The organism is Paraburkholderia diazotrophica (genome assembly GCF_900108945.1).
GTDB lineage: Bacteria > Pseudomonadota > Gammaproteobacteria > Burkholderiales > Burkholderiaceae > Paraburkholderia > Paraburkholderia diazotrophica.
Genome location: NZ_FNYE01000022.1, coordinates 1 through 57,671 on the forward strand (window position 1 = coordinate 1; position 57,671 = coordinate 57,671).

The 57,671-nt window shown below is 59.7% G+C and carries 50 protein-coding genes and 2 pseudogenes; 33 read left to right on the forward strand and 19 right to left on the reverse strand.

What is annotated here, in order from left to right:
- A partial coding sequence (locus tag BMW76_RS24595; protein ID WP_143062307.1) for a transposase occupies positions 1 to 264 on the reverse strand: 264 nt, incomplete at its 3' end.
- A 238-nt stretch (positions 265 to 502) separates the two neighbouring features.
- Here BMW76_RS24595 and BMW76_RS24600 point away from each other — a divergent pair.
- The 6 genes and pseudogenes from BMW76_RS24600 to BMW76_RS24625 all read left to right on the forward strand — a co-directional run.
- Positions 503 to 1,282, forward strand: a complete 780-nt coding sequence (locus tag BMW76_RS24600; protein ID WP_090869934.1) for an HpcH/HpaI aldolase family protein — start codon at positions 503 to 505, stop codon at positions 1,280 to 1,282.
- Between the two features lie 100 nt (positions 1,283 to 1,382).
- A complete protein-coding gene (locus BMW76_RS24605; protein ID WP_090869936.1) occupies positions 1,383 to 2,291 on the forward strand; it encodes a LysR family transcriptional regulator in 909 nt (302 codons plus the stop codon).
- Between the two features lie 164 nt (positions 2,292 to 2,455).
- Positions 2,456 to 4,657 (forward strand): thiamine pyrophosphate-dependent enzyme, encoded by a 2,202-nt coding sequence (locus BMW76_RS24610; RefSeq protein WP_090869938.1) that lies wholly within the window; start codon positions 2,456 to 2,458, stop codon positions 4,655 to 4,657.
- A 17-nt stretch (positions 4,658 to 4,674) separates the two neighbouring features.
- A complete protein-coding gene (locus BMW76_RS24615) occupies positions 4,675 to 6,249 on the forward strand; it encodes an indolepyruvate oxidoreductase subunit beta family protein (protein ID WP_090869940.1) in 1,575 nt (524 codons plus the stop codon).
- A gap of 43 nt (positions 6,250 to 6,292) precedes the next feature.
- Positions 6,293 to 7,087 (forward strand): cyclase family protein, encoded by a 795-nt coding sequence (locus BMW76_RS24620; protein ID WP_090869942.1) that lies wholly within the window; start codon positions 6,293 to 6,295, stop codon positions 7,085 to 7,087.
- A 218-nt stretch (positions 7,088 to 7,305) separates the two neighbouring features.
- Positions 7,306 to 7,970: pseudogene (locus BMW76_RS24625) on the forward strand (squalene--hopene cyclase); the annotation flags it as partial.
- A gap of 548 nt (positions 7,971 to 8,518) precedes the next feature.
- Here BMW76_RS24625 and BMW76_RS24630 read toward each other — a convergent pair.
- The 5 genes from BMW76_RS24630 to BMW76_RS24650 are packed head-to-tail and all read right to left on the reverse strand — an operon-like array spanning position 8,519 to position 12,877.
- Complete coding sequence (locus BMW76_RS24630) at positions 8,519 to 9,754, reverse strand: cytochrome P450 (RefSeq protein ID WP_245763357.1); 1,236 nt, start codon at positions 9,752 to 9,754, stop codon at positions 8,519 to 8,521.
- Positions 9,755 to 9,793: 39 nt separating this feature from the next.
- A complete protein-coding gene (locus BMW76_RS24635; protein WP_090869944.1) occupies positions 9,794 to 10,114 on the reverse strand; it encodes a 2Fe-2S iron-sulfur cluster-binding protein in 321 nt (106 codons plus the stop codon).
- Positions 10,115 to 10,164: 50 nt separating this feature from the next.
- Positions 10,165 to 10,971, reverse strand: coding sequence for an SDR family NAD(P)-dependent oxidoreductase (locus tag BMW76_RS24640; protein ID WP_090869946.1), 807 nt, complete (start codon positions 10,969 to 10,971; stop codon positions 10,165 to 10,167).
- 49 nt (positions 10,972 to 11,020) lie between these two features.
- Positions 11,021 to 12,031 carry an aldo/keto reductase gene (locus BMW76_RS24645; protein WP_090869948.1) on the reverse strand — a complete coding sequence of 337 codons (1,011 nt, stop codon included), beginning with the start codon at positions 12,029 to 12,031 and terminating at the stop codon, positions 11,021 to 11,023.
- Between the two features lie 42 nt (positions 12,032 to 12,073).
- Complete coding sequence (locus BMW76_RS24650) at positions 12,074 to 12,877, reverse strand: SDR family NAD(P)-dependent oxidoreductase (RefSeq protein ID WP_090869949.1); 804 nt, start codon at positions 12,875 to 12,877, stop codon at positions 12,074 to 12,076.
- Positions 12,878 to 13,188: 311 nt separating this feature from the next.
- Between BMW76_RS24650 and BMW76_RS24655 the strand changes: the two genes are divergently transcribed.
- From BMW76_RS24655 to BMW76_RS24665, 3 genes are all read left to right on the forward strand, one after another.
- Positions 13,189 to 14,331 carry a phosphotransferase gene (locus tag BMW76_RS24655; RefSeq protein WP_090869951.1) on the forward strand — a complete coding sequence of 381 codons (1,143 nt, stop codon included), beginning with the start codon at positions 13,189 to 13,191 and terminating at the stop codon, positions 14,329 to 14,331.
- A gap of 143 nt (positions 14,332 to 14,474) precedes the next feature.
- Entirely contained in the window at positions 14,475 to 15,422 is a 948-nt protein-coding gene (locus tag BMW76_RS24660) for a spirocyclase AveC family protein (protein WP_090870144.1), read from the forward strand.
- A gap of 53 nt (positions 15,423 to 15,475) precedes the next feature.
- Positions 15,476 to 16,294 carry an enoyl-CoA hydratase/isomerase family protein gene (locus BMW76_RS24665; protein ID WP_245763358.1) on the forward strand — a complete coding sequence of 273 codons (819 nt, stop codon included), beginning with the start codon at positions 15,476 to 15,478 and terminating at the stop codon, positions 16,292 to 16,294.
- 18 nt (positions 16,295 to 16,312) lie between these two features.
- Here the strand turns inward: BMW76_RS24665 and BMW76_RS24670 are convergent, their stop codons facing one another.
- From BMW76_RS24670 to BMW76_RS24690, 6 genes are all read right to left on the reverse strand, one after another.
- A complete protein-coding gene (locus BMW76_RS24670; RefSeq protein WP_245763359.1) occupies positions 16,313 to 17,881 on the reverse strand; it encodes an AMP-binding protein in 1,569 nt (522 codons plus the stop codon).
- 8 nt (positions 17,882 to 17,889) lie between these two features.
- Positions 17,890 to 18,759 carry an alpha/beta fold hydrolase gene (locus BMW76_RS24675; protein WP_245763360.1) on the reverse strand — a complete coding sequence of 290 codons (870 nt, stop codon included), beginning with the start codon at positions 18,757 to 18,759 and terminating at the stop codon, positions 17,890 to 17,892.
- A gap of 19 nt (positions 18,760 to 18,778) precedes the next feature.
- The gene (locus tag BMW76_RS24680; protein ID WP_090869959.1) at positions 18,779 to 19,693 is read right to left on the reverse strand and encodes an NmrA/HSCARG family protein; all 915 of its coding nucleotides are present in this window, start codon (positions 19,691 to 19,693) and stop codon (positions 18,779 to 18,781) included.
- 246 nt (positions 19,694 to 19,939) lie between these two features.
- Complete coding sequence (locus tag BMW76_RS24685; protein WP_245763361.1) at positions 19,940 to 20,653, reverse strand: phytanoyl-CoA dioxygenase family protein; 714 nt, start codon at positions 20,651 to 20,653, stop codon at positions 19,940 to 19,942.
- A 33-nt stretch (positions 20,654 to 20,686) separates the two neighbouring features.
- Positions 20,687 to 20,923: a hypothetical protein gene (locus BMW76_RS41980; RefSeq protein WP_245763362.1), complete on the reverse strand. Its 237-nt coding sequence runs from the start codon at positions 20,921 to 20,923 to the stop codon at positions 20,687 to 20,689.
- A gap of 40 nt (positions 20,924 to 20,963) precedes the next feature.
- Positions 20,964 to 21,392, reverse strand: coding sequence for a carboxymuconolactone decarboxylase family protein (locus BMW76_RS24690; RefSeq protein WP_090869961.1), 429 nt, complete (start codon positions 21,390 to 21,392; stop codon positions 20,964 to 20,966).
- A 307-nt stretch (positions 21,393 to 21,699) separates the two neighbouring features.
- On the opposite strand from BMW76_RS24690, the gene BMW76_RS24695 reads away from it, so the two are divergent.
- Positions 21,700 to 22,548, forward strand: a complete 849-nt coding sequence (locus tag BMW76_RS24695; RefSeq protein ID WP_245763363.1) for a GlxA family transcriptional regulator — start codon at positions 21,700 to 21,702, stop codon at positions 22,546 to 22,548.
- Between the two features lie 13 nt (positions 22,549 to 22,561).
- On the opposite strand, the gene BMW76_RS24700 is transcribed toward BMW76_RS24695, so the two are convergent.
- Entirely contained in the window at positions 22,562 to 23,542 is a 981-nt protein-coding gene (locus tag BMW76_RS24700; protein ID WP_090869964.1) for a LysR family transcriptional regulator, read from the reverse strand.
- A 229-nt stretch (positions 23,543 to 23,771) separates the two neighbouring features.
- Between BMW76_RS24700 and BMW76_RS24705 the strand changes: the two genes are divergently transcribed.
- The 3 genes from BMW76_RS24705 to BMW76_RS24715 are packed head-to-tail and all read left to right on the forward strand — an operon-like array spanning position 23,772 to position 27,585.
- Entirely contained in the window at positions 23,772 to 25,244 is a 1,473-nt protein-coding gene (locus BMW76_RS24705) for an aldehyde dehydrogenase family protein (protein WP_090869966.1), read from the forward strand.
- Positions 25,241 to 26,836 carry a GMC family oxidoreductase gene (locus BMW76_RS24710; RefSeq protein WP_090869968.1) on the forward strand — a complete coding sequence of 532 codons (1,596 nt, stop codon included), beginning with the start codon at positions 25,241 to 25,243 and terminating at the stop codon, positions 26,834 to 26,836. The genes BMW76_RS24705 and BMW76_RS24710 overlap by 4 nt, the downstream gene beginning before the upstream one ends.
- A gap of 35 nt (positions 26,837 to 26,871) precedes the next feature.
- The gene (locus BMW76_RS24715; RefSeq protein WP_090869970.1) at positions 26,872 to 27,585 is read left to right on the forward strand and encodes an alpha/beta fold hydrolase; all 714 of its coding nucleotides are present in this window, start codon (positions 26,872 to 26,874) and stop codon (positions 27,583 to 27,585) included.
- Positions 27,586 to 27,595: 10 nt separating this feature from the next.
- On the opposite strand, the gene BMW76_RS24720 is transcribed toward BMW76_RS24715, so the two are convergent.
- Positions 27,596 to 28,558: a methyl-accepting chemotaxis protein gene (locus BMW76_RS24720; RefSeq protein WP_281248547.1), complete on the reverse strand. Its 963-nt coding sequence runs from the start codon at positions 28,556 to 28,558 to the stop codon at positions 27,596 to 27,598.
- A 226-nt stretch (positions 28,559 to 28,784) separates the two neighbouring features.
- On the opposite strand from BMW76_RS24720, the pseudogene BMW76_RS41985 reads away from it, so the two are divergent.
- The 5 genes and pseudogenes from BMW76_RS41985 to BMW76_RS24745 form a co-directional block, all read left to right on the forward strand.
- Positions 28,785 to 28,955, forward strand: a pseudogene (locus BMW76_RS41985) (LysR family transcriptional regulator); the annotation flags it as partial.
- A gap of 18 nt (positions 28,956 to 28,973) precedes the next feature.
- Complete coding sequence (locus BMW76_RS24725; protein ID WP_245763371.1) at positions 28,974 to 29,684, forward strand: LysR family substrate-binding domain-containing protein; 711 nt, start codon at positions 28,974 to 28,976, stop codon at positions 29,682 to 29,684.
- A 150-nt stretch (positions 29,685 to 29,834) separates the two neighbouring features.
- Positions 29,835 to 30,620 (forward strand): SDR family NAD(P)-dependent oxidoreductase, encoded by a 786-nt coding sequence (locus BMW76_RS24730; RefSeq protein ID WP_090869974.1) that lies wholly within the window; start codon positions 29,835 to 29,837, stop codon positions 30,618 to 30,620.
- Positions 30,621 to 31,087: 467 nt separating this feature from the next.
- Positions 31,088 to 31,402, forward strand: a complete 315-nt coding sequence (locus BMW76_RS24740; protein WP_090869978.1) for a hypothetical protein — start codon at positions 31,088 to 31,090, stop codon at positions 31,400 to 31,402.
- Between the two features lie 11 nt (positions 31,403 to 31,413).
- Positions 31,414 to 31,956: a nuclear transport factor 2 family protein gene (locus BMW76_RS24745; protein WP_090869980.1), complete on the forward strand. Its 543-nt coding sequence runs from the start codon at positions 31,414 to 31,416 to the stop codon at positions 31,954 to 31,956.
- A gap of 86 nt (positions 31,957 to 32,042) precedes the next feature.
- Here the strand turns inward: BMW76_RS24745 and folE are convergent, their stop codons facing one another.
- On the reverse strand, positions 32,043 to 32,678 hold the full coding sequence (gene folE, locus BMW76_RS24750) for a GTP cyclohydrolase I FolE (RefSeq protein ID WP_090869983.1): 636 nt from the start codon (positions 32,676 to 32,678) through the stop codon (positions 32,043 to 32,045).
- A gap of 171 nt (positions 32,679 to 32,849) precedes the next feature.
- On the opposite strand from folE, the gene BMW76_RS24755 reads away from it, so the two are divergent.
- The gene (locus BMW76_RS24755) at positions 32,850 to 33,827 is read left to right on the forward strand and encodes an NAD(P)H-dependent flavin oxidoreductase (protein ID WP_090869984.1); all 978 of its coding nucleotides are present in this window, start codon (positions 32,850 to 32,852) and stop codon (positions 33,825 to 33,827) included.
- Positions 33,828 to 33,873: 46 nt separating this feature from the next.
- Here the strand turns inward: BMW76_RS24755 and BMW76_RS24760 are convergent, their stop codons facing one another.
- On the reverse strand, positions 33,874 to 35,568 hold the full coding sequence (locus tag BMW76_RS24760) for an MBL fold metallo-hydrolase (RefSeq protein ID WP_090869986.1): 1,695 nt from the start codon (positions 35,566 to 35,568) through the stop codon (positions 33,874 to 33,876).
- Between the two features lie 43 nt (positions 35,569 to 35,611).
- Positions 35,612 to 36,793 (reverse strand): beta-ketothiolase BktB, encoded by a 1,182-nt coding sequence (gene bktB / locus BMW76_RS24765; RefSeq protein ID WP_090869988.1) that lies wholly within the window; start codon positions 36,791 to 36,793, stop codon positions 35,612 to 35,614.
- A gap of 355 nt (positions 36,794 to 37,148) precedes the next feature.
- On the opposite strand from bktB, the gene BMW76_RS24770 reads away from it, so the two are divergent.
- From BMW76_RS24770 to BMW76_RS24805, 8 genes are all read left to right on the forward strand, one after another.
- A complete protein-coding gene (locus tag BMW76_RS24770) occupies positions 37,149 to 39,080 on the forward strand; it encodes an AMP-binding protein (RefSeq protein WP_090869990.1) in 1,932 nt (643 codons plus the stop codon).
- 5 nt (positions 39,081 to 39,085) lie between these two features.
- Positions 39,086 to 40,297, forward strand: coding sequence for an acyl-CoA dehydrogenase family protein (locus BMW76_RS24775; protein WP_090869992.1), 1,212 nt, complete (start codon positions 39,086 to 39,088; stop codon positions 40,295 to 40,297).
- Between the two features lie 61 nt (positions 40,298 to 40,358).
- Positions 40,359 to 41,519, forward strand: a complete 1,161-nt coding sequence (locus BMW76_RS24780; protein ID WP_090869994.1) for an acyl-CoA dehydrogenase family protein — start codon at positions 40,359 to 40,361, stop codon at positions 41,517 to 41,519.
- 20 nt (positions 41,520 to 41,539) lie between these two features.
- On the forward strand, positions 41,540 to 42,277 hold the full coding sequence (locus tag BMW76_RS24785; protein ID WP_090869996.1) for an enoyl-CoA hydratase: 738 nt from the start codon (positions 41,540 to 41,542) through the stop codon (positions 42,275 to 42,277).
- A 78-nt stretch (positions 42,278 to 42,355) separates the two neighbouring features.
- Positions 42,356 to 43,150 carry an enoyl-CoA hydratase/isomerase family protein gene (locus BMW76_RS24790; protein ID WP_090869998.1) on the forward strand — a complete coding sequence of 265 codons (795 nt, stop codon included), beginning with the start codon at positions 42,356 to 42,358 and terminating at the stop codon, positions 43,148 to 43,150.
- Positions 43,151 to 43,224: 74 nt separating this feature from the next.
- Positions 43,225 to 43,983: an SDR family NAD(P)-dependent oxidoreductase gene (locus BMW76_RS24795; RefSeq protein WP_245763364.1), complete on the forward strand. Its 759-nt coding sequence runs from the start codon at positions 43,225 to 43,227 to the stop codon at positions 43,981 to 43,983.
- Between the two features lie 21 nt (positions 43,984 to 44,004).
- Positions 44,005 to 44,997 (forward strand): NAD(P)H-dependent flavin oxidoreductase, encoded by a 993-nt coding sequence (locus BMW76_RS24800; protein WP_090870002.1) that lies wholly within the window; start codon positions 44,005 to 44,007, stop codon positions 44,995 to 44,997.
- Positions 44,998 to 45,126: 129 nt separating this feature from the next.
- Complete coding sequence (locus tag BMW76_RS24805) at positions 45,127 to 45,807, forward strand: TetR/AcrR family transcriptional regulator (protein WP_090870004.1); 681 nt, start codon at positions 45,127 to 45,129, stop codon at positions 45,805 to 45,807.
- A 23-nt stretch (positions 45,808 to 45,830) separates the two neighbouring features.
- Here the strand turns inward: BMW76_RS24805 and BMW76_RS24810 are convergent, their stop codons facing one another.
- The gene (locus BMW76_RS24810; RefSeq protein WP_090870006.1) at positions 45,831 to 46,718 is read right to left on the reverse strand and encodes an SDR family NAD(P)-dependent oxidoreductase; all 888 of its coding nucleotides are present in this window, start codon (positions 46,716 to 46,718) and stop codon (positions 45,831 to 45,833) included.
- A gap of 178 nt (positions 46,719 to 46,896) precedes the next feature.
- Between BMW76_RS24810 and BMW76_RS24815 the strand changes: the two genes are divergently transcribed.
- On the forward strand, positions 46,897 to 47,340 hold the full coding sequence (locus BMW76_RS24815) for a nuclear transport factor 2 family protein (RefSeq protein WP_090870146.1): 444 nt from the start codon (positions 46,897 to 46,899) through the stop codon (positions 47,338 to 47,340).
- Between the two features lie 216 nt (positions 47,341 to 47,556).
- Positions 47,557 to 48,708: a Gfo/Idh/MocA family protein gene (locus BMW76_RS24825; RefSeq protein ID WP_090870010.1), complete on the forward strand. Its 1,152-nt coding sequence runs from the start codon at positions 47,557 to 47,559 to the stop codon at positions 48,706 to 48,708.
- Between the two features lie 22 nt (positions 48,709 to 48,730).
- Here BMW76_RS24825 and BMW76_RS24830 read toward each other — a convergent pair whose 3' ends face one another.
- On the reverse strand, positions 48,731 to 49,876 hold the full coding sequence (locus BMW76_RS24830; RefSeq protein ID WP_245763365.1) for a FadR/GntR family transcriptional regulator: 1,146 nt from the start codon (positions 49,874 to 49,876) through the stop codon (positions 48,731 to 48,733).
- Between the two features lie 64 nt (positions 49,877 to 49,940).
- Between BMW76_RS24830 and BMW76_RS24835 the strand changes: the two genes are divergently transcribed.
- The 4 genes from BMW76_RS24835 (at position 49,941) to BMW76_RS24850 (ending at position 57,544) form a co-directional block, all read left to right on the forward strand.
- Positions 49,941 to 51,005, forward strand: coding sequence for a hypothetical protein (locus BMW76_RS24835; RefSeq protein ID WP_245763366.1), 1,065 nt, complete (start codon positions 49,941 to 49,943; stop codon positions 51,003 to 51,005).
- 86 nt (positions 51,006 to 51,091) lie between these two features.
- On the forward strand, positions 51,092 to 54,739 hold the full coding sequence (gene car / locus BMW76_RS24840; protein ID WP_218162555.1) for a carboxylic acid reductase: 3,648 nt from the start codon (positions 51,092 to 51,094) through the stop codon (positions 54,737 to 54,739).
- A 36-nt stretch (positions 54,740 to 54,775) separates the two neighbouring features.
- Entirely contained in the window at positions 54,776 to 55,843 is a 1,068-nt protein-coding gene (locus tag BMW76_RS24845) for an NAD(P)-dependent alcohol dehydrogenase (protein WP_090870148.1), read from the forward strand.
- Positions 55,844 to 56,593: 750 nt separating this feature from the next.
- Positions 56,594 to 57,544, forward strand: coding sequence for a hypothetical protein (locus BMW76_RS24850; protein WP_090870016.1), 951 nt, complete (start codon positions 56,594 to 56,596; stop codon positions 57,542 to 57,544).
- Positions 57,545 to 57,671 lie beyond the last annotated feature (127 nt).

Genomic DNA, 57,671 nt, shown 5'->3' on the forward strand with positions numbered 1-57,671 from the left:
GCTGTCATACAAAGCCTCTTCGCAAGCGAAGTCGGCCAGATTGAACCAGTGTTGCACGAAGTGAATCCGCAGCATGCGCTCCAAACCAATCGGCGGTCGACCGTTACCGCGTTTCGGATAGTACGGCTCGATTACCGCGCACAGTTCGGTCCACGGAACGATCGTGTTCATCGTGTCAAGAAACTCGTCGCGTCGCGTGCGTTTGCGTCGGGTCTCAAACCCCGCGCCTTGATCCGCGGCCATTGCGAGCGTCTGCTGCTTCATTGCCTTTTGCCTTTCTCGTTGCTTGTGCACTCTATAACGCTTGATGCGCACAAGCGGTGGACTTAATCAGCATTGCCTTAGTCCGTCGAAGAGTAACAGGCAGTCGTTTGTACAGGTTGGCGTCCGGCACAAGTTTTAGAGCAAACCGCAGGCGGTTTGACGGAGATTTCGTTGGCTTAAGGGCAAATCTAGGTGACGACTTTGAACCATTGTTCGGTTCTAGCACTTCGGAGGTTTGATGGGAGATACAAGACACGCCGCTACGCGCCAATTTCCGTCGCTTAAGGAGCGATTTTGTCATAGTGAGCCACTGCTTTGCACATGGCTGTCTTTGGGAAGTCCTGCCTTGTGCGAAATGGCACTAGACTCGAGCCCCTGCGCCATCATCATTGACCGTCAGCACGGGTTGTGGGGACGAGGTGAGATGGAGGCGGCGATAGGTGTTGCGCACTCCCATGTACCGGTTATCGTCCGTTGTTCGGCAAACGACCCGCATGCGATCGGCGAGAGCCTGGATGCTGGCGCCTCGTCGGTTCTGGTTCCTCTCATCGAAAGTGCATCGGAGACCCGTCGTGCTGTCCGGGCGAGTCGATACCCGCCGGAAGGTTCGCGTTCCGGTGGTGGCATTCGACCGCTTGCCAAGGGCGTCAACGGAATGCTTGACGAAGGGCAACGTGTAACCGTGGGCATCATGATCGAGACCGTAGAAGGGGTGGAGCACGCTGAGGATATCCTTGGTGTTGAAGGTCTCGACTATGTCTTTATCGGAACGGGCGACCTTAACCTCTCGCGCGGTCCGGACAGTTCAGAAATGCTCGAGGGAGACTATCGGACTGTGCTGTCTGCGGCTCGAAAACATAAGATCCGATGCGGCATCTTTACAACGTCTGCCTCCGATGCCGCCGCGCGGTTAGCACAAGGGTTCGATATGGTAGTCGCGGCGACTGACACGGGTGTATTCGCCTCAGGCCTTGGCAGTGTGTACGCTGAGCTGAGACGCCGCGAATCGACATGTTGAGTTCGGTGGCCGCATATGGGCAGAACAGAGACCGAAAATAGGCGGGCATTTCCAGGAACCACACGCCTCTGGACCGACCCGCGGAAATGGAGGTCGCGTCGTGCTCGACTTCAATAGCGTCGATCTGAACCTGCTGCGGGTGTTCCAGTCGATCATCGACGAGCGCAGCTTGACACGAGCAAGCCAGCGGCTCGGACTCTCGCAGCCAGCGCTCAGCTATTCCCTTGGGAGGCTGCGGGCGCTGTTCGACGATCAGTTGTTCGTGCGCACGACCGGCGGAATGCTGCCAACGCCGATCGCGCTGCAGCTCCGTCCGCCCATTAACCGCGCATTGGCGTCGATCCGCGAGGTACTGCAGCATGGGAACCAGTTTGATCCAATGTCGAGTTCGCGCGAGTTTCACCTGTCGATGTCAGACTTAGGCGAATTGGTCTTCCTGCCACTTCTATGCGAACGTCTTCAGCGCGAGGCATCAGAGGTCAAAATTTCCGCCCAGCAGGTGCCAATCGGCGAGGTCGACGAGAGATTGCGGCTGGGGCAACTCGATTTCGCTATCGGCAACATGCCGAGCCTAAAGGCGTCCACCCGTCACGCAGTGCTGTTTCGCGAACCGTATGTATGTATGACCCGCAAACGGGAAGGGCTGCCCAGATGTACCCTGGAACGGGAAGCTTTTCTCGCGATGTCACACGTACTCGTCGCATCAAGTGAAAGCAGTCACCTAACTGTCGAGAGTTCGCTGCAGGCGGCCGGGCTGCACAGAAAAATCGGGTTGCGGGTGCCGCATTTCACTGTCGTCCCACAAATCATCCTTCGAACGGATTGGGTGGTTACGTTACCTCAACGCGTCGCGCGTCTCTTTAACGAGCACGGCGGGTTCGAAATCTATCGTTTGCCTGTCGACACTCCCGAGATCGAGGTTACGGTGCATTGGCATGAGGCGTTTGATGCCGACCAGTGGAACGTCTGGTTCCGCAATCTGATCATCGACACACTGCGCGAGGAATGAGGCCTGGCGGAAAAACGTCGCTCTCGCAATGAGGCAATGCCACCTCACGCCTCATAAATCATTTTATAGCCGTCGGAAATTTGATTGATTCGGCAAATGCATACCCGCCAAATATACTGACCACAGTAGAGTCAGTGGGTCGGAATTGAAGCGAAGAGGACGTCATGGCTGAGCGATCGTTTGTTGAGGAAGTGAAAAAGCTTCGGTTGCGGGCGGGAGAGGTGTTCAGCGGGGAAGGAATTCTTGCCGTGACGAAAGCTCTTCTTGAATCCGGTGTCGCCTATGTCGCTGGATATCAGGGAGCCCCGATTTCACACTTGATGGATGTTCTCGCCGATGCGCAAGACATTCTGAGCGAGTACGGCATCAGGTTTGAGAACAGCGCGAGCGAAGCTGGCGCGGCGGCGGCGTTGTCCGCATCGGTCAATTATCCGCTGCGTGGCGCGGTCGTATTCAAGGCTACTGTCGGCACTAACGTCGCGTCCGATGCGCTGGCAAACCTCGCATCCGGCGGCGTGACGGGCGGAGCGCTCGTGATTGTTGGTGAGGACTACGGCGAAGGTTCGTCAATCATGCAGGAGCGAAGCCACGCATTCGCGATGAAATCGCAGATCTGGTTGCTTGATCCGAGGCCAAATCTGTCTTGCATCGTGAAGGCAGTGAAGGATGGGTTCGATCTATCGGAGGCGAGCAATACGCCGGTGATGGTACAGCTTCGGATCCGGGGATGCCATCTCCACGGACAGTTCACTGCTGCGGACAATCGCCGTTCTACTTTTACTATTCGTGAAGCGATGGAGGCGCCACGGCGCCAGGTCGACCGGATCGTTTTGCCACCTGCGAGCTTTCTGCACGAGCGCGAGAAGATTGAGCGGCGCTGGCCTGCGGCGATTCGCTTTATCGAGGAGCGCGGCCTCAACGAGTTCTTCTCCGCTGAAGCGCGCGATATCGGTATCGTGGTGCAGGGCGGTTCGTACAACACAGTGCTGCGCGCGCTCGAGCGCCTTGGTCTTGCCGACGTCTACGGTGAATCCGAGATTCCGCTTTATGTGATGAACGTCGCGTATCCTCTCGTCGATAGCGAATGGGAACGTTTCTGCGCGGGAAAGCGCGCGGTCCTGGTCATCGAGGAGGGACAGCCGAACTTCATCGAGCAGAATGCTTCGTCGATCTTGCGCCGGTCCGGTTTCAGCATGGCGCTACACGGAAAAGACCTGCTGCCGCTGGCCGGGGAATACAATGCGGCCACGGTAATGAGGGGCCTGCGCGCATTTCTTGTACGCTATGGCGCAATGGACCGACTGCCGGTCGTGCGGAAGATCATTCCAGTGGTGCCGGCGAGCAGCGTTCCCCCCGACCTTGTCGGGTCGGAGCCGCCGGTGCCAGCACCGGCCGATGCCGTGCCGCCGCTTGATGGCCACGTCCACGCACGTCCACCTGGTTTTTGTACTGGTTGCCCGGAGCGCCCGATCTTCACGGCGATGAAACTCGTTGAGCGCGAGCTCGGGCCCCGTCACGTAAGTGCAGACATTGGCTGTCATCTGTTCTCGATTCTTCCACCATTCAATCTCGGCGCGACGACAATGGGGTATGGGCTTGGAAGCGCGAGCACGGCCGCTCTGAACGTGCCTGAAGGCAAACGCGCAATCGCAGTGATGGGCGACGGTGGCTTCTGGCATAACGGACTGACGAGCGGGATCGCGAACGCAGTGTTTAATCGCAGCGACAACCTGACCATCATCGTCGACAACGGCTACACGTCAGCGACAGGCGGTCAGGACATCCTGTCGTCAGTTGCCTTTAACCGTTCGCGAAGCACCAGTCAGGATATCGAAAAGGCTGTGCGCGGGGTCGGCGTCAAATGGGTGAAGACGCTGCGCCGCACGTACGATCTGAAAGCGATGACGGCGAGCCTTAAAGACGCGCTCACGACGAATACGAGCGGTCCCAAGGTGCTGGTCGCACAGAGCGAATGCATGCTAAATCGTCAGCGCAGAGAGCGGCCAAAACAGAGCGCGGCAATTGCATCGGGGCAGCGTGTCGTCCGCGAGCGCTTTGGCGTCGATCCGGATACCTGCACGGGGGACCACTCGTGCATCAGGCTGTCGGGTTGTCCGTCACTGTCGATCGGGCCGAATCCAGATCCGCTGCGGACCGATCCGGTTGCGCGAGTGCTTGGTAGCTGCGTTGGGTGTGGCCTGTGCGGAGAGGTCTCGCATGCGGCCGTTCTTTGTCCTTCGTTTTATCGCGCGCAAATCATCAATAACCCGAATTGGCATGATCGGTTGCGCCAGCGCTTGCGCGGTGCAGTTATCGGTTGGCTCCAGCGTCGCGACTCACGACGGCGCGCTAAGTACGCGTTCTAAACGAGGTTCGAAGAGCAATGGAGCATGCACAACCAATCAAAATTGCAATTCTCGCGATGGGTGGCGAGGGCGGTGGCGTGCTGGCCGATTGGATTGTCGACCTCGGTGAGCACAACAGCTATCACGCACAAACGACATCCGTGCCGGGCGTTGCGCAGCGCACTGGCGCCACAATTTACTATGTTGAACTGTTTCCCCAAAGACTCGGCGAAGCGTCTAGCCGTATGCCAGTGCTCGCACTGATGCCGACCCCGGGGGATGTGGACATTGTGCTCGCGTCGGAGCTGATGGAGGCGGGCCGCGCAGTGCAGCGGGGACTCGTTACCCAGGACAGGACGACGCTGATCGCATCGACGCATCGCGTGTACTCGATTGGCGAGAAGTCAGCGATGGGTGACGGTCGCGTTGATGACCATGTTTTGATCGCTCATGCTGAGCGTGCTGCGCGGCGCTTCGTTCGCTTCGATATGTTGCGCATGGCCGACCAGACTGGCAGTGTAATCAGTGCCGTGCTTTTCGGTGCGTTGGGGGGTGTTGGTGCACTTCCGTTCAGTCGCAGACAGTTCGAGGAGACGATCGAGCGAGGTGGCGTTGGGGTGAAAGCGAGCCTACGGGCGTTCGATGACGCTTATGGGCGCGTGATCGCGCACGCTGATTCGGCGCTTGCCGCGAATGGGGAGCGAGGCGATCCCGCTTCGGATCAAGACAGCGAACCAAGGGGGCCTGTGACGGACATCTCGCCGTCGCGTTCAGTCGATCCAGTGGTGAAGTGCCTGCTCGAGCGTGTGCATACTGAACTGCCGAACGAAGCGCACGCGCTCACGCGTGAAGGTGTGCGTCGACTCGTGGACTATCAAGGTCCGGCATATGCGGCGTTGTATCTGGACCGGCTTGTCCGACTGCGAACCGCGCTCGTTGCAAATAGCTCGGCGACGACTGTCGAGGCGACGACGCTGCTGAGGGAAACCGCGCGCCATCTGGCGCTGTGGATGTCATTCGAGGACACAATTCGCGTTGCTGACCTGAAAACACGCGAATCGCGCTTCGCGCGCGTTCGCAGCGAAGTTGGAGCGCAACAGAATCAGGTACTTCAGATCAATGAGTTCCTGCATCCGAGGACTGAGGAAATTTGCGATACGTTGCCTGCGCCGGTCGGACGCTGGCTTGAACGGTCTCGATGGGCTCATCGTACGGTTGCTCGCCTGACGGACCGCGGTCGTATCGTGTCGACCTCTTCATTGCGCGGCTTTCTGCTGTTGTATTTCGTGGCACGTCTTCGCGTGATTCGCCGGTTCACGCTGCGTTATGCAGTTGAAAATGCGCGGATTGACGACTGGCTGGCACAGGTGATCGCGCTCGTAGCCGAACGGCCCGCTTTGGCGATAGAGGTGACGCGTTGTCAAAGGCTGATAAAAGGTTATGGCAACACCTACGCGCGCGGTCTCCACAACTATCAGACGGTGATGACGGCTCTTGCACGCTCCGGCGGCCAGCTTGCGCCAATGACGCTACGGGAGTTGCGCGATGCCGCGCTCGAGGATGAGCACGGCGAAGCGCTACGGGATGCTTTGCGGCGACACTCGCTGAATTGATCGTCGCTGTCGATCAGACCTGAACCCACAAAGGAGAACTGACATGAATGCGGTCCTCGGTGAACTCGTGCGCAGCCTCGCCTGCGGTGACTTACGTGTGATCGATCTCACGCAAACACTATCATCAGATTTCCCGGCGCTACAACTGCCTCCGCAGTTCGGACAGGTCTGGGCGTTCAAAATGGAGACAATCAGCCGTTACGATGAGAGCGGCCCTGGCTGGTACTGGAACAATTTCTCGTGTGGCGAACATACGGGTACCCATTTCGACGCGCCAGTCCACTGGATAACGGGTAAGGACCATCCCCAGAACACGGTTGACACAATCGATAGTCGTAACTTCATCGCACCGGCGGTTGTAGTTGACGCGACTGTGCAAGTGGCCGGCAATCCGGACTGGTTGCTGACCCCGAGATATCTCGTCGAATGGGAAGCACAGCATGGCCAGATTCCTTCGGGCGCCTGGGTTTTATTCCGCTCGGACTGGTCAAAGCGCACCGACCCCGCCGCATTCCTTAACTTACAGGGAGACGGAGCGCACACGCCGGGTCCCACGCAGGAAGCTGTTGAGTGGATGATCCACGAACGCAACGTTCACGGCTTCGGCGTTGAAACGATTAACACAGATGCTGGACAATCATATGCGTGGCCAATACCGTACCCGTGCCACACGTTAATGCACGGCGCGAACCGATATGGACTGCAGTGTCTGACGAATCTCGATCAACTCCCACCTACTGGCGCTGTCATCGTGTCTGCGCCACTGAAGATTAAAGGAGGCTCTGGCAGTCCGCTGCGTGTTCTGGCTTTTGTCCCGGACTTCGATGACGATGCTTAGGGTCGCATTCAGGATCAGACCTTGGGGTTCGGGTGGCCACGGGTTTGTTTTAACGTCCCGATCATGAGTAGCGCACTATCTACAACTGTTTTCCTAAATCTTTCCCGATGTGCTGGCAGGACTGAAAATGCCGCCAACACATGACTGTATGAAACAGTATTACTGATTGCGTTCAGCAGCATAAAGAATGTCACATTCGAGTCTTTGAATGGCAGTTTGCCTTTGACGCCAATTGCGACCGCGTCTATCTGAACGCATTCCCGTTCGCTGACCACGGTGCGCTACTTGACCCGCCGACTGAAGACGTCTCTTGTCGCGTCCTGTTGTGCCTCGGGATCACGAGGCGTAGTGAAGATAATGGCGCGCTCGCGCGCTGTATCGAGTACGTGAAGCAAACGCAGGAAATCGATGGTAGCTGGGGGGGCGCTGGGGCACCAACTACATTTACGGCACATGGAGCGTGCTGGCAGGTCTTGCGCTGGCCGGCGAAGATCCGTCACAGCCATACATCGCTCGCTCTCTCGCGCGGTTGCACGCGCGTCAAAATGCCGACGGCGGATGGGAGAAACCAATCATAGTTACCTCGATTAGGGGCTCGCGGGTCGCGGGTACGAACGGCGGCGAGAGTACTTCCAACTGCAAAGCATGGGCGCTGCTCGCACAAATGGCATTCGGCGACTGTGAGTCGGAGTCAGTGCGGCGCGGCATCGCGTATCTGTTGTCCGTGCAGCAGGCCGACGGCTTCTGGTGGCATCGTTCGCACAATGCGCCGGGCTTTCCCCGTATCTACTATCTCAAGTATCACGGTTATACGGCGTATTTCCCGTTATGGGCGCTCGCCCGGTATCGCAGGCTGGCGGGCGGACTGTCTCTAAAAGAATGAAATCTTCTGGAGATAACTGGAGCGCTTTAGCCCTCTTCTATGACTGGTCTCGATCACGTTGTCGACGAAGGACAAACGGGGAGATGTCTCTTGGACGAGGGTGACAAGGAGTTGACAGGCCGAACATGGCTTTCCGGAAGCCATTTGTCGACCAATGTAAATTCATGTGAGGCGCTCGCGACCAGCGCAATGGACACATCCCGTTGTAGCAGATCGGAGTTGTCATTGCCCGTATTCTGTTGCGGCCACAAGCCTTTGCCTCGTATAGTGCGCCGTCCGCAGCCGATGCTCACAGTCGCGCGACGAAACTCGCTCGCTTTGTGTGCGGCATCCTCGAATGCGGCCATTGACTCTGACATCGGCTGCTGTCGCGCCGTGGGGTGCTCCTAAGGTCGCCCGCGCGGCGCAGCAGCGGCATATCGCGTTTAGATCGCGTAGAGGTCTAAAGTAAGTCGGCCGCTCTTTCAGTAGTAAGAGAACCTGATTCGGAAATAAACGCTCGAATACCGCTTTCACTAGACAGCGATCGACAGGCTACAAAATCTTCCTCAAAGTCGCGCACTGGCATGAGGGGTGATGGAGTCCCAGACTAGTGGCACGCGCGTCACACAATTCACCATTCCACCTTCGAAGCTGATGCGTCCGGCCGGATCGAGCTCGAAATCGGGAATTCGCCGGAACCACTCTTCAAGGAAAATGCGAATCTCGTTCCTGGCCAGAAGCGCCCCTGCACAGCGATGTGGGCCGTTGCCGAAGGCTGCATGTTGCGACGCATTCGCGCGCGCGAAATCGGCGTGCATCGGGCACTGGAACTTGCGTTCGTCCATGCCATGCAACAGTGGGCGGACGTAAACCCGGTCTCCCGCCTTGAAGCGGACACCTTTGTATTCGAAGTCGCGCGTCATCACCCGGCCCGTGCTGGAGGGCGCAAACATGCGCAACAGTTCCTCCACAGCGTTGCCCATCAGCTCCGGGTGCTCCGCAAGTTGGCGACGATGTGCTGGATTGCGAGCGAGATAGAGCACGGCAAAGCCCATGGTCGACGCGACGGTGTCGAGCCCGCCAAAGATGACGTTGACCATCATGCCGCGAATTTCGTGCTCGGTGAGTGGTCGTCCGAATACAGTTCCATTCACGATCGCACTGATCAGGTCCGCGCCCGGCTCCCTTTGGCGACCGCGAATGATGCCCTCGAGGTAGCCGAACAGCATGCGCTGCGACCACTCGCGACGCTCAGGGTCATTTGCACGAACGCTTGCCTCGGTCCACTCAAGCAGATCGTCCAGATCGGTGAGCGGAAGGTTCACGAGTCGCATGAAGATCGTGATTGGGAACTTCATTGCGAAGTCAGACATGAATTCGCAGCGGCTTTTTTCCTTGAAGCCTTCGATTAGCGAGACGGCTAATTCCCGGATCTCGCCCTCCATGTCACGTATAACCTTCGGCGCGAAAAATCGATTGATCAGCGCACGATAGTCTGCGTGCTCGGGAGGGTCAGCCGAGAGGGGCAAGATCTGCATCGTCGTGCTTGCGGGCAACGTAATCTCGTGCATCGAGAACGGATTATGATTGCGCTGCGCGAATTCGATATCTTCCGCTCGCGTGAGAATCCAGTGACCGCCGTTGTACGGTGTCCAGACTATGTCTGGACCATCGTGAAGGCGCTTCCACGCGCCAATGATGTCGGTTTCGCCGCCTGGAGGTTTGCTGAAATCCCAGTCTATGACTAGTTCTTGAGGAACATGGTCGGGTACGGGAACGAGAGGGACAGCGATATGGGACATGTGAGTTCTCCACGAACAGGTATTCGCCGACTGCTTTACTCAGGTTTGCGAAAGGGGCAACCGGACGACTAACCCGTCCAGTTCATTGGTCAACTGAATCTGACAACCGAGCCGGCTGTTGCTATTCGCCTCAATGGCGCCGCTGAGCATGTCCAGCTCCGCATGCTTCGCGGTCGGAATCCTTGCGGCCCACATTTCGTCGATATAGCAGTGACATGTCGCACAATTACAGTAGCCCCCGCAATCAGCGAGGATGCCAGGCACCGAGTTGTCGATTGCTGCCTGCATCAACGACTGACCGGCAAGCGCTTCGACGGTATGCTCCGTGTTGTCATGCTCGATGAAAGTAATTTTTGGCATTTCAATATCCTAAGGTTTTACTGCTGCGTGAGCATCGTCGCCGAGGTCGCCTAGCTGACCGTGAAGCCGCCGTCAGCAGCGATGATTTGGCCGGTAACGTAGCTTGCGGCAGGGCTTGCGAGAAAGAACACACTCTGTGCAACTTCGATCGGGGCCGCCGTCCGTCCCATCGGAATGCGGCCTGCGCCCATGATCGGACCGCGAATCCTGAACGTAGCGCTGATGTTCTTGCCGCCCTCGCTGGCCATGCCGCCTGGCAGGATCGAATTGACGCGGATTCCATCTGCCGCAAACTCGCTGGCCAGTGATCGTGTAATGCTGTCCACGCCGGCCTTCGCGGCGTCATAGTGGGCATTGACTCCCCACAACGTGGGTCGAAGTGCACCAACGGAGGAAATGTTGACGATCGAGCCACCGCCGCCCTTTGACTTCATGCGCGTGATCGCCTCGCGGCAACACAGGAAAGTGCCTCGTAGCGTGACGTCCTGCATCTGGTCCCATTGCTCGACGGACATTTCAAAAAACTCGGCTTTCGAACGGTGCGCGGCGTTGTTGACCAGAATGTCTACGCCGCCGAATTTTGCATCGACAGTTGAGAATAGTGCCTTGACGGAAGCTTCATCCGCCACGTCCACCTTGCAGGGCATTGCGATGCCACCGTTTGCTTCGATATCCGCCGCTGTTACGGATGCGGCATCCGGGTTCAGGTCGGCGATCACGACGTTGGCGCCTGCCTCGGCAAGCAGTCGCGCTGTTTCGCGGCCGAGACCTTGCGCAGAGCCGGTAACAACGGCAGTCTTTCCGGTGAGATTGAAAATCTGTACGAGGCGTGCGCCGATCTGGATTTCGCTAAACATGGAGTGCTCCGTTTGGGTAGTCGATGAAAGTCATGCTTCCAGGCGCTCATTAATCGTCGTAGTGCCACGGCGAGCCGCCGACCCAGGATTCGCTGTAGTCGCCGATGATATTGTCGATGCGTCGGAATACTTCTGGCGTCAGCCGCGGGACGAGGTCAAGCGCCTTGACGTTATCGACGATTTGCTGGGGCGTGGACGCTTCGATGATCAACGTGCTTACGTCAGGATTTCGCGCGCACCACGCGAGCGCCAACTGTGCTAGCGGGACATCCAGGTCTGCAGCGACAGGGGCGAGCTGTGCAACGATCGAATTTCTGCGCCGATCGGTGAGGGACTTGCCCATCTCGGGCAGTCCGGCCATGGCTGCGGCTCTAGTGCCGGGAGCTACACCTTCGACGTACTTGCCGCTCAAAATGCCGCCTGCCAGCGGACTCCAGATCGCGAGCCCAATGCCGGATTCGCGGCTAACGCGTGGATATTCGCTTTCCACCTTACGGCGATTGAGGAGGTTGTATTCCGGTTGTTCGACGACGGGTTTATGCAGACTGTGGCGTTCTGCAATGCCGATGGCGGTTTGGATTTCTTGCGCGCTCCATTCCGACGTTCCCCAGTAGAGCGCATAACCCCGCTCGATCATGTTATGGAACGCCCACACTGTTTCTTCAATGGGTGTGTGCGGATCGGCCCGATGGCAATAGGCGATGTCGACGTAGTCGAGTTGCGAACGTTTGAGCGACGCTTCGATTGCATGCAACAGATACTTTCGATTCAGCGTGTTCTTTTGGTTCGGGCCTTTTTCCAGACCCCAGAAGAACTTGGTTGATACGACATATCTGATTCGCGACCAGCCAAGCTGCCGCAGCGCCTTCCCCATGACGACTTCGGCGTTGCCGTTCGCGTAGCTCTCTGCGTTATCGAAGTAGATGATTCCCATATCCATCGCTTGGGCCATCATTTCTCTGACGCACTTTTCGTCCGCGGTGCCCGTACCCCAACTTCCCGCACCCAGCGAAATCGCACCGACCTTGAGGCCACAGCGACCCAATCGTTTGTAGTTCATCGGAATCTGCTAATCGGGAAAGATGCTTGTACTCGAGCACTTTCAGCTAATAAGAAATCCGCCATCGATCGTAATCGACTGACCCGTCATATAGCGGCCCGACGGGCCCGCAAGGTACAGGACCGCTGCAGCGATATCGGCGGGATCTCCCCACCCAAGTGGCAAGCGTCGCTCTGCATCTGTACCAGGTCCTGTGAGCTTTTCTGTCTTCAGGCGAGCCTGCGTGTCAGGGTGAAACTGAACCTTGCCGGGCACTGCGCCGGGAAGCACGCAGTTGATGAGAATCTGGTCAGGGGCATAGTCGAGCGCCGCGGAGCGCACCAACCCCGTTACGCCGGCTCGTGCGGCACCGTAAGCGCCATTCCCATTGAGGACGGCATGCACGGCTCCCATAGTGGTCACGTTCACGATGCGACCACCCCGGCCTGCGACGAGCATGTGCTTGATCGCTTCTCGCATGCAAAAGAACACAGACTTCAGGTCGATCGACATGACTTCGTCCCAAGCCGCTTCGGAGAAGTCAGTGAGCGGTCCGTTATTGGTCATCGCCGCGCAATTGACCACGATATCGGGACCGCCCCAAGTTGCCGTCACCTGCTCGAACAACGCAATGACGGAGGCTTCGCGTTCCACGTTCGCCTCAATCGCGATGGCCTCTCCGCCTGCCGAAAGGATTCTTTCGACGACAGGTTGCATGTGCGCCACATTGTGATCCGCGATTACGACCTTCGCCCCGGCCTCGGCCAGCACAGGGGCGATATCGATGCTGGAATTGCGTCCCTTGTCGGTAACGACAGCGACTTTTCCGCTGATACCGAATAGCCGTTCAAGCACGGTCGTGGTCATCGGGTTGTCTCCTAAGGGGATTGCATGTAAGGCCTTTTTACGAATTCTAGCGACAACGTTCGGCACACAATGGTTACCTCAAGGAACAATTAGAGTGACTTCTTTTCACTAATTTCGAGGAAGACTGGCAGGGTTTGAGGCACGCGACGATTACGGAGCCAGCAACCGGGTCGAAAGTGATTCACAAAAACACGCACGTCGTTCTAAAGCCAAAACGCTGGTGCCAGCCGGGATTTCCCTTGTTGCGAGCGTCTGGACGTACCGCGCAACATGCGCGTGAATTCACATGCACTTCTCAGGAGCGCGTCAACATGACTGTTGCGAACAATAGTCGGGCATTCGTTGAGTCGAACGGATCAAACGCAGATGTCGGAAGGCTGCCATTGCGCGTCGAGGAAATCACGCCGTCGTGGCTGACGTCGGCGCTCGCGCGCGGTCATGAGGGTGTGGCGGTCGAATCACTCGCCATGGGCGATGTGATGCACGGAACCGCTACCAAAGTCAGGGTGTATCCTGCCTACAACGCAAGAGGGCGCGAGCTTGGCTTGCCGGAGTCGTTGATCGTGAAGGGCGGTTTCGTTCCCGAATATCGGAATCTGAACGCCTACATATACGAATACGAGGCAAGGTTCTTCAAGGAAGTCCATCCTCTCTTGCACGCGAATGTTCCGGCCAGCTTCTACGCAGAGACGGACGGTCGAAGCGGGCAGTCTATCGTGATCCTCGAAGATCTACGGTCGCGGGACGTTGAATTCTGTCGCGTGCAGAAGCCACTGACATTTGCCCAGGCTGCGGCGAATCTGGACGCGCAAGCACGTTGGCATGCTCAGTTCTGGCAATCGCCGGAACTCGATAGCGATGGCGAACTGGCCTGGCTCGCGCCGCAGAATCCGCTCCCCGATGGCGAGTCAGGCACATATCACTGGGGCCAGTTACAACCCGATGTTTTCGCGAGTTATACGCAAATGCCGCGCGGGGCTGCCGTTCCGAAGCGGTTTCACGATCGGGACTGGATGGAGCGCGCGTTGCTCGATCTGCGCGCTTTCGACCGTATCGGGCCGATGACGCTTCTCCATGGCGACGTTCACCTCGGAAATCTGTATTTCGACCGCGATGGCACGCCTGGCTTTCTCGACTGGCAGTCATATCGACGAGGACCGTGGGCCCATGATGTCACGTATTTCCTGATCTCAGCATTGGACATTGCGGATCGACCAAGATGGGAGCGACCGTTGCTTGAGCACTATCTCGAACGACTCGCGTTTCACGGCGTGAACAACCCGCCCTCATTTGAAAGCGCGCTCGACGCGTATCGACGGCACATCGTCTATGGGCTGTTCTTCTGGCTAGTGAACCCCGTGGAATGGCAGGTGGAAGTCAACAATTGTGCGGTCGCCCCGCGATTCGCGATGGCAGCGCTCGATCACGAGATTCATGACATCATGGGTCGATAACCTTCGGGCGTGTTGAATGGCACGGTAAGCGTGCCGCTACCAATGCCGCATTGCGTATGGCGCTTGACGCGGTCTCCTCATCAAGGTACATTTTTGACCGACATTCATAAATATGAATGTCGGTCAAGAACGAGGAGGCAAGCATGTCGGAGATGGTCGCTCGACGCAGCACGACCTGGCACAGGGTGTATGCGTGGGCTGCGCTCGGCGCGCTTTTCGCGTTTGCACAAATCTACGCCTACACAGCATGGATTCGTTCGGAGGACTTCCGCCCCGTCGATTTGGGCGCGGACCCGGTTCCGGAATCCGTGAAGACGACGATCGACCATTACCAGTGGATCAGCGTGCTGATATTGATTCCGGTAGCGATCTGGTTCGTCTACGGAATCGTCAAAAGCCGCCGCATCGACGCGGTGCGTCTCATGATGATCGGCTGGCTCTCGGCATACTGGCTCGATCCGTGGCTGGACTTCCTGCGTCCGATGTTCACCTATAACGCCTATGCGCTGAATTTCGGCTGCTGGTGCCGTTTCATACCGTTCTGGCAATCGCCGCATGCGCGCATTGCTGAGCCCATCCTGATCGACGCGCCAAGCTATTTCTACACGTTCACGGGCACGGCAGTAATCGCGCTGTGGGCGATGCGTGCGGTCCGCAAGCGTTGGCCTCGTGCAGGTAACGTTCGACTCGCACTCGCGGGCTTCGCCGCCATCTGGATGACGATGGGTCTGCTCGACATCGCTGCCAGCCGTTTCATGGGATTCGACGCGTGGCCGGGCGCGTTTCAGCATGCTTCCTTCTGGGGCGGTCACTACTACCAGTTTCCGGTCTACGAGTTCCTGCTGTTTCCGTCCGCCTTCGTGGCTTCTGCGTTTCTTCTGATGAGCGTCGACAACAACGGATATACGGCGATCGACCGAGGCGTCGATCGTCTTGAGTGCCATGCAGCGGTTCGCGCGGCGCTGCGCGTGCTAGCCTTCGTCGCGTTTTGCAATGTACTGAATCTTGCCTACACGACTGCAATGGGTGTGCACGCGGTATATGCCGATCCCTGGCCGGCAGATATGCCGAGTTGGCTGGCCAATCGATGACGAACGGGAACGCGCGACGCTTCGATAACGTCGAGTATCGTGTAGAAGACGAGGTGGCCATCGTCACGATGAGCCATCCGCCCGTTAACGGGCTCGGCCTCGGAGTCCGCCGTGGGCTTGTCGCTGCGTTCGAAGCGGCGAGACACGATGTGCAAGTTCGCGCAATCGTGCTCAATGGCAGTGGTCGTGGCTTCTGCGCAGGCGGTGACATCCGCGAATTCGGGACGGCCGCGGCGGCGACGGCTCCAGCGTTATCGCTGCACGTGCATCCGGTTATCGAGGCGAGCGAGAAGCCGGTTGTCGCGGCGATCCACGGATTTGCGATCGGTGGGGGACTGGAAACCGCGCTGGTCTGCCACTACCGGCTTGTGGCGGACAAGGCGCAGATCGGTCTGCCAGAGTGCAAGCTTGGTGTGATCCCTTTGTCCGGGACGCAGCGTTTGCCGCGTGTGCTGGGTCTCGCAAAGTCGATCGAATTCATTCTCGGTGCGCAAATCGTGCCCGCGAGGACGTTCGTCGGAACAGCGCTATTCGACCGAATCGTCGAGGGCGATGACCAGCAGGTGTTGCGTCTGGCGATTGAACTGGCGCGAGAGAAGATCGGGAGCGCAGTGTTGCCATTGATACGCCGGCTGATATTGCCGGATCACGATCCGGTTTCCGTTGTCGCTGAAGCGCGCACACGCCTCGCCTGTGGCCATGCAATAGAAGGCAAGTGCCTGGATGCCATCGCCGCCGCCGCCGAATCGGCTGATTTCGACGCAGGTCTGGCCGCCGCGCGTGCGATTTACGATCGACTCGCTTCGTCCGATGAGGTGTCGAGGCAGCGGGATCGCTTTTTCAAATCGCGCAAGGACAGCCCCGCACAATAAGCGTCGGCCGAACTGCCGCTACGTGGAAAGCTGCTTGCGCAGATCGCCTTTTCTCACTTTTCCCGATGGCGTGCGCGGCAGTTCTGCGACTATGCAAAGGTGCTCGGGGGTCTTGTGCTTCGCCACACCTGCGGCGGCAAAGTGGGTCTGAACTGCGCTCAGGTCGAGTGCCGTGTGTTCGTGCAAGACGACTACGGCACAGACCCTTTCGCCGTATCGGGCGTCGGATTGCGCCACGACGGCGACATCGCGCACTGCGGGATGAGTGGCAAGCACGCGCTCCACTTCGAGCGACGAGATGTTTTCTCCACCGCGAATCACGATGTCCTTCTTTCGGTCCGTGATGGTCAGGCAACTGCTTTCGTCGAGACGGCCAATATCGCCTGTCCGGAACCATCCGTCGCGAGTGAATGCCGCTGCATTGAGCGCCGGGTCGGTGTAACCGACAAACAACTCCGGTCCCTTAATGAGAATCTCGCCGTCGTGTCCCGCAGGCAGTTCGCGGTCCAACTCGTCGACAACGCGCACCTGCGAGCCGCGCTGAACGCGCCCGTCTGTATTGGCCCGGATATCAAAAGGTGAATCGGCCCAACCGACGCTCACCGTGGAATGCTCGGTCAACCCATACGCGCGTGTTCCCGTGAATCCGGCGCGATCGGCCAGGGCGACGTGCTCGGGCGTGACACCCGTGCCGCCCAGACCGTAAGAAACGAGTGACGCCAGGCTTCGGCCGTCGCGGCGGCCGGCATCGAGTAGTCCTTGAAGATGGAACGGCGTGCCGCCCGAAAGGCGTACGCGATGCTCTTCGATGAGTCGCGCGGCGAGCGAGGCGTCCCATCGGTCCATGAACACCATCTCGGTGCCGGTGACGAACGGGCGCAACAGAAAGTTGAAGCCCGCGATATGCCCGGCGGGGAAGGGCGTGAGGTAAGGCCCTGGCCCGTCGATGAACGGAATCTGCCACTCTGCACCCACAGTGCGATGAGAGTGCTGAACGCCTTTGGGTGAAGCCGTCGTCCCCGATGTGTACAGCAGCAGGCAGATGTCTTCCTGCCTGGGCGCTTCGGCAGGATGCTGATCATGCGTTGTCGCCGCGAGTCGTTGGAGCGCGCCGAACGTGACGCCGTTCGAGGGCGCACGATCGCCAACGACAATAACGCGTTCCAGATCGGGTGGGTCGCCCAACGCGGTGACACGCTCCAGGTAGTCCGTGCCACACCAGAGGTCGGGCACGCAAAGAAATCGGGCGCGCGATTGCCGAACGATGAAGCCGACTTCGGCTGGACCATAGATATGGACGATCGGCACAAGCACGGCACCGATCTCGAGCGCAGCCAGATACAGAAGCACAGTCTCGCGCTGCGTGGGGAGCTGTATCGCTATCGCATCGCCTCGACGCATGCCGATCGCGCGCAGCGCCTTGCACATTTCTCTCGCTTCGCGCAGCAGGGCCTGCGTGGTGCACGTATAGGCGCCGCCTTGCGTATGAAAATGAAGCGGTGTGGCGCCGTGCCGCTCGACGGCGCGCGCGATCAGCGCCGAGAGAGGAAACTCGCTCGACCAGGGCGCAATTGTCGATTTGCGCATGTTGGGCTTCATGCCAGCAACGCCCGTAAGAGGCTCACCAGTGCAAGTGGCTGGTCAAGCATCATGTGGTGGCCTGCGCGCGGCATCGTGACGGGTCCCTTCGCGCCCGGAATGGCCGCTACGATGTGGCGCGCGCGATTTGCGCTGACCACGCTGCTGCACTCGGCGTGAACGTAGCTAACGGGCACCGCGATGCGGCTCAACAGATCTTCCTCGCCTTCGACCGGCTGGAGATTCCGCAGCTTCGGGTCGAAGCGCCACACCCAGCCGTCGGCGGTTTGGCGAAGCGATGTCTGCGCGAGATGTTCGAGAAGCCACGGTTCGCAATCCTGCTCGGGGATGAGCCGAAAGCGACTGACCGCGGTATGCCAGTCCGGATAGGGCCGCGGAGGGGGGCGCCGTTCCACGGCAGGCAAGCTATCGCCGCGTAGCATGAAATACGAATCGAGCACGATGGCATGCGAGAGACGATCGGGAAAAGTCGCGCACGCCTGCAGGAGACGTGATCCGCCGAAGCTGTGGCCGACCGCGATGCACGGACCCGAGCCGATTGCATCCACGACGGCTACGAGGTCGCGCACGAAAATGTCTGCGCTGTATTCCTGCCTGTAGCCGCTGTCACCCATGCCGCTGAAATCCAGAGCGAAGACGCGAAAGCGGTCGGTGAAGAACGGTGCAATGAAGTCCCACCAATGCGCGTGTCCCAGAAAGCCGTGCGCGAAGACGAGCGGAGCCTTTCCGGTGTCTTCTGCGTTCCACGACACATAGTGCACCGCTGCTCCGCCGGCTTCGGTGAAATGGGATCGGCGTGGCTGGCTCATGGCGAGATCGAACCAGGAGGGGGCACAGACATTCATTGCGGCGCTTCCATTGTTCAAGGATTGTTTCTCACACCAGTCAAACAAGGATGTGCTGTCGATTCGCGTCGATCCAGTCTGTCATCCAGGTCAGTTGGATACCGCGTTCGGAGAGCGAATCGATGTCGACGCGATACCCGACCGCGTTGATCCATTCCTGCGCATTCACCCAGCCCGGTGCGAGTCCCTTCGCTCGCGCTTCGTCCGGTGAAACGTGAGAAACGCTAATCCGTGTGCCAAGAACCTGGCCGAGGCGATCTCCCACTTCAGACATCGTGAGCTTCTCCGCAGCCAGCGGCACCGTCTCGCCATGCCAGCGTTGCGCATCGTTGAGCGCGCTGGCTGCTAGCGCACCCACGTCGTCGGCGGCAATCCAGTCGAGCCGGGAGTCGGGCAGCAATGCGCTGAGCAGCACACCTTCGCGCAGGTGCGGGAACATCGCGCGCGCTTTCGGCTCAGCGAGATTGTCCATCATGAACGCCGGTTGCAAGACCGTCCACGATTCGAAGCCCGCCGAGCGAACGGCTTCTTCGACGTCCCATTTGTCTGTCCAGTATTTCGAGTTCCAACGCTTCTCTTTCCAGCCCGGAAACGCCTCATGATTGCCGGCCTGTGCCACCGAGGTGTGAACGAATTGCGGGACGCCTGCTTTGCGCGCAGCGTTGATGAGCGCGAAACCATGGCGGCGCTCACTGTCGCTGCGATCGAAACCGGGGAGGAGAACGGAAAAGACGGAGCGGACGCCCTCCATCGCTTTTTCGAGCGAGTCGGGGTCGTCCAGATCTCCCCTTACGCCCTGCGCATTCATTTCGACGAGAGCCCGCGCAGCCGCTGAGTCCGGATCGCGTGTAAGGAAGCACACCTTGCGTCCAGCCGCAAGGAGGTGGCGAGCCGTGGCGCCGCCTTGCGCACCAGTTGCGCCAATGACGAGTACCGCGTCGGATGAACCGGTCATGATTTGTCCCGTGGTCGAACTATAGACGTAGGCCAGCCGTGTTGTTGCTGGGCGGATTACGCACGATGCCGCTAACGAGGCGACCACTCATTGCAATGTGGGATCGTGCTCCGAAATATGCGTTCTAATATTAGCACGATGTTCGAGAAAGTGTCGGATTGGTCCTTCAGGGCCGCAAGACTGTGGACCATGGTCAACGCGGCAAAGCGGAAAGACCAACCTTCGACTTTCCGCGTGATCGCACGATCAATGCTGCGGCCGCAGCGTTTGAACGAGGCCGCCTTCATGTGCGACGATCACCTCGCAGCCCGGCTGATAGACGCCGGCGATTTCGTCGCCGCGCACGCGATTGCCCTGGAGGCCGCGCAGATAGCTCGTTTCGTCGAGCCGCAAGACATGTTCGCCATCCGCGTCGCGCACGACGATCTGGTCAGTTGCGATAGAGGTCAATGTGCCCACATAGGGCAGTCGCGGTTCAAACGGAAAAGTGCCACCGTACGGCAGGATGCGCGTGTCGAGCGAAAGGCGAAAACGATCCGAATGATTGCTGAGTCCCGAATGCGGGGTGCGCCGGCTCATCAACAAGACGTCGCCCAGACGGTAGTTCGTGCGGCGCCATGCGTTTTCGGGCACGCTCGCCAGATCGATGGGAATGATCTTGTCGCCGTCCTTCTTATGCAGGCACGGAAGCTTGTGCGACCCCTCCGCCACTGCGAGTCCACCGACTTGCGCATCGATATCGCTGAGTGGAATCCAGCAGATGATGAAATCGAGGCGGTCGCTGTAGATGGCATCTTCGTGAATGAAGTCAAAGCGCGTGCGGCTCTTGTCGATAGCGGGCGGCGAAGTGCGGTATTCGGTAAACGGCACCCAATAAAGCGGTACGTCGAAGAGCCGTTGAAAGAATGCGCGAATTGCGGCGTCTTCCATCACGATCCGTGCGGCGCGCTGCTCGTTCATTTCCTTCACCGGAAAAAAGCTAAAACTTTCGCGTTACTTGCCGGTCCATCGCACGTTTCGATCGTTGCGCTCCACGAAACCGTGGCGCTCGAGGTGGTCAACGAGCAGACCGCGAATGCGCTCGAGCGGCTCGTGGTCCAGTACGTCGCGGAAGAACAGGTAGCCGTCTTCGTCCCACCGTTTTTGCAGCGCGGCGTGATCGCCGAGCAGATCGTTCGAAACGTTGAACTCGCGCATCATCGGCACGATATCCACGATTGGTGTGCTCACAAATTATCTCCTCTTGTCGCAGGGGCGCACTGACGCCGCCTCACAGCAATCCGCGTTCTTCCGAAGTGCGGGTGGTAGTGTCGATGCCCAGTTCCCGGAGCGTTTCGAGTACGGCCGTGGTGGCGGAAGCGACTGCCGGGAAGCCTGCATATGGCAGCGCCTGGATAAGCACACCTTCCAGTTCGCGTGCGCTCAGCCCGTTACGCACTGCAATGCGGACGTGGTTCTTGAGTTCGAGTGTCTGCCGGCTGGCGATCAGGATGCCGAGCGTCACGAGGCTGCGCTGCTTGCGCTCGAGTTTGTCGTCGCCCCATACGTCCGCGAACGCGTAATTGACGGCAAGGCGCGAAATATCGGCACCGAAGCCCGTGGACTCGCTTGCGGCGCGCAAGCCGGCTGCCTTGTCTTCACCCATTATTTCGCCGAATACCTTTAAACCATAGGCGTGCTTTTCTTCGAGGCTCTTCATTTGCGTCTCCTGTTTTACCGCGGCGGCGCGGCTATTGGTGGCGGGTAGCTGCTCAGTTCTTCCCGCCATTCGTTTCGCTGGCAATGGTGACGATGATGCGTGCTAAGATCGCCGCGAAAGAGGATCATATTCTGCATATAAGGGGATCAAAATTCGCAAGCCCGCCACGCCGACTGAGCCAGTGAAAGACGTTGCCGCGCTCGTGCTGCCAGGCGGCTACCTGTCGAGCGTGGGCGCGCTGGTAGATGGATTCGCGCTCATTGCGCGACATGTATTTACGCAGTTCGCGCCGCCGTACCGGCATACGATGAAGACGCGGGTGCGCCTCTTGGGCGCCACGGCGGGCGGCCTCGAGTTCGCCGGCGGGCGAAAGATGGATAGCGACGGCGATTTGCTAGGCGATGCGGAGTACAGCATCGTCTACGTCCCGGCCTTTTCAGTGGCCAGCGAAGAGGCGCTCGTTACGCTGCTCGACCACGCACAGCCGGTAACGGAGTGGTTGCGTTGGCAACGTGCTCGAGGCGCGGTATTGGCCGGGAGCGGCACGGGTGTGTTGCTGCTCGCGCAGGCAGGCTTTCTCGACGGCGGCCCTGCGGCAGTCCCGCGCGTGCTCAGGGGCTTGCTACGATCGCGCTATCCGAAGGTGCGTGTGGACACCGGTGCCACAATGGCCGAGCACGGTGGCGTGTACACCTGCAGCGTGCCGGCAAGCGAATGGCAACTCGTGGCGCGCCTCGTCGATCGTGCGATTTCGCCGCATACCGCCCAATGGCTCGCATCGACGACAGGCACGGATGGCGAGCGCGAGGAAGGCCGCCTGTCGAGCGATGATCCACTCGTAAGCAGCGCGCAGTTCTGGCTCGCACAGCGTTTCGCTCAGGACTTCAAGATCAGCGAACTCGCGGAAATGCTGGCCGTCAGTCACGCCACTTTGCTGCGGCGCTTTACGCGAAGCCTGGGCATGACGCCGCGGGCCTATGCCAGCTCACTGCGTATTGAGTCAGCTAAGCGAATGCTGCGCAACACGCAGGTCTCCATCGACCAGATCGCCGTCATGGTTGGCTACTCAGACGTGCGCGCGTTTCGCAAAATCTTCCACAAATATGTTTCGATGAGTCCTTCTGCGTATCGACGGCGCGGTGCGGACCGCGAATGAACGTGGCCCGCATTCAGGCCGAAAATATGTCGAGTTCCGCCTTGCCGGTATCGGCTGAACGAAACCGTTCGAGCAGGTAATCCACGAAAGCCCTGACCTTCGCCGGCAGATACTGGCGGTGCGGATAGTGCACGTAAATGCGCGGCCCCGTACCATCCGCCTCGTCGCCGCGCACCCTATATTCGGGAAGGACGATTTTCAGTGTCCCGGTACGCAGATACGGCAGCACCACGGGCACTGATGACGGCGTGATGCCCGCGCCGCTGAGTGCCGCGACGAGGCTTGTATCCGGTTGACCTGCCACGGTTAGACGCCCGCGGGGATGGTGGATGAACGTCTTATCCTTCCGTGCGCCGCGCTTTCGCGTGCTTCCCGGCAAGCGTTCAAGATGAAGCGCAGCGAGTCCGAACGGCATTCGGATGCCGACGAATTCGTGTTCGGCCAGTTCATCTGGCGATTGGGGCACGCCCTTGCGTTCGAGGTAGCCCGGGCTCGCGACCAGTACGATGGGGTAATCGCACAACGGACGGGAAACATGATTGGTTCCGCGTCCCCGCGTATGCTGAATACTGATGTCGACGCCGTCATTGACGAGGCTTGGCGCGATTTCGTCATAGCTGATGTCGATTTCGACGAGCGGATAGCGTTGCAGAAACTCTGCGATTACTGGAGTCAGACAATGTCTCCCGAACGTGGGCGTTACGGAGACCTTGACCAATCCCTCTGGATGCTCCGGGCTGCGCCGCACATCCGCGACGGCTTCGTCAAGCTGACTCAACAACGGCGCCACCCGTTGATAGAACTGCCGCCCTTCGCTCGTGAGACTCAGCTTGCGCGTTGTCCGGTTGAAAAGGCGCACGCCCAGTTCTCGCTCCAGCGCTGCGATGCTCTTGCTTATGGCAGGCGGCGTGACCTGGAGGCGGGTTGCCGCCGAAATGAAGCTGCCGCAACGGACGGCCTGAACGAAAGGCTGAAGATTCCGGATTTCTGGCATCGTGGATTAATGAAAATAAGTCACTCTAAAGGTTCCATTCGGTAAACAGTGTAGAGCATGGGCCGCCGCTAGAATCAAAATTATCAGAGGCGGCCCGCGTCGCGCGCGCAGGCCGACAACGAGAATGCTCAGGAGACGACACGACTGACCGCGATGGCGCGCGACGGGCGCCTGTGCCCGCATGTGTCTCCTGCCAGTAGTAGTCAAACGCTCAATGGAAGAACAACACATGGCATTGTCCCCATCTCACCAGCGCTCGCTCGACGTTCCCGGCCGCCTCTTTATCGGGGGTGCATTCGTCGAATGTGACGGCGCTCCCAGCGTCGAACATGTCAACCCTTCAACAGGTCGGCCGCAGGCCGACGTGCCTGTCGCCAGCGCGAGCGACATCCACCGCGCCGTGAAGGCCGCGAAGGCGGCGCAACGCGCGTGGATGGAGATGGGGCCACGCGCGAGGACGCAAAGCTTTCGGCGCCTCGGTGAATTGCTGGAAGCGAACAGGGAGCAGCTGACATTTCTCGGTGCCCGAGAGTCGGGTATCCCGGTAGCACTCCCGATGATGGACATGGCGCTGGGCTGGGTCGATCACTACATGGGCTGGATTGACAAGATCGAGGGTTCGTACGGAGAGTCTTATCCGGCACCAGGGTTCAACTATACGCGCCGAGAACCTTATGGCGTCGTGGGCGTCATTATCCCGTGGAACGGTCCCCTCATGGCGACCTGCATGATGGCGCTTCCGGCAATCGCCGCAGGCAATGGCGTCGTTCTGAAGCCGCCAACGCTCGCGCCGTTCGTCGCACTGCGAATCGCCGAACTCGCTCACCAAGCCGGCTTTCCAGCGGGACTTTTCAATGTCGTGCCCGGCGAGGCCGAAGCGGGCGAGGCGCTCGTGGCGCACCCCGACGTCGGCAAGGTCACGTTCACGGGCGGCGAAGGCGTCGCGCGGCGCGTGATGGCGACGGCGGCGGCGTGTCTCAAGCCGGTCGCGCTGGAACTGGGCGGCAAGTCCGCCAATCTTGTCTTCGAAGACGCTGATCTCGATGCCGCAGCGGTACAGGCTGTATATGGTGCGCTGGGACTGAGCGGGCAGGGCTGCGTGAACCCCACGCGGTTGCTCGTGCACCGAACGCGCTACGATGAACTGGTGGCACGCGCTGTGGCGGTGGCTGCGAGCATGAGGATCGGCGATCCCTTCGATCCTGCAACGGTCGCTGGCCCGGTAATCTGCCAGTCAGCGTGCGATCGTATTCTCGGCATCATCGCGCAGGCGCGATGCGAAGCGAAGCTCGTTGCGGGTGGCGAGCGGTTGGGGGGCGAACTGGCTGGCGGCTACTTCATTCAGCCGACCGTGTTCGCCGATGTCGAGCCAGGAAGTGCGTTGGAACAGAACGAGGTGTTCGGTCCCGTGCTGTCGATCACCCTGTTCGCCGACGACGCGGAAGCACTCGCGATCGCCAACGGCACGCGCTACGGCCTCGGTGCATATCTGCATACAAACGATCTCGACCGTGCGCACGCATTCGCCGAGCGCCTCGACGCGGGCTATGTAAACATCAACGGTTTCGCGTCGATGGCGCCCGGTGCGCCGTTCGGGGGATACCGGCAAAGCGGCTTCGGCAGGGTGGGTGGCTGGGCGGGGATGGAAGAGTATCTGCAGCTCAAAAATGTTTTCGTTGCGCGCAGAGAAGGCAAGCGATGAGCGAACGCGTTTTCGACTATATCGTCATCGGCGGCGGTTCAGCTGGTTGCGTGATTGCGGCGAGGTTGAGCGAGAATGTTTCGACACGCGTGTTGTTGCTGGAAGCGGGCAAGGAAGGAAAAGGGTTTCTCTTCGACATGCCTGCCGGCAGTTTCGCGCTGATGGGCAATCCCAAAGCGGACTGGATCTATCCGACCGAACCGGATCCCTCTGCTGGTGCGCGCGTGACGACATGGGCCGCGGGTAAGGCGCTAGGCGGCAGCAGCAGCATCAACGGGATGGTCTACATCCGCGGCCAGCGCGGAGACTACGATGCGTGGCGTGACAGTGGGTGCCCCGGTTGGGGATTCGATGACCTGCTCCCGTATTTCCGGAAATCCGAGAATTTCAGAGGGCCCACAACCTCCGTACATGGCTCGGATGGCCCGCTGACTGTCTCGCCGCCGCGGATACTGCACCCGTTGGCACATACATTTATCGAGGCAGCCGGGCATTGCGGCATGCCAGCGCGCGACGAGTATTGCGCGGGCGACGTGCATGGATCGTTCATCGTCTACGGGACAACGCGAAATGGCAAGCGCTGCAGCGCGCGCAAGGCGTATCTCGAGCCTGCGCTCAAGCGATCCAACCTCACTGTGACGACTGATGCATTCGTCGACAACGTGCGGTTCGAGGGGCGACGCGCGGTTGGCGTCAATGTCGTCATCGATGGCGCGCGGCAGACTTTCCTTGCACGTCGGGAAGTCGTACTGAGCGGCGGAACGATCGCCTCGCCTGCTGTATTGTTGCGATCCGGCGTAGGCGCAGGCTCGGATCTTTCATCGATGGGTATCGAAGTCGTCGCGGATCTTCCCGGCGTTGGCGGTAATGTTCAGGAACACTGCGGGGTTTCGCAGAGCCGTCTGGTCGATGTGCCGACGTACAACACGATGGTAGGTCCGCTGCGTCTCGCGGGACACCTGCTGCAGTATGCGACAGTCAAGAAGGGGATTCTGACTTCGATCGCCGTTCACGCGATGGCCTACGCGCGCAGTGAACCTGGATTGAACGAACCGGACATCGCCATGAGCTTTTTGCCCCTGGCGATTGGATTCGTCGGCGGACATCCCTCGCTGGCGAAGCAGGCGGGTGTCACGATTGGATCGCAACTGCTGAGGCCCCATGGGCGTGGACGTATCCGTCTGAAGGACCGCGATCCGCGCTGGAAGCCGGTCATCGAGCATGCGTTGCTTGGCGACCCTCGGGATCTGGAGTCGACCATCAAGGGCAGTCGTCTCGTGACAAAGGTGTTTGCCGCGCCCCCGCTGGCGAAACATGTCATCGGAGATCACCAACCCGCATTGTTGCCTGAGAGCGATGATGCATGGGAAGCATACGTGCGCCAACGTGTGGGTATCGGCTACCACCCAGTAGGCAGTTGCCGGATGGGAACGGACGAAATGGCTGTTGTCGATCCACTTTTGCGCGTCCGTGGTGTAGAGCGGCTACGCGTAGTCGACGCTTCCGTCATGCCGAACATCATTTCCGGCAACACGAACGCCGCAACGATCGCCCTCGCTGAGAAGGCAGCAGAAATCATAACGACGGGTTGATCGACGTAACGGTTTGCCCGGCTCGGAGCGCAAGCATGAGTATTCCCATAGCGGTATTGGTACACGGCGGTCATTTTGCGGCGGATTGCTGGTCTGCCGTTGTGAACGAACTTGGCGGGAAGGCTATTGCATTCGATCTACCGGGGCGGGGCCGCCATCGCGACGAATCGCTGGAGGGGATGACGCTGGAGCGGCATGCGCGTTCGGTTATCCGCGACATGGACGATGCCAATATCGAGCGCGCAGTGCTGGTAGGCCATTCAATGGGCGGCTCGGTGATTTGCACTGTCGCAGCGTTGGCGCCCGAGCGCGTCGAGCGCCTGGTGTTCGTTTCGGCCCCCATTGCTCCCCATGGCATGAGCAACATCGAGGCGATGACGCCTGAGATCAAAACGGTGTTATCAAGGAGCCGTGACGCTGGAGATATCGTCCAGCAGAAGCCACCCAAAGACTTCACGCGCTATCTCTTTTGCAATGATATGTCGACCGAACTGGCAGACGCGACCTGCGAACTGGTCGTCGCCGACTCGATTGCCCCGCTGCTGGAGCCTGTGCCATTCGCCGGGGTGACGCCGGCTATCTCCCGCACATTTATCAAGCTGGCGCGTGACGTCTCATTCTCACCCGACGCGCAGGACCGCACGATCGCGACCTTGCAAGCAATCGACGTGGTCGAGATCGACGCGGGCCACATGGTCATGTTGTCAAACCCCGAAGCGATCGCCCGGGTCCTGCTGACGCTAATCTAGCGCGACGGTATCACGCGCCAGTGCCAGTCAGCAGCACGTTGCGTTCATCACGGGAAAGCGTGAAAACAGAAAGCATCTCGGCGAGTCGCTCGGTCTGCTGCTTCATGCGATCGGCTGCGGTGGTGTGCTGTTGAACGAGCGTCGCATTCACTTGCGTCATGCGGTCCAACTGTTCTACCGCCTGGCTCACCTGACCGACGCCAGCTGCCTGTTCTCGCGATGCCTCGGCAATCTGGCTCACCAGACTGGTTACGCCACGAACCTGTGCAACGATGTCGGCAATCGTCTTGCCTGCCGAGTCGACGAGCTTCGAGCCGCCATCTACGGTTTCCACACCCTGCGTGATCAGCGCGTTGATTTCCTTTGCGGCTTGTGCGCTGCGCTGCGCAAGATTGCGAACCTCGGCCGCCACGACGGCAAATCCGCGTCCCCGCTCGCCAGCTCGCGCGGCTTCTACCGCCGCATTCAGGGCGAGAATATTGGTCTGGAAAGCGATGCCGTCGATCACGGAAATAATGTCGGATATCTTGCTGCTCGATTGGGTGATCTGCCCCATCGTCGAGATGACCTGGTCCACCACGCGGCCTCCGTCTTCCGCGGCCTGGTTCGCTCGTTCTGCCAAATCGCTCGCCTGCATGGCGGCATTGGCGTTGTTACGGACCGTCGAATTGATCTGCTCCATTGAAGCGGCGGCTTCTTCGAGACTGCTGGCTTGCGCCTCCGTTCGACCAGAAAGCTCGAATGTACCCGAGCCAATGTCCGCCGTCGCCTGCTGCATGGCACCTACGCCATTTCGCACGTCGAGCACCGTGGCGCGCATGTTGATGCTGACCTGATTCAGCGTCCGGAGCACGTCACCGATTTCATCGCTTCGACCGCTGTGATACGTGGCGCTTAGATCGCCCGCAGCGATCTTCATCGCGGCTTGTGCAGCGACCTGCAACGGGTTCACGATCACGCGAGACAGGAACACGCCTGCCGCGCCCGTCAGCAGAAGGAGGGCGGCGAGTTCTCCCCAGAACGAGATCGACGCAAGATCTTCGCTCCGCTAGCCAGTCCGAGCACGTCTGCAAGGGTGGGCGTGAAGAGCGCGCCCCAGACAGGCTGCGTTCAACAATGTGATCAGGGTTCATCCTCTGCACTGCAATGGGACAAAGGCGATATGCTGGCGACACCCGATATCGAAGTCATATCACGTCATGGAATTACGGCATCTCAGACACTTCGTAGCAGTCGCGGAGACGCAGCACTTTGGGCGTGCCGCTGCGCGTCTCGGCATGGCGCAGCCGCCGCTTAGCCAGTCGATCATGCGGCTGGAAGAGCAGCTTGGCATCAAGCTGCTCGAACGCACGCCGCGCGGCGTTTCCCTTACGCCCGCCGGATCGGCGTTGCTCGCGGAAGCAAAACCGCTGATCGCGCAAGCGGAATTGGCCGAGCGGCGTGTGCGCCAGGCCGCCGACGAACTGGCAAGCCTGAGCGTGGCATTCGTGCCGATGTGCGCGCTACGAATCATGCCGCTGGCCATTCAGGGGCTGCGCAAGCAATGGCCAGGTGTTGATGTCCGGTTGATCGAACGTGGTAGTGCCCTGACTGTCGCGAGCGTGAAAAACGGTAGCATCGACCTGGGCGTGGTCGTCACTAGCGCGGCGGACGTCTCGGGTCTGGAGAGCGCGGTCATTGAGCGCCTGCGCGTGGTGGCCGCGGTTCCGGCGAAGTGGCCCGTGGCGACGCAGCGTTCGATCCGCATCGCGGATCTCGCGCGATATCCGCTAATCATGTTCCCTCAGCAGATGTCGCAACCGCTATTCGCTGCATTCGAAGCAGCGCGACGCGAGGAGGGTTTGTCGCCGCGAGTAACCCAGCAAGCCCGCCATCCCTATACGATGCTCAATCTCGTCGCTCACGAACTGGGCGTGGGTTTGATGCTGGACTCGGCGCGATACTTGCCCGTGGAAGGTGTCGCTTACGTCGACATTGAAGATGTCCCCGCTCCCAGCGAAACGGAAGTGTCACTGGTGTGGGCGGATAGACCCCACAAACCCTATCACCGCTCAATGCTCGACATCATGCGCGAAATCGCGTCGCCGGCACCGGCGTGAGGCGGACGGGCGCTGACTAACTGATTCGTTCTCGTTGCTCCTTTCTGTATTCGTTTGCGCGTCCACCTTGACACCCTAAAGTGGTGTGTTTATGTTTACGAATGACGTTCACAAAATAACCCGCTCGCATAGCGAGCCAAAGGAGGAGCAGTGAGCACCAACGTGGCGAGTCTATTCAGTCTCGATCAGAAAGTGGCGGTGGTAACAGGGGCAGGTTCGGGTATTGGCCGCGAGACGGCGCTGCTTCTGGCGTCGGCAGGCGCGGCTGTGGTCGCGGCGGATCTGAACGAGGAAGCGGCGCAGCAGACGGTGAGACAAATCGAGAGCGCGTCTGGTAAGGCGATCGCGGTCAAGGTGGACATCGGTAACGAATCGTCGATTCTGTCGATGTACGAGACCGTGCAAGCGAAACTCGGGCGCCTCGACATTCTGGTCAACAACGCAGGCATTTATCCGAAGACCCAATTCGTCGAGACGTCGTCCGAGAAGTGGGACAAGGTGCTCGGCGTCAACTTGCGCGGCACCTTCCTTTGCATGCGTGAAGCGATCAAGCGCATGCAGGCCGCCAAAAATGGCGGCTCCATCGTCAACATCTCGTCGGTGGCCTCGCTGCAGCCGGTCATTTTCGACAACGGTGACTACGGCGCTTCGAAGGCGGGCGTCAACAATCTCACCAAGGTGGCAGCGCTCGAATTCGCAGCAGACAGAATCCGCGTCAACGCAGTGCTGCCTGGCGGTGTGGCAACCGAGGGTGCGGCCGAATCGACCAAGGTCCATCAGGCAAGCGGACCGATTACCCAGCCTGGCCGCATGCCGCTGGGCCGCATTGGTGTCGCCTCCGATATCGCCAGGGCAGTGTTGTTCTTCGCGTCGCCGGCGTCGGATTATGTCACCGGCCAGCTCCTGGCTGTCGACGGCGGCTTCCAGGTTTCCTGATCGTTCATCTGCCCGTTTTTCGCGTTGCGAGGCCGCGTCGCCGATGCGGCTCGGGCTGATTTTGCCTTCCCGATTCAATGCGATCCGTTGCGCACACCAAGCCGTGTGCGTAGCGTGCGCTCGCGCGTGCGCAGCACGCTACGCCCTGGCGGCTAGTGAAAACACCGACGCCATTAATTGAACGAATAGTTGCATAACGATTTTCCGTCGCCTACGATGTCCACCAGAGGCGCTGCGAAAGCGCCCGAGAGGCATAAGCCTGATCGGAGACAAGCGATGTACCTTCTCGACAGCGATTTACGTGGTCCTCTCGCGGACTACACGTTCCACTCTCGCCGACGGCCTGGCGAGACACCTTCTTCGTCGGACGAATCGGCTCGCGTCAAGCAATCGAACCGGGCGGCGCGTGTGCTAAGCGCGATGGCGTCCCGCATCTTCGGCAAGATCCGCATGGAAGGGCAGACACGATGAAATCGCTGACTCGCGAGAGCGCTCGAGAAGCGCGCAGGGTGTGGCTCCCCCTCATTCTCTTATCGATTTCGGCAGCGGCGATCTGGCTGCTGCAACGCGACCTGCGCATGGAAGAGTTGGGCCGTTCGGCGCTTTTCGACGTCGTGATGACGTTTGGCGTGCTTGGCGCAACGGCATTCGCGGGCATAGTTGGATGTGCGATTGCGAGTCGCGCGCAGAAGCAGGAAACCGACTTGTCGACAGGCGAAGGTTATTGCTTCGTGGGCGCGGTGATCGGAGCGATGGTCTTTTTTTTCGCCATGACTTACTAACGGTAGAAACCATGAATGAAGAGTTGAGCGCACGCGTGGAAGCGCTGTTGGACAAACAGGCCATACTCGAATGCGTACACCGGTATTGCCGCGGGGTCGACCGCATGGACCGCGAGTTGACGCTGTCGGCTTACCATCCGGATGCAATCGATGATCACGGTGCGTTCGTCGGGAATGCAGAGCAATTCGTCGACTGGGCATTTTCCTATCATACCGAGCATCAGCTATCGCACCACCATATGGTGTTCAATCACAGCGTCGAACTGCAGGGCAATGAGGCGCGCGGGGAAACGTACTGGCTCTTCTTCGGTGAGAATCGCGTCAAGCCGGACACGCTGGCGGTGGGACGCTATATCGACCGCTTCGAAAAGCGCGATGGCGTATGGGCGATTGCCGCTCGCGTCTGTATCTCTGAGGCAATCAACGAACTCACGCCAGCCGAAGTGCCTGCTGCCTGGCGGGGAATTCTGATGAGCAATGGCGTCAGTTCACGAAATCGTGAAGACGTCTCTTACGAGCGGCCTCTGACGACGCGGCAGCCCAGCGAGGTCTAAAGGCTTGCGTAAGCGTCGTGCGACGCTTACGACAGATCAAACAGCATGTCATGAAAGCCAACGTCGGCGGGAGCCGACGTTGGCTTTCAGCTATTGGGCAACGGCATGATCGTGCTGTGGCCCACAATCGACAGAAACTCGCGGCGCGTTGAGGGATCGTCACGAAACGCGCCCAGCATCCGACTTGTCACCAGCGACGCGCCGGGCTTATGGACGCCACGTGTGCTCATGCACTGATGCGCGGCTTCGAGGATCACGGCGACGCCCTTAGGCTGTAGCACAGTATTCAACGCATCAGCGATTTGAACCGTCATCTTTTCCTGAATCTGCAGACGCTTGGCATAGACGTCGACGAGGCGCGCGAGCTTGGAGATGCCAACCACACGATGCTCAGGCAAGTAGGCAACGTGTGCGCGTCCAATGATGGGCACCATATGGTGCTCGCAATAGCTTTCGAAGCGGATGTCCTTTAGCACCACCATTTCGTCGTAGCCATCCACTTCGGAAAACGTCGTTGCGAGAATTTGCATCGGATCGGATTCGTATCCCGAGAAGAACTCACGATACGCGCGCGCGACGCGTGCGGGTGTTTGAATGAGACCTTCTCTTTCGGGGTCGTCGCCTGCCCATCGGATGAGCGTTCGCACGGCTTCTTCCGCCTGATTCCGCGTGGGGCGAACCGACGCTTCCTCAGCGCCAATTTCTGTGTCTCGCTTGTTCATCGACTCTCCTGATCATTCATGCACACCGTGCAGTCCGACGTGCGTGCGCGTTGGCGGCACACCCGTATCGGAGACGTGAATAAAGTGTATATAATTGCACAACGTTCGTAAATACAAACGACGTGCTGCTCGCTGAGGAAGCGGGTCGCACTTACATCACAGGATGAGTACATGAAGACGCGCATTACAGAGTTGCTTGGGATTCGATACCCTATTGTTCAAGGCGGCATGATGTGGGTGGGGCGCGCGGAACTGGCTGCGGCCGTCTCGAACGCCGGTGCGCTCGGCACCATCACCGCGCTCACGCAACCCACGCCGGAGGCGCTGCGCAAGGAGATTGGCCGCGTTCGAGCGATGACGGATCAGCCGTTCGCCGTGAACCTGACCATACTGCCGACGATCAAACCGGTTCCGTACGATGAGTACGTGCAAGCGATCGTGGAGAACGGCGTGAAGATCGTCGAGACGGCGGGACGCAATCCCGAGCCGTACATGCCGGTGTTCAAGTCTGCGGGAATCAAGGTTATCCACAAATGCACTTCCGTGCGTCACGCGCTGAAAGCAGAGGCATTGGGGTGTGACGCAGTCAGCGTGGACGGCTTCGAATGTGCCGGTCATCCAGGCGAAGACGATGTGCCCAATCTCATCTTGTTGCCGGCCGCCGCCGCGAAACTGCGCATTCCGATGCTTGCGTCAGGTGGCATTGCCGATGCGCGCGGCATGGTCGCCGCACTCGCGCTCGGCGCGGATGGCATCAATATGGGTACGCGTTTCATGGCAACGCGGGAGGCGCCGATTCATGAGAACGTCAAGCGCAGGCTCGTAGAGCATGATGAGCGCGATACGGCATTGATCTTTCGCACGCTGAAGAACACCTCGCGCATTTTCAGGAATTCGGTCGCGGAGAAAGTGCTGGAACTCGAATACAAGGAAGGCGCGACGTTCGCGGATCTCAAGCCACTCGTGAGTGGTGAGCGCGGCAAACGCATGTACGAGACGGGTGATACGGAAGATGGAACTTTCCCGGCTGGTCTCGCGATCGGGCTCATCGAGGATATTCCCACTTGCGCGGAACTCGTGAGCCGGATGATCGCTGAAGCACGCGCACTCATTCACGGCCAGCTGGCCGCGCTCGCACACGAGAACTGAGCGTCCTGTAAAGCACCTTTCGAATACGGCTGCCCGCGCACCGATTTCAAATGGGCTCGCGCGGCCGATTTGAAATCAGCCGTGCAAAGTTATGGTGCTGGGCGTGAGGTCGTTCGTCTAACCGTTCGAGGTGAGCGAGCAGCGAGCGGGCCGCGGCTGGCCAAAGCTTTTCCGGTACGTCGTCATAGGCATGGCGGAGCCAGTCGTCGATCGAACCGTTCGGCAGCCTCTTCACTGTCTGGGCGATCTTTGCTTCCCGCGCCAGGCGGTGTGCCTTGATGCGGGCGATCTGATCACGCGCGCGGTCGAGCACGTAGCCGTGTGCGGGCAGAATGAAGTCGATGTTATGTTCAACACAGATCGCGTCCAGCCGGTCCAGCGACGCGAGGTACGCAGTCATGTTGCCGTCAGGGGGATCGATGACGGTCGTGCTTCCATTCAGGATATGGTCTCCGCTGAACAGCAATCCGTCCTCGACGAGGACGAGGCACAAGTGGTTGCTTGCGTGCCCCGGTGTCGGGACGACGAGCAATCGATGCGTCTCGCCATCACCAGCCAGGGCGAGCCATTCGCGCTCGCGCAGTTCGCGATCCGGAACGAAATGGCTGCCTGCCCTGGCTGAAGGCCCGGACGGCAGCCCGAGGATCGGTGGCTTGTTCGCGCACATGGCCTGCAATGGTTGCGCGCCGGGCGCATGGTCCACATGCGAATGCGTGCAGACGATCATTCGAATGTCGCCATCCGTTGCCGCCAAAATCCGCTGGAGATGCGCCCGATCGTCAGGCCCCGGATCGACCACGATGAAGCCGGTCGTGAGCGTGCCGATGATGTAGCTATTCGTGCCTGGTCCCGTCATCATGCCGCCGTTCGCGACGGTCAACCGCATTACATTGTTCAGAAGCGGGACGGCTTCGGTCGATCGCCAGTCGAGCGCGTGAAGCACCTGGCCGTCAGGGCACACCAGGCGAAGCTCCCCGTACGGCGCGTCGCCTTCCATGCAGCGCACGATGCTGCCTGCCCTCAGACCGCCACGCGGACAACTGCTCCAGAGCGGCCTTTCACCGGCACATGCCGCAAGCAACGCGTCGACCGAGTCGAATGAACGTAGGCGTTCAAGCGTGCGCACCGTTGGGAAGATCATCGCGAAGTCGCCCGCAGCGTGGCGCGCGAGCGCGTCAGAAGGACTGACCCACACCGGCTCGAATTGCTCGGCGCCATCCGCGACAGCGGTTTGGCCGGAAGGCATGCGCGCCACGAAAAACTGCACGTCGAAGCGCCGAGGCAGATCGCGATCGGTGATCCAGTGCGCAAGTGGATAAACCCAGTCGGCGGCTAGCGTGAGGCCTCGCTGCGCGCAATGTTCCTCGATGGCTGCGCTTCGGTCGAGCGTCGCAATATCGCTGTCGTCGACGAACGCGCCATCGCTTCGCCGAGCGAGCAACACGCCTAGCTCTTCGAATGTCTCGCGTATGGCGGCCACAGCCTGAACCGCTTGAGCTTCGTCTTGCGTGCCGCGCCGTGATGCGCCGGCGGCGATACGTGCATCGGAGAACTCGATCGCTCCTCCGGGAAAGACGAAGGCGCCCGGTGCGAAGCTCGCATGCGCCGAACGTCGCGTCATCAGCACTTCAATCGCGGGCTGTCCGTCTTGCTGTGCGTCGCGCAGCAAGAGCATCGTTGCCGCCGGGCGTGGTGGAACGGGTTGTCGTTGCGGGTGGAGCAGTTGTTCGGGGCGTACCACGTCACTCCCTTTTGATTCAATGGACGGCCGCTCGTGCGCGGCCTCAAATGCGTTCGAAGACGGCCGCGATGCCCTGGCCTCCGCCGATGCACATCGTCACGAGTGCATAACGGCCACCGCAACGGTGCAACTCGTGTATCGCTTTCACCGCAATGACAGCGCCGGTTGCGCCTATCGGATGGCCGAGCGAGATACCCGACCCGTTTGGATTGACCCTGGCGCTGTCGAATTCTAGCTCCTTGGCGACGGCGCAAGCCTGCGCTGCGAATGCTTCGTTCGCTTCGATCACGTCGAGATCCGCCACGGTCAAGCCCGCGCGCTGCAACGCCTTGCGTGTTGCAGGCACCGGGCCAATGCCCATGTATTGAGGATCGACGCCAGCGTGAGCCCAGGAAACGAGCCGCGCGAGTGGACGAAGGCCGCGTTGCTCGGCCGTGCGACGCGCCATGAGCAGGACAGCTGCTGCGCCGTCATTGAGGCCGGACGCGTTGCCGGCTGTGACCGTGCCGTCCTTCTGGAATGCGGGGCGCAATTTGGCGAGATCCGCGGCGCTCGCGCCGGGCCGCACGTGCTCGTCGGTATCGAAAACGCTCTCGCCCTTTTTCGTGCGGAGTGCTACAGGCACGATTTGCTCGCGGAAGTGGCCGTCATGAATGGCTCGTGCGGCGCGCCGGTGCGACTCGACCGCGAGCTGATCCTGGTCGTCACGCGAAACACCATATTTCTTTGCGACGTTCTCCGCAGTCACACCCATATGGCAAGCGCTGAACGGGTCGGTCAGTGCACCGACCATCATGTCGATCAGACGGATATCACCCATGCGTGAGCCCCAACGCGCGCCAGTCGCAACGTACGCTGCACGCGACATGCTCTCCGCGCCTGCGCCGATGGCAATCTCAGTATCGCCGAGCGCGATAGCCTGGGCGGCGGAAATGATGGCCTGGAGGCCAGAGCCGCACAACCTGTTGAGCGTCAGCGCTGGAGCGTCCGCACTGACGCCGCCCTCAAGCGCGGCGACGCGCGCGAGGTACATATCGCGGGGCTCGGTGTGGATCACGTTGCCGAACACCACATGTCCAACATCGCCACCCGGCAGATTTGTGCGGTCGAGCAATGCACGTACGACTGTCGCGCCTAGCTGCGTGGGCGGAACGCTCGCTAGCGCACCACCGAAATCTCCAATAGCCGTGCGAACGGCAGCGGTGACGACAATCTCATCCGACATGATGGCTCCTTGATCCGACGATCGGTTACGATCCGTACCTTTCGTTTTAAAATATGAATAGCGTTCACAAAGTAGCGCATTTTTTGTTTGATGTCCACGTTATTGTCCGGTGCGAAAGGATGTGATCGTGCCGCGCATTTAGCGCGATATTCGCACCGGATCATGTGTTCGGCAGCAATCCTTCCTCGTGGGTGACAACGGATAGACGTGCGTTCGATTTCGCGCTATGCTGGTTCAGAATTACGATCGACGTTCAATTATTGGTTTCCCTTTTGGCCCACAAGATTTTCGGTACCGAAAGTCGATGCGAGTGCTCGCAGAGCATGGATTGCCAGATAACAACAGGACGATTCAGATGGATGCAGGTACTGCTTCGCACGATCCCCTGATGGATGTGCCGTTTCGCCCGATACGCCTCGGCAGCATGGATGCCATCGTCGAGCAAAGGCCTGATGGAAGCGTTGTATATGAATTGAAGGAAGCGCTTGAACCCTATCCCGTGCGCTTGACGGAGCGGCTCGAATACTGGGCGAGCGTCACGCCCGAACGCGCGTTGCTTGCGCGGCGCACGCCGGACGGCAAATCATGGGAGTCCCTCACCTATAAGCAGGCGTTCGACGGTGCACGCGCACTGGGGCAGGCGCTGCTCGATCGAGGTTTGTCTGCGTCCCGTCCGTTGATGATTCTTTCGGATAGAAGCTTCGAACACGCGCTCTTCGCGCTCGCCGCATTACACGTCGGGGTTCCCTATATTCCGGTGACGCCCGCGTATTCGCTTTTATCGCAGGACTTTTCGAAGCTTAAGCAACTCGCGGCCGTGTGCACGCCTGGCCTCGTCTTCGCGGATGACGGCGCGCAGTATGGCCGTGCATTGCGCGAAGTGTTCGGCGACGTGGAGTGTGTCGTCGTCGGTCCGTTGCCGGAGGGCCGAGCCGGTTCGCGCGTCGCGGAGTGGCTGACGACACCGGTTACGGCCGAAGTCGATAAGGCGTTTAACGCAGTCGGCCCGGATACCGTGGGCAAGATCATGTTTACTTCGGGAACGACGGGCGCGCCGAAGGGCGTCATCTACCCGCAGCGGATGTTGTGCAGCAATCGACAGCAGGTCGCGCAAGTGTTCGCGTTTCTTCAGGACGGGCCGCCGGATCTCGTCGACTGGCTGCCATGGCATCACACCTTCGGCGGCACACATAACTTTGGCATGGTGCTATACGGCGGGGGCACTTACTATCTGGACCCCGGCAAGCCGACGCCGGAGGAAATCGGCCCCACGGTGCAGGCATTGCGTGAAATCGCGCCGGTGGTCTACCTCAATACGCCCCAAGGATTGGCCTCGCTCATCCCGCATCTGCAGGCGGACAAGGAACTGCGCGAGAAGTTCTTCAGCAAGCTTGCACTGATCTACTACGGCGGCGCAAGTCTGCCGGAGTACATCTGGGCCGAACTCGACGAACTCGCCGTACGCACGATAGGCGAGCGCGTGCTCATCATGTCGGGGATCGGCAGCACGGAGGCAGGCCCCACGCCGATGTCGGCCGCCTGGGATCCGCGGCGCGAGGCGATTGCAGGATTGCCCGTTCCCGGCGTGAAAGTGAAGGTGGCGCCCGTCGGAGCGAAGCTGGAAATCCGCTTCTTTGGTGACTGTGTTACTTCGGGGTATTGGAAAGACCCCGAGCGCACCGCTGCCTCGTTCGATGAGGAGGGATATTTCTGTTCCGGCGACGCTGCAACGTTCATCGACCCGCAGCGCCTCGAACTTGGCCTGCGCTTCGATGGCCGCATTGCCGAGAATTTCAAGCTGTCAACGGGCACATGGGTCAACGTTGGCGAGTTGCGTCTGCATGCGCTGAACATTTTCGGCGCGTACGCGCGCGACATCGTCATTGCGGGGCACGACCGCGACTACCTGACCGCGCTCGTATTCCCTGACATCGAAGCGTGCCGCGCGCTTTGCGACGACCTTCATGATCCGATGCCGGGTGTCGATCAGATCATTAACAGCCGTGGCGTGCTGGCGTTCTTCCAGAAGGGCGTCGATAAGCTCGCTGCGCGCCCCGGCGGCAGTTCCGCCCGTATCGCGCGCATCGTGCTCGAAAGCGAGCAGCCCACGCTCGACAACGGTGAATTGAGTGCGAAGAGTGCGATCAGTCAGCGCAATGTGCTCGAGCGGCGTCGTGGCGTCGTAGAGGAGCTATATCGCATGCCGCCTACGCCGCGCACGCTTGTAGGCAACGTAGCCGTAGCCGACGCAGACCGAGTTCAACGTACCGAAAACGCTGGAAGCTAAACAATATGGATTTTCGCGTAGACCCCGCCGACATTGCGTTCCGCGAAGAAGTTCGGACATTTCTCAGGGAACACTTGCCGGCAGATATGGCTTTTCGCGGGCAGCAGGGCTTTCTTGCAGGCGGCGACGATTCGCAGCGCTGGACCCGCATTCTGCACGAAACGCGCGGATGGTCGGTGCCGCATTGGCCCGTTGCCGACGGCGGCACGGGCTGGACCGCGATGCAGCGTTACATCTTCGAGGAAGAGTGTTATCTCGCGGGTGCGCCCACGCAGAATCAGGCGGGCGTATCGCTCGTCGGCCCCGTGATTTGCGAGTTCGGCAACGAAGAGCAGAAGCGGCGCTTTCTTCCGCCGATTCAGCGTGGAGAAGTGTTCTGGGTGCAGGGCTTTTCGGAGCCGGGCTCGGGTTCCGATCTCGCGTCGCTGCGCACGACGGCGGTTCGCGATGGAGACCACTACATCGTCAACGGACAAAAGATCTGGACGAGCTTCGGCGCCTATGGGCAATGGAACTTCGTGCTGGTGCGCACGGATAGCGAAGCGAAGCCGCAAAAGGGCATATCGTTCCTGCTGCTCGACATGGCTTCGCCTGGTGTCACCGTCCGGCCCATCGGCTCGCTCGATGGCTGCCATCATCTGGCCGAAGTGTTCTACGACAACGTACGCGTGCCCGCCGAAAACCTGATCGGCGAAGTGAACAAGGGCTGGGGATATACGAAGTTTCTGCTCTTCAATGAGCGCGCGTTCCTTGGCGCCGAAGCACCGGCGCTCAAGCGCTATCTGCGCAAGATCCGGCACTACGCGTCGCGCGAGCGCGTGGCGGGCAAGCCATTGATCGAGGACCCGACGTTTGCGGCGCGTCTCGCGCAACATGAGCTGGAGGTTCGGGCAATCGACATGGCGGTGCAGAAGATTTTGCATCAAGGGATAGACGAGCGCAGCGGCGGCATGGCAATCGGCTCCATGCTCAAGGTGCGAGGCTCGGAACTTCACCAGAAGCTCACCGAGATGCTGCTGGAGGTGATTGGCGACTACGGCGCCGTGTTCTATCCCGACCCGAACGAAGAGCGCGCGCTGCGCGACGTGTCGTTTACCGGGCCCGAATATGCGCCGGGCCTCGCTGCCGAGGTTTTCTATCGGCGCGCTTGCACGATCTATGGCGGGACGGCTGAAATTCAGCGCAACATCATCGCCAAGGCGATGTTCGATCTGTGACGCTGCGTCGATCCCCGTTACGGGGGCTCGTATTAATTGCCAGTACAAAAGAGGGTGCAGCATGGACTTTGAGTTGAGCGACGAACAGCGGATGCTGCAGGAAAGCGCGCAACGCTTCGTGCAAAAGAGCTATACGTTCGAACATCGCCGCAATCTGGCTTCGCAAGGGGGCGGCTTTTCGCGCGAGACGTGGCGCACGCTCGCCGAGATGGGCTGGCTTGGTATCGCGGTGCCGGAGGAGATGGGCGGGCTCGGTTTCTCGCCTGTGGAAAGCGCCATTGTGGCTGAGCGGATCGGGCGCGCACTGGTGCTGGAACCATACGTGATGTGTGGCGTGCTTCCGGCGTCGATCGTAATGCGCTGTGGCCGCGAAGGGCAGCGCGAAACGATCCTCGGTGAGATCGTCTCCGGCGAAGCCGTCTACGCGGTCGCGCATAGCGAACGCGAGGCGCGAGGCCAGGTGCATTACGTAACGGCCACGGCGAACAGGACGGCAGACGGCGCCTGGCGCCTCGACGGCTACAAAACGTTCGTGGTCGGCGCGCCCGTTGCCGATCGCCTGCTCGTCGTCGCTCGCACCGGGGGTGCGGCCAGTGACAGGGACGGTATCGGCCTATTTCTCGTCGATCCAAAGCAGTCCGGCGTGACGCTCAAGACGTGCGCGCTCCTCGATGGCACGCCGTCGGCCGACCTGCTGCTCGAAGGCGTGATGGTCGCGCAGTCTGATGTCGTCGGCGAAGCTGGCCGCGCATTCGAAGGATTGCAAGCCGCCGTCGACGAATCGATCGTCGCGCTCTGCGCGGAACTGGTGGGCGATATGGAAGACGCCATCGAACTCGCTTCCGAATACCTGAAAACGCGCAAGCAGTTCGGCGTTGCGATCGGCAGCTTCCAGGCGCTGCAACACCGCATGGCCGACATGGCGATCGATGCGATGCAGGCGCGAGCAACCCTGCATCGTGCATTGCTCGCGCTCAGTGAGGACAGTGAAAAGCGAAGCGTGGAAATCTCGGGCTGCAAGGCGCAGACCACTCGCAGCGCGAAGTTCGTTACGCAGCAGGGCATTCAGTTGCACGGCGGATATGGCATCACGAACGAATACAAAGTGGGCCATCATTATCGCCGCCACCTCGTGCTCGATGCGTTGTTCGGCAACATGGACTATCACCTGAATCGCTATGCCCGGCAGATCCAACATGAGGCATTGGCCGCAGCGGCATGAACCCCTATCGAGGCACCGCCATGGACGCAAAGGGAGCCGATTTGCTCGGCATGACGCATCAGGATGCCGTTCTCACGCTGACACTGAATCGGCCCGAGGCCCGCAACGCGCTGAACCTCGCGTTGACGGAAGCGCTCATCGACGCACTACACCGCTTCGAAGCCGACGAAAGCCTGCGCGTGCTGATCGTAACGGGCGCCGATCCGGCCTTTTGCGCGGGACTCGATCTGAATGACTTCTCCGCCCCCGATGCGCCCCGTGCGCGAGTCGCGGAAATGATCGATATGTGGCCGCGCGTTACCAAGCCGGTTATCGCGGCGGTGAACGGCGCTGTCGTCACGGGTGGGCTCGAACTTGCAATGGGATGCGACTTCATCATTGCGTCCGAGCGTGCACGCTTTGCGGACACGCACACAAAAATTGGCGCACTCGCCGGAGGCGGCATGACCGCGCGGTTGCCACATATTGTGGGCCCGAGATGGGCCAAGCAGTTTAGCTTCACGAGCGATCCGATCGACGCAGCCACGGCATTGCGCATTGGTCTCGTGAACGAGGTGGTCGCCCACGATCAGTTGATGGAGCGCGCAGCGGCGCTAGCGAAGACGATCGCGAGCCGCCGGCCCGATCTCGTCGCCACAGTCAAGCACGTGATCGATCAGGGTGCGCTGACAACGCTCGAAGAAGCCTTGCGTATCGAGAAAGCGACTTTGGCGGAACGAAAGCAACGCGGCGGCATGGCATGGCAGGTGCGGAAGTAGTCGATCTGCCAAACAAAGCGTGTAACGCGGGCGCGGGAGCGCCAGCTCGTCCAACGACTTCGCCCTACGGCGGCTAACATGACAAATCTCTACGGCCTTCCAGACGACATCCAGGTGACGGCCGACGGCGGCCTGCGCATCATCACGCTCAACCGGCCAGACGATCTGAACGCGTCGACAACGGAGATGCTGTTCAGTTATCCGAAGCTATTCGCCGCGCTGGCTGAAGATCCCGAAGCCCGCGTGGCCATTCTCACCGGCGCGGGACAGGCATTCAGCGCGGGCGGAGACATGAACCACTTCGTCAAGACGCTCGACGACCCTGAGTTTGCGCGGCGCGTTCAAGAGAACGCGCGCCAGACCATACACGGTTTCATCGACGTGCCGATTCCCGTCATCGCGGCGGTCAACGGACCTGCGGTGGGCTGGGGCGCGACGATGGCCACGTTGTGCGACATCGTTCTGATGTCCGAGAAGTCGTTTCTGGCCGAGCCGCATATCAATATCGGTCTCGTCGTCGGCGATGGAATTTCAGTAGCGTGGCCGCTCTACACCAGTCTGCTACGCGCGAAGGAGCTGATCTTTACAGGCGATCGCATCACTGCGCAGCAGGCGGTTGAATACGGACTCGCCAACCGCGTCGTGGAGCCCGCCAAGCTGATGGACGAGGCCTTGGCGCTTGCCGAAAAGCTGCTCAAACAACCGCGTCACGCGCTGCGCGAAACCAAGAAGCTGATGAATCTCCACCTCCATCGCAGCGCGGCGCAGATGCTCGACACGACGCTTGCGCGGCAACTGGCGGCGACGCTCAGCAATGAGCATCACGAGATCGCCTCAGCGTTCATCGTCCAACAGAAACGTAAGCAAAGCTAATCCCGCCCGGTGAATTTCCTTCATCGGCACTTTCGTGTTTATGTGGAGTACGTATGCGCTCTTCGCTTTTCGACTTGACTGACAAAGTCGCCATCGTCACCGGATCGAGTCGCGGCATTGGGTACGCCAGCGCGCACGGTATGGCGGAGCATGGCGCGAAAATCGTCATTTCCGGACGTAACTCCGACGCCTGCGAAACTGCCGCGCAAGCGATCAACGAAAAGATTGGCAGCCGCGTGGCCATGCCGTTTGCCTGCAACATCGGGAGGAAGGCCGAACTGCAAAATCTCGTGGATGCAGCGAACGGCGAGTGGGGCAGAGTCGATATCGTGATGGCCAATGCGGCAATTCATCCGTGGATTGGATCTGCCCTCGACCTACAGGACGAAACGTTCAACAAGTTCATGCAGGTCAACGTACAGAGCAATATCTGGCTCGCGCAGATGACCGTGCCGGGCATGATTGAGCGCGGATATGGTCGCTTCATTTCGGTGGCATCGGTGGTCGGCCTGTTCGGCGATGCCGTGACGGGAACCTACGGGCTCACCAAAGCCGCCGATATGCAACTGGTGCGAAACCTCGCGATGGAATTCGCCGCGAAGGGCGTCACGGCCAACTGCATTGCGCCCGGGACCTTCAAGACCGAGATGGCGCGTTCGCAATGGGAAGATGAGGCGATGGTCGAATGGTACCGTGGCCGCAATCCGTCGCAACGCTTCGGCGAGGTCGAAGAGATTGCCGGGCTCGCCGTGCTTCTGGCTTCACCGTCGGGTGGCTATATCAACGGTCAGACGATCGCGGTGGACGGCGGCCATACGATCTCGTTTCGCTAACCTGAACGAGGAGTCCGCATCGTGCGTCCCCAGATGTTCAAGACGCGAATTACCGATTTGCTCGGCATTCGCCACCCCATTCTTTGCGGCGGTCTCGGGCCACGCGTGTCCGATGCCCGATATGTCGCGGCCGTCGTCAACGCGGGTGGCATGGGGTTCATTGTCGGCGCCGGCTTTCCCGATGCCGACGAATTTCGCAACGAGTTGCGCACCTGTCGCGAACTCAGCGGCGCGAAGAACTTCGGCGTCAATCTCTACATATCGCGGCAAGCGGGCGGTGCGGAGCGCGTCAAGCAACAGATCCGCATTCTGATCGAAGAGAGAGTCGCTTGCGTCGAGACGGCCGGCGCGAGTCCGGAAGCGGTCGTGCCGTTGCTCAAGGAGGCGGGCGTCAAGGTTCTGCACAAGGTGCCCGCTGTGCGCTATGCGCATACGGCGGTGCGGATGGGCGTCGACGGTGTGATCGTCGTCGGCAACGAATGCGGCGGTCATCCCGGCATCTATCAGATCGGCAGCATCGTGCAGGCCGCGCAGGCGCCGCGTGAAATTGGCTTGCCCGTGGTGATCGGCGGCGGCATCGGTACCGGGCGGCAACTTGCGGGCGTTCTGGCGATGGGTGCTGACGCTGTCATCATGGGCACGCGCATGATGGTTGCCGACGAGCTGTGGATTCATCCTGATGTCAAGGCGAAGGTGGTGGCGGGCGACGGCAGCGAGAGCGTCGTGGTCAAGTCAGCGATTCGTGATCACCACCGCGTGCTGCGCAACGAGAGCGCCGAGGCGGTCCTGGAACTCGATCGCGCGCAGGTGACTGAGTTTGAGCGGTTCCGTCCCTACGTGATGGGCGCACTCGCACACGACGCATACGTGACTGGCGACACGCGCAAGGGCATGATCGACTACGGCCATGCGGCCGTCTTTGCCGATGCGGTCAGGAGCGTCGAGGCAATCTTCGACCAGATGATCGACGACGCGGTGGCCTCTGCGAACCGGCTTAACAAGCTGATGACGTAGACGCTTGTCATGGCGAAGACAGAGCGCGCAGCGGGCCACGCGGGTCCGGCGCACGTGGCCCCCAGGCTACAATCTCACGCGTACTGGTTTCAATACCGGCAATTCATACGCGATCTCTATCGACACGCCATGAGCGCAGTAAAAAGGCCGCGGGCCACGCTTGAGGACGAGGCTTTACCACGTGCGAAGCGGGGTCGCCCATTCAAGGCCGACGCGGCGAAGCGCCAGGACAAACTGCTCGACCACACACTCGAGCAGTTCATGGCCGTGGGCTATCGAGCGGCGACTATGGACGGCATCGCGGCGTCGTTTGGCGCGAGCAAGTCCACGATCTACCGACGCTATGGAAGCAAGGCGGGTCTGCTGAGCGCGGCGATGGAGCGCGGCGTTCCGCTGCTGCTCGATCCGCTGGCGCAGGTTTCGACCGATGCTCGCCGCTCACCGCGCTCGGTGCTGCGCGACTATGGCGAAATCATTCAGTCTTACCACGCTGATCTGAGTATCCGCGCGATGTGGCGGGCGGTGAGCGAGGCGAGAGACGAACTGGGAGAAATGCTTGGACGCGTTGTCGAACAGCAGGACAGGGCGTTGGCTCCGATCGCTGACTATCTCGCCACGATGGCACGCAATGGAAAGATCGTAGTTGCCGATCCGCGTGCGGCCGCTGCGTGCTTCGGCGCGTTGACGAGTGGCGGTCTCGCCAGTTTCCTCGGCGAGCCGCCTCGCGAGAACGAGCGGCATGCCGTGCTGGAAGTCGCACTTACGCTGTTTCTCGACGGCATACTTCCGCGCGCATCGACCCGGAAGTAAATGGCGGCTTCCGTCGCGCGGCACTAACCAAACAGTTTGCGCAACGTGCCGCCCATAGGAACCGGGAGCGTCGCACCCTCGTCGTAAGGCCAGCGCAGCATGCCTAGGGCGGATGCGGCACCGCCATCCACATGCAACACCTGACCAGTGATCGACTTTGCGAGATCGGAAGCGAGGAACAACACCGCGTTCGCCAGATCGTCCGCAACGGGAGGAGCTTGCAGCGGGATGTACATCTGGAAGGCTTTCGCCCACCATTCAGGCGGCGCATCGGCGTTGAGCGAGCGCCAGGGCTCGGGAATGGCTGCTGCGTTGCCCGCGCTGGGCGTCGTGTCGGGCGCGATCATGTTCACGCGTATTCCGAGCGGACCGAGTTCCCAGGCCATCGCCTTCGAGAAGTTCGTCGTTGCCGCTTTCGCGCCCGCGTAGACCGCGAAACCGCCGGCGCCGCGATGAGCTTCGATGGTCGTGAAATTCACGATCGAGCCGCCGCGACCGCTGCGCTGTAGTAGCGGCACCGCGTGGCGCATCGACTCGATTACGTAGCCGAAATTGCGCTGAATGTCGTCGGCGCAATCGCGTTCCGAGCGGTCCATGAATGGCTGCATGCACGTGCCGCCAACCACGTTCACAAGCGTGTCGATGCCATCGAAGAAGTGCGCCGCCTCGCTATAGAACTGCGCGAGCTGGCGGGGCTGCGTGGCGTCCGCTTGCATGCCGAGCACGCGGCGTCCCATTGCGCGCAACTCCGCCGATGTGCGGGCAATGCTTTCGTCATCAATGTCGCACAAGGCGATATCGACGCCGGCCCCGCCGAGTGCGAGGGCGGCCGCTCGGCCAATTCCCGCCGCGCCTCCAATCAACACCGCCCTGCGTCCTGCAAGCGCACCTCTGCAATCCAGAATGCCCATCGGCTTCTCCTGCCATCGTGATGTAAGCGATCGAAAACACAACGAATCTCTTGAGTTGAATAATGGTACTGTCGGTGCTATTGTTGCTCAAGGATATTAAAGCAATCGACGGAATGCGCGTCCGCGAATTCCGAAGAAGGCGCTGGTGCAACGACGTCGATCAATGGAGAAACCCGGCGTGACCGACATCGAAAGACTCATTGCAATCGAGGAGATCAAACGACTCAAGGCGCGCTATCTACGCTGCGTCGACACAAAGAACTGGGCAGAATTCAAATCCGTGTTCGCCCTCGATGCCCGATTCGACATCAGTGACGACGTGCCCGGATGCATGCTTGCGGGCGGGGAGGAGATCGTGCAGGCGGTCAGTGTTCCGCTTGACGGTTGCGTGAGTGTTCATCACGGCCATTGTCCGGAGATCGATATCACATCGGACACAACGGCGAGCGGCATCTGGGCAATGGAAGACATGTTGCGCTGGGAAGCGGGCTCGGCGTATCCGAATCGCACACTGCATGGTTACGGTCACTACATCGAGACCTACGAGAAGATCGACGGTCAGTGGTTCATCAAGAGCATGAAACTGCGGCGACTACGCGTCGATGTCGGAGTGCAGGCATGACGCAAATAACGTATCGGATGCGGAACGTACGATTCGCTTCGACGGCCGCGTTGCGATCGTCACGGGCGCCGGAAGCGGATTGGGACGCGACTACGCGAAGGCATTGGCGGAGTTCGAATCGATTATCAGCGGCTATCGGGCGACGGCGAAGCAGCGGCTGGAACCGGCAGGGCCTGTGACCAACGAAACGAAGGAACGAGACATGGAGAAGCGATCGTGACACGCAGAATCGGCATCATCGGCGCCAACTGGAGCCTGAAAGTACACGGCAGCGCCTGGCGGCTGTTGCCCGATGTAGAGGTGGCGGCGGTCTGCACCGCACACCGCGAGACCGCCGAAGCGGCGGCGCAGGCATTCAGCGTGCCGCGCGCCTATTGGGACGTCGCTGACCTCGTTGCCGATCCCACACTCGACATCATCGATGTCGGCAGCCGGCCCGCTTATCGCTACGACATGGTGATGGCCGCTCTCAATGCAGGCAAGCATGTGTATGACGCGTTGCCCTTTGCGGTCGACACGGAGCAGGCCGTCGCGCAGAGCGAACTGGCTGCGAAGAAGGGGCTGGTCGGCGTCGTCGATGCACAGTTCCGCTGGGTGCCCGCAGCGATGCACATGCAGGCGCTGATCGCAGACGGGTTTCTTGGCGAACCGCTCGGATTCAATTTTCAGCTGCTTCAGCCGCTGCGCAACCATGATGGTTTCATCTATCCGCACGCCTCGTATCCTGGCGGCGGCGTGTCTCCCTACAAGTGGCTTGCCGACGCGCAAAGCGGTGGCAGCGCATGGCGCAATTTCGGCAGCCACATGGTGCTCCTGCTCATGCCGCTGCTCGGGCGAGTGAAAGCAGCGGCCGGGTCCGACACAACGGGTATCAAGCAATGGCGTCTGCCAGACGGCAGTGCATACACGCCAGACACTGCCGATCTTGGCTGCAGCGTGCTGCGCATGGAAAACGGGGCGCTGGGCACGGTGCAGACGAGCTGGGCCGTGGCCGATGGTCCCGGCATCCGCGCCGAATTGTGGGGGACGAAGGGGCGGCTGCTCTATGTTGATCCTACCTTCGGCGACGGTATTTCCTCGCGTCTTTATGCGGGCAAGCCGGAGCCATTCGAGTTCGGTACGGCGGCAGGTGAATGGCTCGAAACGCCTGCTCAATATTTCGCCGTTCCGGGAACGGCGTTCTCAAAGGAGAATGCTCCTTCGTACATGGTGTCGATGGGCTGGATGTTTCACGACATGCTCCAGGCCATTGAACTAAAACGCGCACCGTCACCAGGTTTCGAGGAAGCCACGCACGCGCACAGGGTGGTGGAGGCGGTGATCGAATCCGGTCGCAGCGGACGGTGGATCGAGATCGGCGGTCGTTGAGAGAGTTGGTGTAGAGCCGCCTTTATTCGAGCCACGTTTTGATGCCTGCGATGTACTCGGCCATCCGCCCGCGAGCCTGGTCCCTGTCGCGGGCGATGACTGCGCACGCAATCTTGCGATGATATTCCTTGATTCTCGCGACGACCCGGTCCCGCTCGGGCCGGCTTTGCCGGTGAAACGTGGAATGAGCGTCGGCCAGTTGCAGGACGATGCCATCGAAAAGGCGCAAGGCGGGATCGCCACACAGTTCGGCTAGCAGGAAATGAAATCGCAGGAATTCATCGGCCCCTGCGCGGCCGTCGAGTTGCGCTTCGGTTTGTATCTGATCACGTAGCCGTTGCTCGCCTTCCCGGTCGAGCCGTTCAATGACGAGATCCAGGACGGCCAACTCGAGTGCGCGGCGTGTCGCGAGAATATCGCGCGACGCGATGCCCGCATACTCCAGATAGACGCTGACGGCCTGCATCGTCGCGCTCAGATCCGGCCTGGCGACGATCACGCTGCCTCCGGTGCCGCGCTGCACCCTCACGATGGAGTGGTGCTCGAGCAACCGGATCGCTCCGCGCATTGCGGCGCGACTCGCCCCATGGATCTTTATTAAATCCTGCTCGGAGCCGAGAGGCAATCCCTCTGGCCATCCCAGCTGGATGATGTGCTTCAGGAGTGACACGAAGAGCGTCTGCGCGCGCGTGATCGGCGCCCCGAGCGCATTGCATTTGCGTCGAGGTGCGGCGGGTGACGGCAGCGCGGGCGTCATCGCGGCCAGCATCGAAAGCCACTGCTGGCGCGGGGCTTCGGAGGGATGCTGACCTTCGCGCATTTTCTCGCGGCGCTGTGCGGCGAACTGGTTGAAGAGCGCGACATCGGCCGCCGGCACGACCAGCGTCAGGCTTGCCATGCCTTCGGCCTTCTTGCGCGCCCGATAGTCGGCAACACGCTCTGCAGACGACCTTGCCATTTTCCAATTCGGCTCGATAAAAATGCGAATATCGTTCAATATATCGCACGGATCGTTACGTGTAACGTTTTTTTTTTGCATGCGAAGTCCGCGTGTTTCTAAGCGTGGAAGTGAAATCAGAAAAATCAACGTGTTAGCTGCAGTGTGGCATGGCTGATTTTTCGATCGACCCGGGGTGTGACGAGGCGAGCGGATCGAACGGTTTTTCACCGCGGTCCGTGATGCCTATAGTGAGCCAATTCAACCACTTCATCCCGTGACGGAAAATCTAACCATGAGCGACACGAAACCCACCATGCCGCGGCGCGGAGATTTCGGCTGGCAACCTCTCGTCAGCGCCTTCGAGCCCACCATTGAGGACATGATGTCCAATCGCGCCTATTTCGGAATGCCGCCCGAGGCGCTCTATCTGTGGGGAACATTTAGGGACGAGGATGGCGAGATTTACTGTCCCATGCGCCGGATTCCCGCCGGCTTGCAGACAGACGCGAAGGACTCACGACGACGCTTCTATCTGTGCACCACGCTCGGTCACGAGGACGGCATGCACATGCATCCCGTCGGCAAGGAGTCCGTGCCGAATGATGGCTTTTCGAGGACGCTGGAAGGCGAGTGCATTCATTGGAAAAGCCATCCGCAGGCATCGGGCAATCGCTTTCATGTGACATGGACGCCGGACGAATGCAGCTGGTTTGAGGAAAACGGCATGGATATCAAGGGCCAGCTCGTTAAGCCGGGCATGCACTGGTATCTGCCGGGACGCGATGCTGGCATGTATTACGTTGCGAACATCTTCGAGATGGAAGGGACCATTCTCGGCAAAAAGGTGCGCGGCATGATCGGCTTCGATCCGATCTATATGTACGAAGGCGGCGAGATCTACAAGACGAAAGACGCGCTTGTGCAGGAGAAGCTGGAACTCGTCTGGTACACCTGGGCGACGCGCTACAAAGATGGCAGCATCGACTTCGGGCACTTCACCCTTGGCAATGACATGTTCGGGTTTGCAATACTCGGCAACGAGAAGGGGGAGGTGCGCTACACATACGACGTGACAGGCAAGGTCGACTTCGGAACGAACGGCTATTGGCAGGAAGGAATCCGGTACTCGGCATTTGGTGACGAATGGGAATTTATCCCAGATCCGAAGGGGCGTCTGGTCGGTCTCGGGACACTGAAGAACCCTCAGGTGGACGGCCGCTGGCGCCGCGTTGGCGACACTCGCGAACCGGACGTCTGGTTCGGGTGGGGAGAGGCGGCACCTGAGCACGGCGACCGTCCGGTCAACCGGCTACGAGACTTGGGCACGCGAGTTGGCGTGAACTTCCGAAAATACTGAAGCCGCCGACAAATTGGTGGTCGTGATTGAGCATGGCGAGGAAGGCGACACGCGCACCGATTTGCCAGCCGCACAACCAGGATTGGATGCGCATTCAGACTTCTTGCGGCGCCGGATATGGAACGCCGCTGCGTCTCCGCCTGATCTGGTCTGTTCATCGAAGTGAGGGGACGAAAATGTTGGCGAGCCGGGCGAAAGAGAAGGAGAAGATAGTGAGCGGGAATGTTGGCGCTAGCGGGAAAAATCAGTTTGCGGACAGAATCGCAGGGCTCGCGGCTCACGATCAGCAGTTTCGGGACGCGTTGCCAATACCAGATGTCAACGAAGCAAAGCTACGTCCAGGCTTGGGTTTGGCGCAGATCGTCGCTGTTTGTCTTGAAGGCTATGCGAACCGGCCGGCGCTGGCGCAACGGGCAAGCAGTCTTGTGGCCGATCCAGCTACGGGGCGGGTTGACCTTCGGCTGGAACCCACCTTCGAGACTATTACGTATCGGGAGCTATGGTCACGAGCTCGCGCACTGGCAAATACCTGGTACTACAGTGAAAGTAGTTCGCTTCGTGCGAACGATCTCCTTTGCGTGATCGCGTTCGCGGGAGTTGATTTTACAACTGTCGACCTTGCGGCGATTTACAACGGCGCGGTTGTCGTGCCGCTTCAGACTAACGCACCTGCGCAGCAGTTGCGCGATATTGTCATGGAGGTACAGCCACAATGGCTGGCGACGAGCGTCGAGTGCCTCGAAACCGCAGTCGACCTTGTTCTTGACGGGCACCGGCCGTCCGGCCTGTTGCTATTCGACTATCACCCGGAGGTAGACGATGAACGGGCACGCTACGAGCATGCGCAGACAAGACTGACTGCGGCCGGCATGCCCGATCTTATGCTTACGTTGCAATCAGCTATTGACAGGGGGAATCAACTAAAGCCGGCGCCGCTCTATGCAGAAGAGGGCAGCGAAAGGCGAATGTGCACAATCTACTATACGTCTGGCAGTACGGGATCGCCCAAGGGCGCCATGTACCCGGAGCTGATGGTGAAATCGAGTTGGTGTGCCGTCTCGCCGATGCCGCTGCTATATATGCATTACATGCCGATGAACCATTCATTCGGGCGTAGCGGGGTTTTTTCGACACTTGGCTCGGGAGGTACCTGCTACTTTACCGCGAAGGCCGATCTTTCGTCGCTATTCGATGATATCGGTCTTGCTCGCCCGACCTCTATGGGGATAGTGCCGCGTATCTGCGAAATGCTTTATCAGCAATATCACGTCGGGCTTGAGCGTCAGCGTTCGGAGGCGGTAGATATCGAGGTGCTGAAGCATGACCTGATGATGGACGTTCGCAATCGCGTGCTTGGCGGACGTTTCCTGAGCGGCAACTTCGGCTCAGCACCACTGGCCCCCGACCTGCGGCAGTTCATGGAAGATTGCCTCGGGTTCAAGTTGGATGACCACTATGGCGCGACCGAGATATCGGGTGCTGTGCGCAACACACGCATCATGCGACCGCCAGTCGTCGACTATAAACTCGATGACGTCCCCGAACTTGGATATTTCAAAACCGATCGTCCTTATCCTCGTGGCGAGCTGCTCATCAAGACCAGCAGCATAATGCTTGGCTATTTCAAGCGGCCTGAAGTTACCGCGTCGGTGTTCGATTCGGATGGTTTCTACAAGACCGGCGATATTATGGCCGAGATTGGCGAAGACCGATTAGTCTACGTCGACCGGCGCAATAATGTTCTGAAACTTGCGCAAGGTGAGTTTGTGGCGATATCGCGCCTGGAAACCCTGTATACCAACGGCCACGCTGCAATTCGCCAGGTGTATCTGTATGGCACTAGCGAGCGGTCGTTTTTGCTTGGTGTACTCGTCCCAAATATGGACGCTTTGAAGGAAAGGGGCATTGCCGACGACGATCGGGCAATTAAAGCGGCGCTCCGGGAGGCCATCAAGGTTGTCGCGCGCGCGGAACACCTCAACGGATATGAGGTGCCACGGGACTTCATTGTCGAGCAGGAGCCATTCAGCGTTGAAAACGGGCTCTTGGCTGGCATCGGCAAATACCAGCGGCCGCGGTTCAAAGAGCGCTATGGCAGACGGCTCGAAGATCTGTATACAGAGATCGCCGCAAGTCAGGCCAATGAGCTCGAGGTATTGCGGCGTGATGGCCGAAAGGAGCCAGTGGCACAAGTGGTAGTCCGAATCGCAGGCGCGACATTGGGTATTGATGTCACAGATCTTTCCACAAACGCGACATTCACGGAACTGGGTGGAGACTCGCTATCAGCGCTTTCATGTTCACTCCTCCTTGAGGAGATATATGGAGTCGAAGTGCCGGTAGGCGTTATCAATAATCCGGCCGGAGGTTTGATGGAAGTATCCCGTTACATCGAACGCGCGAGACGGGCAGATCAGCTACGTCCGACCTTTGCTTCAATTCATGGTCGAGGGGCCACAACGATTTACGCCAGCGATCTCGCCGTCGAAAAATTTCTGGATGCCGAAACGCTTGAGCAGGCGTCCTACCTGCAACCCGCCCGCAACCATATTCGGACTGTGCTGATCACAGGTGCAAACGGCTACCTTGGTCGCTTTTTGTGCCTTGAATGGCTACAGCGTGTAGCGGCCGTTGGCGGAAAGCTCATCTGCATCATGCGGGGCCGCGATGCCTCGGCGGCTCGGGACCGCATTGCGCAGGCATTCGATACTGGCGACGTCAATCTTCGGGACGAATTTGAATCGCTCGCCGCGCGACACCTCGAAGTTCTGGCGGGTGATCTGGGCGAGCATAATCTCGGATTAAGTCTCGCAGATTGGCAACGGCTGACAGATTCGATAGATCTCATTGTTCACCCCGCCGCGCTTGTCAATCACGTCTTGCCCTACTCACAGCTCTTTGGCCCTAATGTGCTCGGTACGGCGGAACTGATACGTCTCGCGCTGACCAACAGAATCAAGCCAATCAGCTTCGTCTCAACCGTCGCCGCCGCGGCAGTTCCGAATGGCGGGTTGATCGATGAGGATGTCGACGTGCGCGTAGCGACACCGGTTCGCCCTCTCGACGGCGATCGCTATGCAGACGGGTACGCAAACAGCAAATGGGCAGGTGAAGCCCTCTTGCGCGATGCACACGAGCGATTTGGTCTTCCAGTCGCCGTATTCCGGTCGGGCATGATCTTGGCCCATAGTCGGTACACCGGGCAGCTCAATGTCCCTGATATGTTTACACGATGGCTCTTGAGCATCGCCATTACCGGCCTCGCACCCAGAACCTTCTACACAGGCGACGGGGATGCGCACTACGATGGCTTGCCAGTGGATTTCACAGCAAAATCGATTGCCACGCTTGGCGCCAGGGTGCGAGAGGGTTATAGGACCTGGCACGTTGTAAACCCTCACGACGACGGCATTTCCTTGGATACATTCGTCGATTGGGCGATCGATCACGGCTGCAAGATCCAACGCATCGACGACTATTCCGATTGGTTCGCGCGATTTGAGGCAGCGTTGCGTGTCCTGCCAGAGAAGGTGCGCCAGCAGTCTTCGCTACCGCTTATTCACCAATTGGGTGTCCCGTCGTCTCGTGCCGCCGGCACCAGCGTGCCATCCGCCAGATTCGAAGAGAGTGTGGGGAAATATATGGTCGGAGGGGACGGACGGATTCCACAGATCTCTGCGGACTTTATTGGCAAGTATCTTGCGGATCTGCGTCATCTTCGATTGATGAACTGAAGTATCGCCGTAACACATTCGTGTTTGGGGGATTACATGACAGATATTCTCAATGGTTACGCGGCCACCGCCCCTGGTGCTCTGCTTGCACCCTTCCAGTTCACTCGGCGCCATCCACGGATCGACGACGTGGTCATCGAGATCGAGTACTGCGGCGTGTGTCATTCGGATCTTCATCAGGTGCATAACGACTGGGGTAACACTCGCTACCCGCTGGTACCCGGCCATGAAATCATTGGTCGAGTCATTGATGTCGGCGCCACGGTAACGCGATTCAAAGCGGGCGATATTGTTGGCGTTGGCTGCCTGGTTGATTCCTGTGGCGATTGCTCGCCGTGTTGCGAAGGTGAAGAGCAATACTGTTTGAACAAGCCGACACCGACCTACAACGGTGTTGATCGACACGACGGGCGACCGACGTATGGCGGCTACTCCGAGCGGATCATTGTCTCCGAGAAGTTTGTGCTACGAATTCCTGATGGTCTGGACCCTAAGGCCGCCGCGCCCTTGTTGTGCGCGGGAATTACGAGCTATTCACCGTTGCGCCGTTGGAATATCGGGCGAGGCCACAAGGTTGCTGTTGTTGGTCTCGGTGGCCTGGGGCATATGGGACTGAAATTTGCCAAGGCGATGGGTGCCGAGGTTACGTTGATCACGCGCAGTGCAGGAAAAGAGCAAGAGGCCCGGCGTCTTGGTGCTGACCACGTGCTCGTATCCAGCGATCTCGCGCAGATCGGCCTTGCAGCGGGGAACTTCGATCTCGTCCTCGATACAATTCCGACCCCGCATGACCTCAATCCCTACCTTTCAACGTTACGATTGAATGGAACACTTGTACTCGTTGGCTTGATCGGTCCCATTGCTCCGGCTGTTCACAGTGGCTTGCTGGTGACCGGGCGTAGATCCATCGCCGGTTCCGCAATTGGCGGTGTTGAGCAGATGCAGGAAATGCTGGACTTCTGCGCTGCACACGATATCAATTGCGACGTGGAAATGATCAGGATCCAGGATATCAACCGCGCATATGAGCGATTGCTCAAAAGCGATGTGCGTTATCGCTTTGTGATCGATATGGAATCGCTGAAGTCGAGGCCGGCGGATTGATTACCTAAGTGCTTTCTTCGGGCGCGGTAACGTTGCCGCGCCTTTTCCAGGTATGCGAGCATGGAGTTGCGCCAACTTTCCCTCACGCTGAACGATCGTGAATCGGCGCCGGCGCACGCTGACCACTCAGGTACTTAGCCAGCGGGTAACTGTGCACCGGCGATGACGAAGTCTATGACACGGTGGAGATCGGACGCGCAAGCGTATGCTAGTCCCAAATTTTCACCCATCGGCGCAAGCACCAACAGAGAGTAAAAGGCTTGCACTGCCACCGCAGCTTCACGCGGCCCGGCTTCGACCAGCAGTCTACGCACGATGGTGGTCGCTCGTAGCTAGCCTTCGCTATGCAGACGTTCGAAGAGGTCAGGAAACCGACTTCGCTCGGCCGTGACAATGCGATCGAGTGCCTGACTTTCGGCCGAGGTAACTTGCTCCACGTAAATGCAGGCGATGGTCGGCAATCGCGCGCATCGTACCTTTATATCAGAGCAACGCCTAATACAACACGGAGATGCAATGAGTGATAAGAGTGGAGTCGGCCAGGTAGTTGGTATCGACCGCCGCACGGTGGTTCGCCTCCTGGGAGCGGCGGCCGTAGGCATGAACGGTCTCTTTAGTATAGCCGCGCCTGAAGTCGCAACGGCAGCGGCTCCTCGACCCGTTGGTCCGGACAAGTCGTTGCCTTGGCCGCCAGCCGGCGCCTTCGGAGGTAAGGCAATCGTGGGTCCACACCAGCCTTCTGCGGCGTTGATGCTGGACACGGACGAGTTACTCGGGCTGCCACCACAAATGTCATTTATCTACGGCTGCCTTCGAGACATGGATGGCAACATGTCCGAGTGGGTCCGCAACTTCAACCTTCAACCAGATGCCGCTCGGCAGGGTCTTTTCGTGCAGTCGAATCAAGGCAAGGACGAACTGCGAGTATTGCCAAATATCTTTATGGCGGCGGCGACAGAAGCGGTCGCCTCGTCCGAAGGCGGCAATGGCATATGGCACTCACCGGACGGCGCGAAGGGGAAGCCATATAAGCTCGAGATGTCGGCCGATGGCGGAACTATTCACTGGAGCGAGGATGGAGCGCTCGATGTCACGGGCACCTTGATGGGCCCCGGGCTACAGTGGTACATCGCAGAGCCATCGGGCAGCGAGCTTTATGTCTCACAGATCTATGAGATGAAAGGCGTCGCGCTCGGCAAGCCCGTTCGCGGTGTGATTGCTTTCGACAAGGCATATTTGCCGAAGGGCATCAGGATGTATGGCGGCAAGGATCCGCTTTTTCGACCGAAGGCACACCATCGTACCTGGTACACATGGGGCACGCGATATAAGGACGGTAGCTATGATGCTGGGCATTTCGTCCTTGGTACCGACCGCATCGGCTTCGCGCTGTTGACAAATGAGCGGGGACAACTTGTCCTCGACACGAATGTGACCGGTAGTGTCGAGCTGATATCAACTGAACCGTGGCCGAAGCGGGTATCGGTACGTACTTCATCCGGAGCGGAATGGGAATTTATTCCTGACCCGAAGGGCCGTATGCCGGATATGTTGGGCACGGGCGCGACAACGGCGTTCACGCCGCAGACTGAAGGTCGGTGGCGCCGTCCAGGCGACAAAAGAGAGCCCGAAGTCTGGTTCGCTTGGGGAGAAGTTGCCGAGCGCGGGCGCACTAACCAAGCATGGAACTACCGGTTTTAGGAGCTCACACTGCTAAACGCTGGATGCTGTGAGCGCCCGGATGCTCAGGATCGCTGCAGAAGCGCAAAGTTTGAAATGAGTTGGGATGGCGACGGGTCGGCCGCCTGTCGCCACGTTGTTGCTTTGT

Bases quoted from the DNA above. Each gene is read 5' to 3' on its own strand.
- BMW76_RS24645 (WP_090869948.1), bottom strand. From the start codon at position 12,031: ATGAACTACAAACGATTGGGTCGCTGTGGCCTCAAGGTCGGTGCGATT.
- BMW76_RS24680 (WP_090869959.1), bottom strand. From the start codon at position 19,693: ATGACCGGTTCATCCGACGCGGTACTCGTCATTGGCGCAACTGGTGCG.
- BMW76_RS24700 (WP_090869964.1), bottom strand. From the start codon at position 23,542: ATGCCAGAAATCCGGAATCTTCAGCCTTTCGTTCAGGCCGTCCGTTGC.
- BMW76_RS24770 (WP_090869990.1), top strand. From the start codon at position 37,149: ATGGATGCAGGTACTGCTTCGCACGATCCCCTGATGGATGTGCCGTTT.
- BMW76_RS24715 (WP_090869970.1), top strand. From the start codon at position 26,872: ATGAGTATTCCCATAGCGGTATTGGTACACGGCGGTCATTTTGCGGCG.
- BMW76_RS24600 (WP_090869934.1), top strand. From the start codon at position 503: ATGGGAGATACAAGACACGCCGCTACGCGCCAATTTCCGTCGCTTAAG.
- BMW76_RS24740 (WP_090869978.1), top strand. From the start codon at position 31,088: ATGAAATCGCTGACTCGCGAGAGCGCTCGAGAAGCGCGCAGGGTGTGG.
- BMW76_RS24655 (WP_090869951.1), top strand. From the start codon at position 13,189: ATGACTGTTGCGAACAATAGTCGGGCATTCGTTGAGTCGAACGGATCA.
- BMW76_RS24670 (WP_245763359.1), bottom strand. From the start codon at position 17,881: ATGCGCAAATCGACAATTGCGCCCTGGTCGAGCGAGTTTCCTCTCTCG.
- BMW76_RS24620 (WP_090869942.1), top strand. From the start codon at position 6,293: ATGAATGCGGTCCTCGGTGAACTCGTGCGCAGCCTCGCCTGCGGTGAC.
- BMW76_RS24615 (WP_090869940.1), top strand. From the start codon at position 4,675: ATGGAGCATGCACAACCAATCAAAATTGCAATTCTCGCGATGGGTGGC.
- BMW76_RS24685 (WP_245763361.1), bottom strand. From the start codon at position 20,653: ATGAACGAGCAGCGCGCCGCACGGATCGTGATGGAAGACGCCGCAATT.
- BMW76_RS24755 (WP_090869984.1), top strand. From the start codon at position 32,850: ATGAAGACGCGCATTACAGAGTTGCTTGGGATTCGATACCCTATTGTT.
- BMW76_RS24835 (WP_245763366.1), top strand. From the start codon at position 49,941: ATGAGCGACACGAAACCCACCATGCCGCGGCGCGGAGATTTCGGCTGG.
- BMW76_RS24660 (WP_090870144.1), top strand. From the start codon at position 14,475: ATGTCGGAGATGGTCGCTCGACGCAGCACGACCTGGCACAGGGTGTAT.
- BMW76_RS24635 (WP_090869944.1), bottom strand. From the start codon at position 10,114: ATGCCAAAAATTACTTTCATCGAGCATGACAACACGGAGCATACCGTC.
- BMW76_RS24695 (WP_245763363.1), top strand. From the start codon at position 21,700: ATGAAGACGCGGGTGCGCCTCTTGGGCGCCACGGCGGGCGGCCTCGAG.
- BMW76_RS24785 (WP_090869996.1), top strand. From the start codon at position 41,540: ATGGACGCAAAGGGAGCCGATTTGCTCGGCATGACGCATCAGGATGCC.
- BMW76_RS24745 (WP_090869980.1), top strand. From the start codon at position 31,414: ATGAATGAAGAGTTGAGCGCACGCGTGGAAGCGCTGTTGGACAAACAG.
- BMW76_RS24640 (WP_090869946.1), bottom strand. From the start codon at position 10,971: ATGTTTAGCGAAATCCAGATCGGCGCACGCCTCGTACAGATTTTCAAT.
- BMW76_RS24775 (WP_090869992.1), top strand. From the start codon at position 39,086: ATGGATTTTCGCGTAGACCCCGCCGACATTGCGTTCCGCGAAGAAGTT.
- BMW76_RS24845 (WP_090870148.1), top strand. From the start codon at position 54,776: ATGACAGATATTCTCAATGGTTACGCGGCCACCGCCCCTGGTGCTCTG.
- BMW76_RS24650 (WP_090869949.1), bottom strand. From the start codon at position 12,877: ATGACCACGACCGTGCTTGAACGGCTATTCGGTATCAGCGGAAAAGTC.
- BMW76_RS24610 (WP_090869938.1), top strand. From the start codon at position 2,456: ATGGCTGAGCGATCGTTTGTTGAGGAAGTGAAAAAGCTTCGGTTGCGG.
- folE (WP_090869983.1), bottom strand. From the start codon at position 32,678: ATGAACAAGCGAGACACAGAAATTGGCGCTGAGGAAGCGTCGGTTCGC.
- BMW76_RS24850 (WP_090870016.1), top strand. From the start codon at position 56,594: ATGCTGGACACGGACGAGTTACTCGGGCTGCCACCACAAATGTCATTT.
- car (WP_218162555.1), top strand. From the start codon at position 51,092: ATGCGCATTCAGACTTCTTGCGGCGCCGGATATGGAACGCCGCTGCGT.
- BMW76_RS24810 (WP_090870006.1), bottom strand. From the start codon at position 46,718: ATGGGCATTCTGGATTGCAGAGGTGCGCTTGCAGGACGCAGGGCGGTG.
- BMW76_RS24705 (WP_090869966.1), top strand. From the start codon at position 23,772: ATGGCATTGTCCCCATCTCACCAGCGCTCGCTCGACGTTCCCGGCCGC.
- bktB (WP_090869988.1), bottom strand. From the start codon at position 36,793: ATGTCGGATGAGATTGTCGTCACCGCTGCCGTTCGCACGGCTATTGGA.
- BMW76_RS24790 (WP_090869998.1), top strand. From the start codon at position 42,356: ATGACAAATCTCTACGGCCTTCCAGACGACATCCAGGTGACGGCCGAC.
- BMW76_RS24780 (WP_090869994.1), top strand. From the start codon at position 40,359: ATGGACTTTGAGTTGAGCGACGAACAGCGGATGCTGCAGGAAAGCGCG.
- BMW76_RS24710 (WP_090869968.1), top strand. From the start codon at position 25,241: ATGAGCGAACGCGTTTTCGACTATATCGTCATCGGCGGCGGTTCAGCT.
- BMW76_RS24690 (WP_090869961.1), bottom strand. From the start codon at position 21,392: ATGAAGAGCCTCGAAGAAAAGCACGCCTATGGTTTAAAGGTATTCGGC.
- BMW76_RS24630 (WP_245763357.1), bottom strand. From the start codon at position 9,754: ATGTCCCATATCGCTGTCCCTCTCGTTCCCGTACCCGACCATGTTCCT.
- BMW76_RS24805 (WP_090870004.1), top strand. From the start codon at position 45,127: ATGAGCGCAGTAAAAAGGCCGCGGGCCACGCTTGAGGACGAGGCTTTA.